At 40.8% G+C, this 57,671-nt stretch carries 50 protein-coding genes and 1 riboswitch (1 of these 51 running past the window's edge); of the genes, 19 read left to right on the forward strand and 31 right to left on the reverse strand.

Annotated elements, in window-relative coordinates:
- Window positions 1–326: 326 nt before the first annotated feature.
- The 11 genes from nqrM to MTF64_RS13225 all read right to left on the reverse strand — a co-directional run bounded on the left by nqrM (window position 327) and on the right by MTF64_RS13225 (window position 10,280).
- Window positions 327–539 carry a (Na+)-NQR maturation NqrM gene (gene nqrM, locus MTF64_RS13175; protein WP_004587136.1) on the reverse strand — a complete coding sequence of 71 codons (213 nt, stop codon included), beginning with the start codon at window positions 537–539 and terminating at the stop codon, window positions 327–329.
- 162 nt (window positions 540–701) lie between these two features.
- Entirely contained in the window at window positions 702–1,733 is a 1,032-nt protein-coding gene (locus MTF64_RS13180) for an FAD:protein FMN transferase (RefSeq protein WP_248451680.1), read from the reverse strand.
- 103 nt (window positions 1,734–1,836) lie between these two features.
- Window positions 1,837–3,066, reverse strand: a complete 1,230-nt coding sequence (gene nqrF / locus MTF64_RS13185) for an NADH:ubiquinone reductase (Na(+)-transporting) subunit F (RefSeq protein WP_004587138.1) — start codon at window positions 3,064–3,066, stop codon at window positions 1,837–1,839.
- A gap of 18 nt (window positions 3,067–3,084) precedes the next feature.
- Window positions 3,085–3,693, reverse strand: coding sequence for an NADH:ubiquinone reductase (Na(+)-transporting) subunit E (gene nqrE, locus MTF64_RS13190; RefSeq protein WP_004587139.1), 609 nt, complete (start codon window positions 3,691–3,693; stop codon window positions 3,085–3,087).
- A gap of 10 nt (window positions 3,694–3,703) precedes the next feature.
- Window positions 3,704–4,336, reverse strand: a complete 633-nt coding sequence (locus tag MTF64_RS13195; protein WP_004587140.1) for an NADH:ubiquinone reductase (Na(+)-transporting) subunit D — start codon at window positions 4,334–4,336, stop codon at window positions 3,704–3,706.
- On the reverse strand, window positions 4,336–5,088 hold the full coding sequence (locus MTF64_RS13200) for a Na(+)-translocating NADH-quinone reductase subunit C (RefSeq protein ID WP_004587141.1): 753 nt from the start codon (window positions 5,086–5,088) through the stop codon (window positions 4,336–4,338). Before MTF64_RS13200 ends, MTF64_RS13195 begins: the two co-directional genes overlap by 1 nt.
- Window positions 5,081–6,283 carry an NADH:ubiquinone reductase (Na(+)-transporting) subunit B gene (locus MTF64_RS13205; protein ID WP_004587142.1) on the reverse strand — a complete coding sequence of 401 codons (1,203 nt, stop codon included), beginning with the start codon at window positions 6,281–6,283 and terminating at the stop codon, window positions 5,081–5,083. Before MTF64_RS13205 ends, MTF64_RS13200 begins: the two co-directional genes overlap by 8 nt.
- 3 nt (window positions 6,284–6,286) lie before the next feature.
- The gene (locus tag MTF64_RS13210; RefSeq protein WP_004587143.1) at window positions 6,287–7,630 is read right to left on the reverse strand and encodes a Na(+)-translocating NADH-quinone reductase subunit A; all 1,344 of its coding nucleotides are present in this window, start codon (window positions 7,628–7,630) and stop codon (window positions 6,287–6,289) included.
- Window positions 7,631–7,983: 353 nt separating this feature from the next.
- Entirely contained in the window at window positions 7,984–9,177 is a 1,194-nt protein-coding gene (gene fabV, locus MTF64_RS13215; protein WP_248451681.1) for an enoyl-ACP reductase FabV, read from the reverse strand.
- Between the two features lie 124 nt (window positions 9,178–9,301).
- Complete coding sequence (locus tag MTF64_RS13220) at window positions 9,302–9,613, reverse strand: BolA/IbaG family iron-sulfur metabolism protein (protein WP_029773850.1); 312 nt, start codon at window positions 9,611–9,613, stop codon at window positions 9,302–9,304.
- A gap of 55 nt (window positions 9,614–9,668) precedes the next feature.
- The gene (locus MTF64_RS13225) at window positions 9,669–10,280 is read right to left on the reverse strand and encodes an alpha-ketoglutarate-dependent dioxygenase AlkB (protein WP_004587146.1); all 612 of its coding nucleotides are present in this window, start codon (window positions 10,278–10,280) and stop codon (window positions 9,669–9,671) included.
- Between the two features lie 42 nt (window positions 10,281–10,322).
- On the opposite strand from MTF64_RS13225, the gene MTF64_RS13230 reads away from it, so the two are divergent.
- The 4 genes from MTF64_RS13230 to MTF64_RS13245 are packed head-to-tail and all read left to right on the forward strand — an operon-like array spanning window position 10,323 to window position 14,073.
- A complete protein-coding gene (locus MTF64_RS13230) occupies window positions 10,323–11,465 on the forward strand; it encodes a methyltransferase (RefSeq protein ID WP_024034301.1) in 1,143 nt (380 codons plus the stop codon).
- Between the two features lies 1 nt (window position 11,466).
- A complete protein-coding gene (locus MTF64_RS13235; RefSeq protein ID WP_004587148.1) occupies window positions 11,467–12,027 on the forward strand; it encodes a YajG family lipoprotein in 561 nt (186 codons plus the stop codon).
- A gap of 2 nt (window positions 12,028–12,029) precedes the next feature.
- A complete protein-coding gene (locus MTF64_RS13240) occupies window positions 12,030–12,647 on the forward strand; it encodes a peptidylprolyl isomerase (RefSeq protein WP_004587149.1) in 618 nt (205 codons plus the stop codon).
- Between the two features lie 46 nt (window positions 12,648–12,693).
- A complete protein-coding gene (locus MTF64_RS13245) occupies window positions 12,694–14,073 on the forward strand; it encodes an MFS transporter (RefSeq protein WP_004587150.1) in 1,380 nt (459 codons plus the stop codon).
- A 71-nt stretch (window positions 14,074–14,144) separates the two neighbouring features.
- On the opposite strand, the gene MTF64_RS13250 is transcribed toward MTF64_RS13245, so the two are convergent.
- Entirely contained in the window at window positions 14,145–14,384 is a 240-nt protein-coding gene (locus tag MTF64_RS13250) for a helix-turn-helix transcriptional regulator (RefSeq protein WP_004587151.1), read from the reverse strand.
- A 499-nt stretch (window positions 14,385–14,883) separates the two neighbouring features.
- Between MTF64_RS13250 and MTF64_RS13255 the strand changes: the two genes are divergently transcribed.
- Window positions 14,884–15,072: a hypothetical protein gene (locus MTF64_RS13255; RefSeq protein WP_004587152.1), complete on the forward strand. Its 189-nt coding sequence runs from the start codon at window positions 14,884–14,886 to the stop codon at window positions 15,070–15,072.
- 48 nt (window positions 15,073–15,120) lie between these two features.
- Here the strand turns inward: MTF64_RS13255 and erpA are convergent, their stop codons facing one another.
- Window positions 15,121–15,459 carry an iron-sulfur cluster insertion protein ErpA gene (gene erpA, locus MTF64_RS13260; RefSeq protein WP_002958911.1) on the reverse strand — a complete coding sequence of 113 codons (339 nt, stop codon included), beginning with the start codon at window positions 15,457–15,459 and terminating at the stop codon, window positions 15,121–15,123.
- Between the two features lie 248 nt (window positions 15,460–15,707).
- On the opposite strand from erpA, the gene MTF64_RS13265 reads away from it, so the two are divergent.
- The 5 genes from MTF64_RS13265 to MTF64_RS13285 all read left to right on the forward strand — a co-directional run bounded on the left by MTF64_RS13265 (window position 15,708) and on the right by MTF64_RS13285 (window position 22,280).
- Window positions 15,708–17,390 carry a chloride channel protein gene (locus MTF64_RS13265; RefSeq protein WP_055252948.1) on the forward strand — a complete coding sequence of 561 codons (1,683 nt, stop codon included), beginning with the start codon at window positions 15,708–15,710 and terminating at the stop codon, window positions 17,388–17,390.
- Window positions 17,391–17,397: 7 nt separating this feature from the next.
- On the forward strand, window positions 17,398–17,832 hold the full coding sequence (locus MTF64_RS13270) for a CopD family protein (protein WP_024034304.1): 435 nt from the start codon (window positions 17,398–17,400) through the stop codon (window positions 17,830–17,832).
- A gap of 116 nt (window positions 17,833–17,948) precedes the next feature.
- On the forward strand, window positions 17,949–18,965 hold the full coding sequence (locus tag MTF64_RS13275) for an aspartate carbamoyltransferase (protein WP_004587156.1): 1,017 nt from the start codon (window positions 17,949–17,951) through the stop codon (window positions 18,963–18,965).
- A gap of 35 nt (window positions 18,966–19,000) precedes the next feature.
- Entirely contained in the window at window positions 19,001–20,281 is a 1,281-nt protein-coding gene (hemL, locus tag MTF64_RS13280; protein WP_004587157.1) for a glutamate-1-semialdehyde 2,1-aminomutase, read from the forward strand.
- Window positions 20,282–20,438: 157 nt separating this feature from the next.
- Complete coding sequence (locus MTF64_RS13285; protein ID WP_248451682.1) at window positions 20,439–22,280, forward strand: methyl-accepting chemotaxis protein; 1,842 nt, start codon at window positions 20,439–20,441, stop codon at window positions 22,278–22,280.
- Between the two features lie 61 nt (window positions 22,281–22,341).
- Here MTF64_RS13285 and mrcB read toward each other — a convergent pair whose 3' ends face one another.
- The 4 genes from mrcB to MTF64_RS13305 form a co-directional block, all read right to left on the reverse strand.
- Window positions 22,342–24,684 (reverse strand): penicillin-binding protein 1B, encoded by a 2,343-nt coding sequence (gene mrcB / locus MTF64_RS13290; RefSeq protein WP_248451683.1) that lies wholly within the window; start codon window positions 24,682–24,684, stop codon window positions 22,342–22,344.
- A 149-nt stretch (window positions 24,685–24,833) separates the two neighbouring features.
- Window positions 24,834–26,063: an ammonium transporter gene (locus MTF64_RS13295; protein ID WP_004587161.1), complete on the reverse strand. Its 1,230-nt coding sequence runs from the start codon at window positions 26,061–26,063 to the stop codon at window positions 24,834–24,836.
- 12 nt (window positions 26,064–26,075) lie between these two features.
- Window positions 26,076–26,414, reverse strand: coding sequence for a P-II family nitrogen regulator (locus MTF64_RS13300; RefSeq protein WP_004587162.1), 339 nt, complete (start codon window positions 26,412–26,414; stop codon window positions 26,076–26,078).
- Between the two features lie 221 nt (window positions 26,415–26,635).
- Complete coding sequence (locus tag MTF64_RS13305; RefSeq protein WP_096042119.1) at window positions 26,636–27,856, reverse strand: response regulator; 1,221 nt, start codon at window positions 27,854–27,856, stop codon at window positions 26,636–26,638.
- A gap of 337 nt (window positions 27,857–28,193) precedes the next feature.
- Here MTF64_RS13305 and MTF64_RS13310 point away from each other — a divergent pair, with 337 nt between their 5' ends.
- Window positions 28,194–29,711, forward strand: coding sequence for a carboxypeptidase (locus tag MTF64_RS13310; RefSeq protein WP_248451684.1), 1,518 nt, complete (start codon window positions 28,194–28,196; stop codon window positions 29,709–29,711).
- 17 nt (window positions 29,712–29,728) lie between these two features.
- Here the strand turns inward: MTF64_RS13310 and MTF64_RS13315 are convergent, their stop codons facing one another.
- The 3 genes from MTF64_RS13315 to MTF64_RS13325 all read right to left on the reverse strand — a co-directional run bounded on the left by MTF64_RS13315 (window position 29,729) and on the right by MTF64_RS13325 (window position 34,455).
- A complete protein-coding gene (locus MTF64_RS13315) occupies window positions 29,729–31,975 on the reverse strand; it encodes an ATP-binding protein (RefSeq protein ID WP_248451685.1) in 2,247 nt (748 codons plus the stop codon).
- A complete protein-coding gene (locus MTF64_RS13320; protein WP_064386888.1) occupies window positions 31,962–32,771 on the reverse strand; it encodes a phosphate/phosphite/phosphonate ABC transporter substrate-binding protein in 810 nt (269 codons plus the stop codon). Before MTF64_RS13320 ends, MTF64_RS13315 begins: the two co-directional genes overlap by 14 nt.
- A 163-nt stretch (window positions 32,772–32,934) precedes the next feature.
- A complete protein-coding gene (locus tag MTF64_RS13325; RefSeq protein ID WP_248451686.1) occupies window positions 32,935–34,455 on the reverse strand; it encodes a CYTH and CHAD domain-containing protein in 1,521 nt (506 codons plus the stop codon).
- 215 nt (window positions 34,456–34,670) lie between these two features.
- Here MTF64_RS13325 and MTF64_RS13330 point away from each other — a divergent pair, with 215 nt between their 5' ends.
- Complete coding sequence (locus MTF64_RS13330; RefSeq protein WP_024034313.1) at window positions 34,671–35,276, forward strand: TIGR04211 family SH3 domain-containing protein; 606 nt, start codon at window positions 34,671–34,673, stop codon at window positions 35,274–35,276.
- Window positions 35,277–35,388: 112 nt separating this feature from the next.
- Here MTF64_RS13330 and MTF64_RS13335 read toward each other — a convergent pair whose 3' ends face one another.
- Entirely contained in the window at window positions 35,389–35,871 is a 483-nt protein-coding gene (locus MTF64_RS13335; protein ID WP_004587169.1) for a winged helix-turn-helix transcriptional regulator, read from the reverse strand.
- Window positions 35,872–36,078: 207 nt separating this feature from the next.
- On the opposite strand from MTF64_RS13335, the gene putA reads away from it, so the two are divergent.
- Entirely contained in the window at window positions 36,079–39,882 is a 3,804-nt protein-coding gene (gene putA, locus MTF64_RS13340; RefSeq protein ID WP_248451687.1) for a bifunctional proline dehydrogenase/L-glutamate gamma-semialdehyde dehydrogenase PutA, read from the forward strand.
- 119 nt (window positions 39,883–40,001) lie between these two features.
- On the forward strand, window positions 40,002–41,195 hold the full coding sequence (locus tag MTF64_RS13345) for an HD-GYP domain-containing protein (RefSeq protein ID WP_064386891.1): 1,194 nt from the start codon (window positions 40,002–40,004) through the stop codon (window positions 41,193–41,195).
- 49 nt (window positions 41,196–41,244) lie between these two features.
- Here the strand turns inward: MTF64_RS13345 and MTF64_RS13350 are convergent, their stop codons facing one another.
- The 6 genes from MTF64_RS13350 to MTF64_RS13375 form a co-directional block, all read right to left on the reverse strand.
- Window positions 41,245–42,327, reverse strand: a complete 1,083-nt coding sequence (locus MTF64_RS13350) for a general secretion pathway protein GspB (protein WP_248451688.1) — start codon at window positions 42,325–42,327, stop codon at window positions 41,245–41,247.
- An 11-nt stretch (window positions 42,328–42,338) separates the two neighbouring features.
- Complete coding sequence (locus MTF64_RS13355) at window positions 42,339–43,256, reverse strand: AAA family ATPase (RefSeq protein ID WP_024034318.1); 918 nt, start codon at window positions 43,254–43,256, stop codon at window positions 42,339–42,341.
- Window positions 43,257–43,431: 175 nt separating this feature from the next.
- Complete coding sequence (locus MTF64_RS13360) at window positions 43,432–43,950, reverse strand: DUF1566 domain-containing protein (RefSeq protein WP_248451689.1); 519 nt, start codon at window positions 43,948–43,950, stop codon at window positions 43,432–43,434.
- 9 nt (window positions 43,951–43,959) lie between these two features.
- Window positions 43,960–45,615, reverse strand: coding sequence for a DUF1566 domain-containing protein (locus MTF64_RS13365; protein WP_248451690.1), 1,656 nt, complete (start codon window positions 45,613–45,615; stop codon window positions 43,960–43,962).
- A gap of 151 nt (window positions 45,616–45,766) precedes the next feature.
- Window positions 45,767–46,099: a hypothetical protein gene (locus MTF64_RS13370; protein ID WP_024034321.1), complete on the reverse strand. Its 333-nt coding sequence runs from the start codon at window positions 46,097–46,099 to the stop codon at window positions 45,767–45,769.
- A gap of 20 nt (window positions 46,100–46,119) precedes the next feature.
- Window positions 46,120–46,824 (reverse strand): DUF2982 domain-containing protein, encoded by a 705-nt coding sequence (locus MTF64_RS13375; protein ID WP_029773870.1) that lies wholly within the window; start codon window positions 46,822–46,824, stop codon window positions 46,120–46,122.
- Between the two features lie 246 nt (window positions 46,825–47,070).
- Here MTF64_RS13375 and MTF64_RS13380 point away from each other — a divergent pair, with 246 nt between their 5' ends.
- The 3 genes from MTF64_RS13380 to msrA all read left to right on the forward strand — a co-directional run bounded on the left by MTF64_RS13380 (window position 47,071) and on the right by msrA (window position 51,860).
- On the forward strand, window positions 47,071–48,123 hold the full coding sequence (locus MTF64_RS13380; RefSeq protein WP_248451691.1) for an efflux RND transporter periplasmic adaptor subunit: 1,053 nt from the start codon (window positions 47,071–47,073) through the stop codon (window positions 48,121–48,123).
- Between the two features lie 3 nt (window positions 48,124–48,126).
- Window positions 48,127–51,234 carry an efflux RND transporter permease subunit gene (locus MTF64_RS13385; protein WP_248451692.1) on the forward strand — a complete coding sequence of 1,036 codons (3,108 nt, stop codon included), beginning with the start codon at window positions 48,127–48,129 and terminating at the stop codon, window positions 51,232–51,234.
- 89 nt (window positions 51,235–51,323) lie between these two features.
- Window positions 51,324–51,860: a peptide-methionine (S)-S-oxide reductase MsrA gene (gene msrA, locus MTF64_RS13390; RefSeq protein ID WP_248451693.1), complete on the forward strand. Its 537-nt coding sequence runs from the start codon at window positions 51,324–51,326 to the stop codon at window positions 51,858–51,860.
- A 64-nt stretch (window positions 51,861–51,924) separates the two neighbouring features.
- Here msrA and MTF64_RS13395 read toward each other — a convergent pair whose 3' ends face one another.
- The 3 genes from MTF64_RS13395 to MTF64_RS13405 form a co-directional block, all read right to left on the reverse strand.
- Window positions 51,925–53,754 carry a TonB-dependent receptor gene (locus MTF64_RS13395; protein ID WP_248451694.1) on the reverse strand — a complete coding sequence of 610 codons (1,830 nt, stop codon included), beginning with the start codon at window positions 53,752–53,754 and terminating at the stop codon, window positions 51,925–51,927.
- Window positions 53,755–53,790: 36 nt separating this feature from the next.
- Window positions 53,791–53,954, reverse strand: a riboswitch (cobalamin riboswitch).
- An 86-nt stretch (window positions 53,955–54,040) separates the two neighbouring features.
- A complete protein-coding gene (locus MTF64_RS13400) occupies window positions 54,041–54,823 on the reverse strand; it encodes an ABC transporter substrate-binding protein (RefSeq protein ID WP_248451695.1) in 783 nt (260 codons plus the stop codon).
- A 267-nt stretch (window positions 54,824–55,090) separates the two neighbouring features.
- Window positions 55,091–55,573, reverse strand: coding sequence for a YajQ family cyclic di-GMP-binding protein (locus tag MTF64_RS13405; protein ID WP_004588518.1), 483 nt, complete (start codon window positions 55,571–55,573; stop codon window positions 55,091–55,093).
- Between the two features lie 150 nt (window positions 55,574–55,723).
- Here MTF64_RS13405 and MTF64_RS13410 point away from each other — a divergent pair, with 150 nt between their 5' ends.
- Both MTF64_RS13410 and MTF64_RS13415 read left to right on the forward strand, forming a co-directional pair.
- Complete coding sequence (locus tag MTF64_RS13410) at window positions 55,724–56,077, forward strand: VanZ family protein (protein ID WP_004588519.1); 354 nt, start codon at window positions 55,724–55,726, stop codon at window positions 56,075–56,077.
- Window positions 56,070–56,972, forward strand: coding sequence for a ketopantoate reductase family protein (locus MTF64_RS13415; protein ID WP_004588520.1), 903 nt, complete (start codon window positions 56,070–56,072; stop codon window positions 56,970–56,972). The genes MTF64_RS13410 and MTF64_RS13415 overlap by 8 nt, the downstream gene beginning before the upstream one ends.
- A 26-nt stretch (window positions 56,973–56,998) precedes the next feature.
- Here MTF64_RS13415 and thiI read toward each other — a convergent pair whose 3' ends face one another.
- Window positions 56,999–57,671 carry the final stretch of a tRNA uracil 4-sulfurtransferase ThiI gene (gene thiI / locus MTF64_RS13420; RefSeq protein ID WP_248451696.1) on the reverse strand. It continues 785 nt past the right edge of the window, so only the last 673 of its 1,458 coding nucleotides appear in the window; the start codon falls outside the window, past its right edge; it ends in the stop codon at window positions 56,999–57,001.

Consider the following 57,671-nt stretch of genomic DNA (forward strand, 5'->3'; position numbering starts at 1 on the left):
AACAACTCAAGCTAAGTCACCACCGAACTTGAGTTGCCTTTCACACTGACAACATCTTCACACACAATATAAAGATTCTTTTAAGCGAGGCTAACTTTTATGCCTCAAGCTTATGACTGGAGCCTTGCTCTGTGTCTATGGTTAAACTTTAGAGTGTTAGCTCCAATTTGACAAACGAGAAAAATAAACCTAATAGGTGAAAAAAACTAAACTATAGACCTTGGTCTAATACATTAAGGTTGTGTTTAATTAAAAGAAGATATGAGCACTAAATATACAGGTACAAAAAAAGCGCCATAAGGCGCTTTTTATCATTAAGCTACTGCTTAAATAATTTGGTTTTCTTTCCAGGCTTGCTCTTTAGCCATACGCTTTTTACGCTTATCACATGGATCGTCACAATCACAGGCTTTATCAATACCTACCGAGCCTAATCCACCGCAACTACTTGCCATAGATTTTCTTTGCACGATCATACCAACAGCCATAGCTATCACGATTAAAATTAATAAACCAAATGTAAGAAGAAAAAGTGACATTGCTTAGCCCCTATTGATCAGCAATAAATTATGCTCAAACATTGTTGAGCGACCGCTAAATTATACACCCAAAACCCACATAGATGCGAGAGAAGTCTATTTCAAAAAATCGGTTGTAATATGCGTTTAGCACTAATAAAGTTTTAGCTAAACGCCATTATATTACAAATAAGGTTTAAAAGCAGTGCTTGCGTAAGTCACAATGCCTTTGTCTGATTTAGCCATTAAGTACACAGGTAAATCGTGCTTTTCAGCGTATGCTTTAGCATCGTCCATTCCCATAACCGTTAATGCGGTTGCTAAGCCATCTGCGGTCATTGCACTAGGATGTAATACAGTAACCGACACTAAGTCATGTTTGATTGGCATGCCTGTTACTGGGTCAATTAAATGAGTGTAAGTTTCGCCATCCATTTTATAAAAAATACGGTAGTCACCTGATGTTGCAATGCCATTCGTACCGGGCGCTAATACACGGTGAACTTTTCGCTCGCCTGGTGGCGCATCTGGCTGCTCTATCGCGATTTTCCAATCTTGGTTATTTGGCTTTTCACCGCCAATGCGCAGCTCCCCACCTATTTCTACCATGTAGTTACTAATATTTTGGCTTTCAAGTAATTGCGCTACTTTATCAATACCATACCCTTTCGCTGTGGCCGAAAACGACAGCTCTAAACCATCAACTGTTTTAGCAAGGCCCTGCTCAGTAAGATTTAGTTTATCTACACCAATTTTTTCAATCATTGCAGCAAGTGCTTCATCACTTGGGCGCTTAGTTGGTTTTTTATCAGGTCCAAAGCCCCATAAATCTATTAACGGGCCCATCGTTACATCAAGCGTTTTGGTCGACTTACCTAAACGAATCGATTCACTCACCACAGCCCTAAAGTCTTCACTAATTGGCATAACCTGGTTGGCGGGTAATTTATTAAATGTGTTAATTTCAGAATCGGGGATATACGTAGACATAGACTGATTAACCGCTTTCAATTGCGTATCTATTTGCTGCTGTAATTTAGTGGCATCAACGCTTTTATCGTCGGCAAAGTATTTAATATGATAGGTGGTGCCCATCGTTTTGCCTTCTAAAAATACCTCCTGAGGTGTTTTATCAGCCCCACAGCCAGAGATAAATAGCATTATAGTTAATAAAAAAACACTGATAGCGCCTTGAGAACTGCTTACTCTGTTCATTAAATTAGCCCATGTAAAATAAAATAAAATAAAAAAAGCCCCGTTGCACAATGTGCGACGAGGCCCGTATTTTAACCAAAACTAAGCTGTTTTGATATGGGTGTTAGCCACCGAAGTCATCTAGTAAGATGTTTTCGTCTTCTACACCTAGGTCTTTAAGCATGCCGATAACAGCCGCGTTCATCATTGGAGGACCACACATGTAGAACTCACAATCTTCTGGCGCTTCATGATCTTTCAAGTAGTTTTCATAAAGTACGTTATGGATAAAGCCTGTGTAACCTTCCCAGTTATCTTCTGGTTGTGGATCAGACAATGCGGTATGCCATACAAAGTTATCGTTTTCAGCTGCTAAGCCGTCGAAATCTTCAACATAGAACATTTCACGCTCAGAACGCGCACCATACCAGAAACTAATCTTACGCTTAGAGTTTAAACGCTTAAGTTGGTCAAAGATATGTGAACGCATTGGTGCCATACCTGCACCACCACCTACGAATACCATTTCAGCGTCGGTGTCTTTAGCGAAGAACTCACCAAATGGACCTGAAATAGTTACCTTGTCGCCTGCTTTAAGTGACCAAATGTACGATGACATTTTACCACATGGTAGGCTTAGGTTTCTTGGCGGCGGCGTAGCAATACGCACGTTAAGCATGATAATGCCTTCTTCTTCTGGGTAGTTAGCCATTGAGTATGCACGAATTGTTTCATCGTCTACTTTTGACTCCAGGTCGAAGAAACCAAAGTGATTCCAGTCGCCACGATACTCTTCAGGAATATCGAAATCTGCGTATTTAACATGGTGAGCAGGCGCTTCGATTTGGATGTAACCACCCGCACGGAAAGGCACTGATTCGCCATCTGGAATTTGTAGCTTAAGCTCTTTAATGAACGTTGCTTTGTTATCGTTAGAGATAACTTCACAATCCCATTTTTTAACACCGAAAATTGACTCTTCAAGTTCAATTTCCATGTCGTTTTTAACATTTACCTGACACGCTAAACGACAGCCTTCACGGGCTTCACCTTTAGAAATGTGATCAAGTTCTGTTGGTAAGATATCGCCACCACCTTCTTTAATGTGTACACGACACTGACCACAAGAGCCACCGCCACCACATGCAGATGATACGAAAATACCTGATTCAGATAGCGCGCCTAAAAGCTTGCTACCTGCTGATGTTTTAATGGCTTTGTCTGGATCGCCATTAATACCGATGATGATGTCACCGCTTGCAACTAACTTAGATTTAGCACCAATGATAACTAAAACTAGTAGTACAACGATAGCGATGAAAACACCAACGCCTAAGAAAATCTCATAACTCATGATTTATCCTCGCTACCTTTACAGTGAAATACCAGAGAATGACATAAAGCCAAGACCCATTAAACCAACAGTGATGAAGGTAATACCTAAACCACGTAGGCCATCTGGCACGTCTGAATATTTCATTTTCTCACGGATACCTGCAAGTAATGTAATTGCAAGCGCCCAACCAACACCAGCGCCAACACCATAAACAACAGACTCGCCGAAGTTATAGTTACGCTCAACCATGAATGATACCGCACCAAAAATCGCACAGTTAACTGTGATTAGTGGTAAGAAGATACCTAATGCGTTGTAAAGTGCAGGGAAAAACTTATCTAATGCCATTTCCAAAATTTGCACAAGTGCTGCAATAACACCAATGAACGTTAAGAAACGTAAAAAGCTAAGGTCTGCTTCAGGGTAACCAAGCCACTCTAATGCACCCGGTGCAAGTACGGCATGGTAAACCAAGTTATTTACTGGTACAGAAATACCCAGTACCACAATAACGGCTACACCTAGGCCAATTGATGTAGTTACTTTTTTAGATACTGCTAAGAAAGTACACATACCTAGGAAGAAAGCTAAAGCTAAGTTTTCAATAAAAACCGCTTTTACAAATAAACTAATATAATGTTCCACTGCTTGCCCCTTACGCTTTAGCTTCTACTTGGTCTTTCTTATAAGTACGAAGTACCCATATGAATAAACCAATGATGAAGAATGCACTCGGTGGTAAAATCAATAGACCCATAGGTTGATACCAACCACCATCTTGTACTAATGGGATAATATCAACACCGAATAGTGTTCCCTTACCAAATAGCTCACGGATGAAACCAACAGTAAGTAATACCACTGAGTAGCCTAAGCCATTACCAATACCATCTAAAAATGACATAAGTGGTGGCGACTTCATTGCGTACGCTTCAGCACGACCCATTACAATACAGTTAGTAATGATTAGGCCAACGAATACAGAAAGCTCTTTCGCCGTAGCGTAAGAGAATGCTTGTAATACTTGGTCTACAACAATTACTAGTGAAGCAATGATCGTCATCTGTACGATAATACGTACTGATGAAGGTATGTGGTTACGAATGCTTGAAATGAACAAGCTAGAAAACGCCGTTACTAATGTCAAAGCAATTGACATGATTAAGGCATTTTTTAAGCTAGACGTTACCGCCAGAGCAGAACAAATACCAAGTACTTGTAATGCGATTGGGTTGTTAGCTAAAACCGGACCAAATAGGACCGACTTCATTTCTTTAGTATCAGCCATTATTTCAACGCTCCTTCACGTACCTTCGCAAGGAAAGGACCAAAGCCGTTTTCACCAGTCCAAAAGTCAACTGTGTGATCAACACCATTAGAAGTTAGTGTAGCACCTGATAAACCATCAATTTGATGTTCGTTGCTAGCACCGCTTTTCATAATGTTAATAGGTAACTCTTTACCTTGCCATTTAGCTGTCCATTGTGGGTTTTGAATTTCGCCACCCAGGCCTGGTGTTTCGCTATGCTTGTAAAAGTTGATGTTTTTAACTGTTTCGCCATCGCTTTCAAGCGCTAAGAAACCATACATTACACCCCAAAGGCCGTAACCTTGGATAGGTAAAATGATTGCATCTGTAGAACCATCTTCTTTTTTAGAGATGTAAACAGGTGAGTTTTTAGTCATACGCTGAATACCAGCGATGTCCTTAATCCCTTCTGCTTTAAGTGCAAAACTTCTTTGTTGGTCGAATTTCGATTTTTCGAAATCAAATGAGTTTGGATCAGCATCTTCAACAAATTCGCCAGTGTCCATATCAACAACACGTGCTTCGATTTTGCCATCGAATGTGTCAGATACAGAGTTTGCGATTTCAATATCAGCTGCTGCTAAGATATTACGTTGAATATCTTGAGTTTTATTAGCTTGCTGTAAAGGACGAAGCTGTACAGAAGCAAACGATACAATAATTGCACACACTAAACATAGTGCTACAACAACCGTTAACGTTTTGCCGATTGATTCGTTATTACTAGACATTACGTGCCAACCTCCGCTTGATATTAGCTTGCACTACAAAGTGATCGAACAGTGGAGCAAATAAGTTAGCAAATAAGATTGCTAGCATCATGCCTTCAGGGAAAGCAGGGTTTACTACACGGATCATAACTACCATAAAGCCAATAAGCGCGCCGTATGCGAACTTACCTTTATCGGTAAATGCAGCTGATACAGGGTCAGTAGCCATAAAGAACATACCAAACGCAAAACCACCCAGTACTAAATGCCAATGCCAAGGCATTGCAAATACAGGATTGCTCTCAGAGCCAACCGCATTTAATAAGAATGCAGTTGCCACCATACCTAGGAATACACCTAGTACAATGCGCCAAGAAGCGATGCGAACGTAAATTAAGAATAAGCCACCAATAAGCACAGCAAGCGTAGATGTCTCACCTACAGAACCTTGAATGAAACCGTAAAACGCATTCCACCATAGCTCCATGTTGCTGTAATCAAGAGTGCCTACAAACGCTTGACCTAGCATAGTTGCACCAGAGAACGAGTCTACTGCAGTCCATACTGTGTCACCTGAAATTTGTGCAGGGTATGCGAAGAATAAAAACGCACGGCCCGCTAATGCAGGGTTTAAGAAGTTACGGCCTGTACCACCAAAGATTTCTTTAGCAATAACAACACCAAACGTAATACCTAACGCCACTTGCCATAAAGGAATAGTCGCAGGCAAAATAAGTGCAAATAATACAGAGGTTACGAAGAAACCTTCGTTAACTTCATGCTTACGCACAGAAGCAAATAGTACTTCCCAAAAACCACCTACTGCAAAAGTAACGGCGTATATTGGTAAGAAGAAACATGCCCCGTAGAACATTTTTGCGCCCCAGCCCGACTCAGCGGTTAATTCACCACCAAATAACTGGAACAAGCCAACCTGCCAAGAGTTTGCTAGTTCAAAACCTTGTGCTAAAGCACCTGCGGCCTGATGACCGATGTTGAACATACCAAAAAACATAGCTGGGAACGTCGCCATCCACACTAAAATCATCATGCGTTTTAGGTCGATATTATCGCGAACGTGAGTTGCGCCTTTATTTACATAACCTGGCGTGTAAAAAATAGTCGCGGCTGCTTCATACAGGGCGTACCATTTTTCGTGTTTACCACCTGGTTCAAAATGCGGCTCAATGTCTTCTAAAAATTTCTTTAAACCCATCTCTTAGCCTTCCTTCTCGATCGTTGTTAAGCAATCGCGTAGGATAGAACCATACTCGTATTTGCCCGGACAAACGAAGGTACATAACGCTAAATCTTCTTCATCAAGTTCAAGCGCGCCTAATGAAATTGCACTGTCTAAGTCACGTGAAATTAAGTCACGTAATAATAGGGTTGGCAAAATATCTAGCGGCATTACGCGCTCGTAGCTACCAATTGGTACCATGGCACGTTTTGAACCACCTGTAGACGTTGTCATTTTAAATAAACGACTCGGTGCAAGGTGAGAAAGGAATGTACGCGTTACAGAGAATTTATCACTACCTGGTGCAATCCAACCAAACAGCTCTTTTTCGCGACCCTCAAGTAAAACAGATACTTGAACGTGGTAGCGGCCTAAGAATGCATGAGGACCTGAAGAAATAGCGCCAGATAAAACAGAACCAGAAATAACACGGTTATCACCGTCTTCTAATTCGCCTGCCACTAAATCATCTAATGAAGCACCTAGTTGTGTTTTCACTAAACGAGGGTTTTTAACGCGAGGACCTGCAAGCGAAATAACACGGTCTGTGTTGATTTCACCAGTAAGGAATAAGTGACCATACGCGATAACGTCTTGGTAACCAATATGCCAAACTTGTTTATTAACAGATACTGCATCAAGGTGATGAATATGAGTACCAACTAAGCCTGCTGGATGCACGCCACCGAACTCATGTACTTCTACTTGAGCGATAGACGAGCTAGGAACTTGACTGCCAGCTTGCTTACATACAAATACTTTGCCATCGGTCAAACGCGAAACAACAGCAAGACCCGCTTCAAATGCAGCTGCATTTTCGGCAATAATTACTGCAGGATCTGCAGCAAGAGGGTTTGTGTCGATAGCGGTTACAAATATAGAGCTAGGATTTGCATCCAACGCAGCTATTTTGCTAAATGGGCGAGCACGAAGTGCTGTCCATTGACCTGACTGAACAAGTACTTCTTTGGCTTTTTCACGCGATAAGCTTGCAAGCTCATCTGCATTGAAAGAGTCAAAGGTGATTTGCTCACTGCCGTTTACTTCAATAACAACAGATTGCAGCACACGTTTAGCACCACGATTAATTTCTTTTACTGTACCAGAAGCTGGTGCAGTAAATAGGACGCCAGGGTTCTTTTTGTCTTCAAAAAGTACCTGGCCTTTTTTGACTTGGTCATCCACACGAACATGCATGGTTGGACGCATACCGATAAACTCTTCACCTAGCACAGCTACACGTTTGATGGCAGAACCATCATGAATAACTTGCTGAGGCGCGCCCTCTATGGGTAAATCCAGACCTTTTTTTATGTTGATCATACGCACTTGCATTAATTAACGGAAAGAAACTGAAAAATCGTATCAACCACGTCGCCACTTGAGTTATCCAAGATATATCAAGGTACAAAAGAACAACTTGCTAGGAATATCAAACAAGCAACGCAGTAAAACTCCTCACATATTGCTTCGATTTTAACATCATTATGTACGACTATGCGAGTGTATTTATGAAAATTATACGACAGAAACGCTTATTTAGTTTTGTTAAGTGTTTTAAATAAAAATCAAGGTAGACCAAAGTGGTAGCCTAAGCACCTAACTGCCACAAAATATCTAAAACACTAAAAGCAAAAAAGCCGCAATAAGCGACTTTTTATAATTACAAAGTATGATTAGTCAATCATGTTTGCAATTGGCTTCACTGCATCTACATCTTGCTCATAGTCAACAGCGTCAATGCCAAAACCAAATAAACGTAAAAATTCGTTATGGTAGCCTACATAATCGGTTAGCTCATCAATTGAGCTCGTATCTACTTTATCCCAAACAGCTTGCACACGTGCTTGTACATCGTCCTCTAGCTCTTTGTAGTTTTGGAATAAGTGGCCGCCCTCGTCAAAGCGTGGGTTTTCACCGTATAGGTTTTCGCTAAATAAAGCATGAATTTGCTCAATAGTGCCTTCATAAGTGCCATCTGCTTTCATTACTTTAAATAAAGCAGAGATATATAGCGGCATAATAGGAATAGCAGAGCTTGCCTGAGTAACAACAGCATTTAAAGACGACACATAGGCTTGACCATTTAAATCTTTTGTCGATTCTTTGATTGCGGCAGTTGCACGGTCTAAATCTTCTTTTGCTTTACCTATTGTTGCGTGCCCGTAGATTGGCCACGTTAACTCTTTACCTATATAAGTATAAGCCGTGGTTTTAAAGTTATCGGCTAGTACGTCTGCTTCTTTTAATGCATTAATCCACATTTCCCAATCTTCACCGCCCATCACTTTAATGGTGTTGTCGATGTCATCTTGGCTTGCGGCTTCTACTGTTACTTCGTCAATTTCGCGCTTTGACGTATTTAAATTTTTTGTAGTTACAGCACTGCCAATAGGTTTAAGTGTAGATGAATACACCTCACCGGTATTTGGATCGGTACGACGAGGCGATGCTAAGCTGTAAATAATACAGTCTACTTTGCCTAAATCTGCTTTGATTGTCTCGATTGCTTTTTGCTTAATTTCGTTAGAAAACGCATCGCCATTAATATTTTTTGACCAAAGCCCAGCTTCATCTGCAGCGTCTTGAAATGCTGCTGTATTGTACCAACCAGCAGAACCTGTTTTACGCTCTGTACCTTCTTTTTCAAAGAAAATACCCAGTGTTTTAGCACCACCGCCAAATGCCGCCGTAATACGAGACGCTAAGCCGTAGCCAGTAGATGCACCAATTACGAGTACATTTTTAGGCGCATCTTTTAATTCGCCTTGTTGTTTTACATAGTTAATTTGCTCTTGAACATGCTCTGCACAACCTACAGGGTGTGCGTTAGTACAAATAAATCCACGAATTTTAGGCTTAATGACCATTGATCATCCTATATCTTTTACAATAAAAATTAGCGCTAGTTTAAAGGCTAATACTAAAAACACTGATCTGATCAGTTAAAGCTGATCAAATACCCCTATTTATATTGGCTAACCTACATTGTGGTTAATTTAGCTTTGAGCCGCCCATACAATTTGGAGAGTCAGGTGCTTCGCCACCTTGCTCTGAAAATTCATCTGGCGTGTACGTATGAATCGCTAAGGCATGAATATGATTTGCTAGCTCATCTTTTAGTACTTCGTTAATTTGGCGGTGGCGCTGTAGTAATCGCTTACCCGCAAACTCTTCACTTACCACAATTACTTTAAAATGCGACTCACTACCGGCGCTATGCATATGGCTTTCGTTAATTACGTTTAAATGCTTACAGGCAATCGCGCTACTAAGCTTGTCTTGAATTTGTTGTTGCATTGACATTAAAACACCATATTTAGTCACTGATTTGTGCAGCTACTATAACAAGTTAATTTAACTAACTAAATTGCTTTTGTTTAATGTGCTCAATAAAGCGGTACGTTAAGCTGATCCGTGGGTGAGCAAGCGTTGTTTGTTTGGGGATTGCGTGCTGGTAGTCGCGCTGACTATGCCCACTCATCACTAAACAACTACCGCTTTGTAATTTTAAGTCGGTGACTTTATTCGTGGCTTTTTGCTTTAATTTAAGTACGCGCTCAGCACCAAGCGATATACATACAATGGTAGGCTCAGGGCCTAGCTCTATTTCATCATCACTGTGCCAGCCCATGGTGTCGTTACCATCACGGTAATAATTGACTAATAACGAATTAAGCGGCTTATTTAAATGTCGCTCTAAACGTTTTCGCATTGCTAAAAGCACCTCATCCCACGGCTCTACTATTTGTTTACTGTGTGAGTAACCATATTCAATATTTAAGTCGCTCATAAAACATTGCAAACGTGGAATGGGCCCTGTTCTGCCATACACAGTAACATTAGGCTGCTGCCAATTAAGATTTTTTTGTAAATAATAAAATAAATCGAGGCTTTTTTGCGCACTAAGCGCCTTACTTTGATAAGAAAAGCCGTTTGGTAACTGTTGGGGGTTGGCGTTTTGCCGTTGCATGTTAGAATTTACCTACATTAGATTACTGATCAACAAACCATTATGACGACGCAAGCCCAGCTAGGCGATAAAACATTTACTCTTGAACGTTTCCCTTTGGATCAAAAAAACCGCAGTTTACAAGCGTGGGATTCGGCCGACGAGTACCTTATCAATTATGTTAACGAACATCACCCTGATTGTCGCTCATTACTAATTTTAAACGACGCGTTTGGTGCCCTTGCCTGTTATTTTAGTGAATTAACGGTTTGTTCAGTTAACGATTCTTATATTAGCCACCAAGCTGCAGCCTATAATTTAAAAGAAAATAAACTATCAACAGCCCAATTTACACAGTTAGATAGCTTATCTGCGCTGCCTGAAGAGGTTGATTTAGTACTTATAAAAATACCGCGTAACGTCGGGTTTTTACAGTTTCAATTAAGCGAGTTGAGTGAAGTACTTGCCCCTGGCACACCGGTTATTGCCGCGGGTAAAACAAAGGAAATTCATAACTCAACTATAAAAGCGTTTGAGCAATTTATTGGCGAAACCAAAACAAGTTTGGCCGTTAAAAAGTCACGTTTAATATTAAGTACAGCTAAAGGCGGTTATAAAGAAGCTAACTTCCCGGTAAGTTGGCAGCTTGAAGGCACTGATTTTAATATAACGAACCATGCCAATGTGTTTTCGCGCGATTCGTTAGATATAGGTGCACGGTTCTTTTTTAATTACTTGCCGCAAACCTCAAAAGCAAAAAGTATTATCGACTTAGGTTGTGGTAATGGTGTGGTGGGTTTAATGACGTTATCACGCTGTCCAAATGCGTCGGTAACCTTTGTTGATGAGTCGTACATGGCGGTCGAATCTGCACGTTTAAATGTAGAACTTAACCAAGCAAATAAATTTGATGATTGCCAATTTATAGAAAATGATTGCTTAACCGGCTTTGCAAGAGACAGTGTGGATATGGTGTTGTGTAACCCTCCATTTCACCAAGCCCAAGCTGTTACCGACCACATTGCGTGGCAAATGTTTAAACAAGCAAAAGATACATTAAAAGAAGGTGGCGAGCTGCGTATTATTGGTAATCGTCATTTAGATTATCACGATAAATTAAATCGTATGTTTGGTAACTGTAAGCTATTAGGTTCAAACAAAAAGTTTGTAGTGCTCAGCGCAACTAAAAATAGTGGGATGCTATAAAATGAAATTAACTAAATTTATTTTAGCCTGTTGCTCCATGCTGGTGTTTAGCGCATGCAGTAACCAGCCAAACCAAGTGATATTAAACCCGGTTTATAAAAGTGGCCAAATTAGCGTTATTTCAGCCAGTTTAAGTACCAGCGTTATTGATTTACGTGGTGATAGCGCAACCCTTAAGCTTGTTGAGTCGGACAAAACCAAGACCTTTGCCAGCCAAGATATTGTAACCTCTGTTAAAAGCGTATTAGATAGCGCGCTAAACCGTAACGGAGCAAGTATTTCTAACCTAGCAACAACCCGCTTTGAACTAGACATTCATGCCTTGCAAGCAAAGGTGACTGAAAAGCTCATGAGCCATACCAGCGAAGCGCACATTGAGCTAGGCGTACGTGTTATTCGCTCTACCAGCAATTTTAGTAAAGTGTATCGTGGCAGTGCTAATTTAGAAGGGCCGCTGAGCCATGATCGCGCCAAAATTGAAGGTCAACTCAATAAGTTGACGGAACAAATTATAACCCGCATTGTATCGGACCCAGAATTAATTGAATTTTTAGAAGGTTAACAATGAAACGATTTTTAATCTGCTTAAGCCTACTATTTAGTGTAAGCACCTTTGCCGCGCAAGAAGGCCGTTTTGTTCAAAAAGACAATATTTTCCCGCGTGTAGAAATAGTCACGTCATTGGGTAGCATTGTGGTTGAGCTAGACCGCTCAAAAGCCCCTATTACGGTAAATAACTTTTTAACCTACGTAATGGATAAAAGTTACCAAGGCAGTATATTCCACCGTGTAGAACGTGATGTTGAAAACGACCGTGACTTTGTAATACAAGGCGGTGGTTACGATAAAGACCTTGATGGCTTACACGAAAACGACCCTATATTTAACGAAAGTGGCAACGGTTTAAAAAATGATATGTACAGCATCGCTATGGCGTATCAAGACCGTGAACCGCATTCAGGAACTCGCCAGTTCTTTTTTAATATGGATGATAACGATCATTTAAACCCAGGTAGAGATTGGGGCTTTGCCGTGTTTGGCAATGTAATGGATGGTTACGACACGCTAGATAAAATTATGGCTGTTGAAACCGGCTTTAATGAAAAAATTGGCTACGACTTTGTACCAAAAACGCCCGTTGTTATTTTAAATATTAAAGTACTTGAGCAAACCCCATTATAAATCACTGAGGTGCAACTAAGTTGCACCCAACGCCAATGAAGGCCCTATGAGCAAAACCCTCTCAGTAAGCGAATATTTCTCGTATTTTAAAGATAAACGTTTAATCAATATTTTTATATTTGGTATGAGCAGTGGTTTTCCATGGGTACTGATTGGCTCTGTGATGTCGGCTTGGCTAAAAGACGAAGGCCTAAGCCGCAGTATGATTGGCTTATTTGGTATTGTATTTGGCGCATACAGCATTAATTTTATGTGGTCGCCGCTTATTGATAGAACCAAACTGCCGTTATTGTACAAGTGGTTTGGGCAACGTCGCAGCTGGATTTTATTTTGCCAAAGCTTTATGTTTATTGGCACCCTGCTTTTAGCGGGGCTTGATTTAAAAGCAAACTTAGCGATTGCCGCTGGCTTGTGTTTACTCATCGCAGTCGCCTCTGCCACACAAGACATAGCAATTGATGCTTTTAGAATAGACACGTTAAGCGAAAACGAATCTCATAAAGCCACTGCAGCTGCTGCTATGGCCACATCGGGTTGGTGGACAGGTTACGCATTACTGGGTGCTATTCCTTTTTACATGGCCGATATCCCCTCTTTAGATTGGCCACAAGTGTATTACTTTTTAGCCGCTGTTATGTTGATACTAATGAGCGGCGTGTTGTTTGCCAAAGAGCCTAAATCAAACCGAGAAGCTGTTCACGCAGAGCTTGAGCGCGTATACCTTGAAAAACTAGCCAGCATTAAGCAAACGCCCTTTACTAAAGTGATTGCTTGGCTTGGCGTTACAGTGGTTGATCCCTTTAAAACCTTTTTTGCTAAAAATGGGGTTAAAACAGCCCTTGCCTTATTAGCATTTATTTTCTTATTTAAAATAGGCGAAGCTTTTTTAGGGCGTATGTCGATTGTTTTTTATAAAGAAATAGGCTTTAGCAACAGCGACATAGCTACTTTTTCAAAAGTAGGCACTGCAGTACTCACCATTGCTTTTACCTTTGTGGGCAGCTTGTTCAATCAAAAGTACGGCATTGTAAAAGGGTTATTTATAAGTGGCGTTGCTATGGCGGGGTCTAATTTAGCATTTTCGGCTATTGCGCTGGTTGGCCCTAATTTAGGCTTATACGCTTTTGCTATTGTAATTGATGGCTTTACTCAGGCTTGGTCGTTAGTGGCTATGGTGGCATTTATATCGATGTTATGTGACCGGGCATTTAGTGCAACACATTATGCATTACTGGCTTCGCTTGGGAATTTAGGGCGTACACTGCTTTCAAGTTACAGTGGTGTGGTTATTGATGATTGGCTAATGGGAAATTGGGCATTATTTTTTGTGTTAACGGCATTAATGGTAATACCTTCGCTGGTGTTTTTATATTTGATTAGGCATAAGCTCTATCAGTTAGAGCAAAATTACCATAAAAATATGTAATGCATCCCTGCATTAACGTGATTTGCTTAGGCCGTTCAAGTGCCCCTTATAACACCCTAAGCAAAACAATATTAATCCGCTTTAATTAAGCCTAGCGCTTCATGCGGATCAACTTCAAGTGCATTACAGTAACGTACAAACTCAATAACATCTAAGCGGCGTTCTTGATTTTCAATCTTACCGATAAATGAGTGAGGTGTTCCTAGCACTTGTGCCAGGCTACGCATTGTATGACCCTTTTCATGGCGTTTTGTTTTAAGCCATTTAGTTAGCTTTTCGTTTTCTTCAGAAGAAACAGTCTTGCCCATCATTTTACATCTCCTACTAGATGATATGACATACCCGTCAAAGCAGTAGTCACACAATGATTGGAGGCATATAAGCAGATACCCACTACATTATTCAATAGCAAGCTATTGCTTAAATAAGCAAAGGTATTGCTACTTATTCAACCTACCAATCTATTCAGTGCTAACCCGCAAAAATAGGATATAGGTTTATTTTTATTAAGAGTGAAATTTTGCCCGTCTCACTCTTGGATACATTATATACTATTAACAGTTCGGTTAAATAATTAATTACATAGTTTGCATAAATTTACCCAACCACTAACCTTTACTTATGCTGAATATTTAAGTTAACGTACCAAAAATATTAAGTTTTTTCCTAAAAAATTAATTGTAAGATAAAAGCACTTTGTTACAAATTAACGTGCAAATAACCTTGCTGTATTGATGTTTAAACAACAGTAAGGGTAAAAAAGTTCCCATAAATAACGTTTTTCCCTAACTAAGGGACTAAAGAGGAAGTATGTTTAGAGTCTTATTTTTGTTGCCTATTTTACTATGCTTTTTATGGTTTTTGTTTTTACGTCACTACGGAGTACCCATTAAACAAGGTAAAAAAGGCTTTTTATACATACTTGCCTTTTCTGCTTTTGTATTAGGCTTTTTTGTATTAATAATGCAGTTTACCCATTACAGCCCAATTGAATTTTAGGCATTAAAAAAGCCGCTAACGCGACTTTAATAGCTAAGCGTAAATTGCTTAAACGCTAAAACTTGCACCACACCCACAGGTAGTCGTTGCATTAGGATTAGATACAAAAAAGCGTGCGCCTTCTAACCCTTCTGTGTAATCCACTTCGCCATCAACTAAGTACTGAATACTCATTGGGTCAATAACCAGGGTTACACCATTTTTAACTATTTCTAAATCGCCAGGATTTGCTTTTTCATCAAAAGTAAAACCATATTGAAAACCAGAACAACCACCACCTGTTACGTAAACACGCAGTTTTAAATCTGGATTTTCTTCTTCGTCGATTAACTGTTTAACACGAACAGCAGCAGCATCGCTGAACTTTATTGGTAATTCTTCAGACATTTTAAAACCCTCAATATCGCAATGGCGTGATTATCTAATACCCGAGTGTTTTAATCAAGTATAGTCAAACATCTCTTGAGGTATCTTAGGCTTTTAACTATTGCTTTAGCCGATACGATAGCAAAATGTGTTTTCAGTGATTGCTGTAATATTTGTTAATATAAGTGTTTAAAATTGCAAAATCACAAGGACTTACCTACACACTTTTGTTAAACTGCTCGCTGAAAAAATGTGGCGGAGAATACAGCATGTGGCTTGAGCAACTCAGGCGTCGATTAGCAAAACCAAAAACCTCTGTGCAATTATGCTTATTAGGCGTAAGTGCTGGTTTAATTGCTGCATTTTTTATTATTTTATTTCGCTTAACGATTCTGTTTTTTCAAAGCTTATTTTTAGACACTCCCGATAATTTTACTACTATCCCCACTCTTGAACGGGTTTTAATGCCGTTAATTGCTGCGCTACTGATTGCTACATTTGCTGCATTTACTGGCTTTAAGCACTACCGATTAGGCATTCCTTTTGTTATTCATCGTATTAAACGCCACTACGGGCAAATGCCGCTTTACAACACCGTAAACCAATTTGTTGGTGGTGCACTGGCACTTATTAGTGGTTTTTCGGTGGGCCGCGAAGGGCCATCTGTTCATATGGGCGCCACTGGCGCAAGTATATTAGCCGATAAACTTCATTTACCGCATAACGCCATGCGTACATTAAGTGGCTGTGGTGTCGCCGCTGGTATTGCGGCCTCGTTTAATACCCCTCTGGCTGCGGTTATTTTTGTAATGGAAGTGGTGCTACGTGAGTACAAAGTGCATATTTTTGTACCAATTATGCTTGCCGCACTAACTGGTGCATTAGCAACCCAATTTGTGTTTGGTGAAGGCTCAGAGCTTGCACTTATTAGCATTACGCCATTGAGTGGTTGGCATTACCCATATTTAATTTTATGTGGCATGGCCTTAGGGGCAATTGCCTATAGCTTTAATCAAAATTTAATGCTGATCATAAAAACATTTAAACCTTTAAGCATGTTTCCTCGTTTACTCATTGCAGGTTGTATTGCGAGTATTATTGCCTATGCAGTGCCCCAAGCAATGGGTTCGGGTATGAGCGCGATTACTATTGCGGTTGAATCGCCTGAAAACGCGCAACTACTTACCACTATTTTAATAGCTAAACTGCTAGCGACCTTGTTTGCCATTGGCCTAGGAATACCGGGTGGCTTAATAGGCCCCGTTATTGGGCTAGGTGTATTAACAGGTACTTTAATGGCCTTTTTTGCCCAATTTATAAGCCCAGGTGCTGACATTGCAGGCACATACGGGGTATTAGGAATGGCAGGATTACTCGCAGCTACATTACATGCGCCGTTAGCAGCATTAACAACTGTGATGGAGCTTACGTCCTCGCCAGAGATTATTGTACCGGCCATGTTAGTGATAACAACCGCCTATGTAACGGCGCTGCAAGTATTTGGCAATCGGTCTATATTTTTGCAACAACTTGATTTTCAGGGGCTACCCTATCATGTATCGCCCGCAACGGAGGCGCTACAAAAAGTGGGCATAATGGATGATATGGATGAGGACTTTAAACTGCTTTATTCAGACGATAAAGAGCAAATTAAAAACACCTTAGACGCCATGGACAGCCAAACCCCTTTAATAGTTTACGATGAAGAAAACGGCTATCGCCTAGCAGAGTATGACCTTACCCTGATGTCGGGCGAAAACATAAATATAAACTACATTAGCTTACAAGGCATTAGCAGCCAGTCGACCTTAGCTGATGCCTTTGATATTTTAAAAGATAAACGCAGCGGTGCCCTGTATGTATACAACTTGCTAGATGATCAGCAAATAATGGGGCTATTACGCTGGGATCAAATAAATAATATTTTAACTATTCGTAACAGCCTACTTTAGGATTCTTATGAGCGCTTTACTAATTTATAAAACACTGCACATTTTTTTTATGATTGCCTGGTTTGCCGGTATTTTTTATTTACCTCGGTTATTTGTATACCACGCAATGAGCGAAGAAAAAGCCTGTAACTCTATGCTTAAAGTGATGGAGCGTCGGCTACTCTTTTTTGTTACCCCGTTTGCTATTTTAACGGCCGTTTTTGGTGTACTCACTATTGTAGAATATGGCCGTGAGTGGTTTAGATACAGCATGTGGCTGCACTACAAACTGGTACTGGTCATTATTTTATATCTATATCACGGCTACTGCTTTAAATTACTGAGCGACTTTAAACACGACAGAAATACCAAAACGGACCGCTTTTATCGTATTTTTAATGAGCTCCCAGTTATTGCGCTGCTAATTATTGTTGCGCTTGCGGTAATAAAACCTAATTTATAAGCTGTGTAGCGCATGTTAAACTGCGCTGCAATTTACAATACTTGTTATAACACGCGCGATTGCGTGCCCCATTTTAATGGATTATCGCGCCCCTTTGATTGATTAGGAATAACCCCATGTTAAGTTTCCAAGGTGAACATATACTGTCGGTAAATCAACTCGACAGAGACTGCATTGAGCGTATTTTTGCAGTAGCGAAAAAAATGGAGCCTTATGCTAAAAAACAAAAGCAAACAACAGTGCTAGAAGGCGCTATTTTAGCTAATTTGTTTTTTGAACCAAGCACGCGTACGCGTGTAAGCTTTGGTACTGCCTTTAATTTATTAGGCGGTGGCGTGCGCGAAACAACCGGCATGCAAAGCTCAGCACTTGCTAAAGGCGAATCGCTTTACGACACTGCGCGCGTTATTTCGGCTTACGCTGATGCCGTCGCTATGCGCCACCCTGATGCAGGCTCGGTAAGCGAATTTGCAGACGGTTGTACCGTACCGGTAATTAACGGTGGTGATGGCCCTAACGAGCACCCTACTCAAGCTCTACTTGACTTGCTTACTATTGAGCGCGAACTAAACCGATTTGATCAAAACATTGATGGCATGCATATCGCCTTAGTTGGCGATTTAAAATATGGCCGCACAGTACATTCATTATCTAAATTATTGTGCCATTACAAAAACGTAAAATTTTCGATGGTGGCGCCCGATGGCCTGCAAATGCCAACGAGTATTTTAGATGCGGTAGAAAATGCAGGCCATAAAATACAATTAGTCAACAAAATGGAAGGGAACTTAGCAGCCGATATTGTGTACCAAACACGTATTCAAGAAGAGCGCTTCCCTTCACAAGAAGAAGCTAATAAATACCGTGGCGGCTTTAGAATTAGCCAATCAATTTATAACGCGCACTGTAAGCCAAATTCTGTGCTTATGCACCCGCTCCCACGCGATAGCCGTTTAGAAGCTAATGAGCTTGATAACGACTTAAACAGTAACGACAATTTAGCTATATTCCGCCAAGTACAAAATGGCGTGTTAATTCGTATGGCACTGTTTGCTTTAACCCTCGGCGTAGAAAACAAAGTCGAGCAATATGAAGTAGACGTACCTTGGTTTAGCCGCAAACGCGACAGCTAAACACTTTTACCAAGCGACAACTAATAGGATTTTTCATGACAATTAGCCAAGATTTATTTAATCGTGCACAAACTTCAATTCCTGGTGGCGTAAATTCACCTGTACGTGCATTTAACGGTGTTGGTGGCACGCCACTTTTTATTACCAAAGCCGAGGGTGCATTTACCTTTGATGCCGATGGCAACCGTTATATTGATTACGTAGGTTCGTGGGGTCCGATGATCATGGGCCATAACCACCCAGCTATAAAGCAAGCTGTTCACGAAGCGGTAGAAAACGGTTTAAGTTATGGGGCGCCCACTGAAGCCGAAATTTTAATGGCCGAAAAAGTAAAAGCGCTTGTACCCTCAATCGAAAAAGTACGTATGGTAAGCTCGGGTACCGAAGCAACAATGAGCGCCATTCGCTTAGCACGTGGCTATACAGGGCGTGATAAAATCCTTAAGTTTGAAGGTTGTTACCACGGCCATGCCGACTCATTATTAGTAAAAGCAGGCTCTGGCGCATTAACCATGGGTGTGCCAAATTCACCCGGTATCCCTGAGGATTTTGCAAAGCACACGCTTACCGTATCGTTTAATAACCTTGATGAAGTAAAAGCTGTATTTGAAAAATACGCAGACGACATTGCCTGTATTATCGTTGAGCCAGTAGCGGGTAACATGAACTGTATTCCTCCTGTAGAGGGCTTTTTAGAAGGCTTGCGTGCAGTATGTGATGAGTACAAATCAGTGCTTATTTTTGACGAAGTAATGACCGGCTTTCGTGTTGCATTAGGTGGCGCTCAGGCGTATTACAACATCAAACCTGACTTAACATGTTTAGGTAAAGTCATTGGCGGCGGCATGCCTGTTGGTGCCTTTGGCGGCAAAACCGAAATTATGGATTACATTGCGCCAGTAGGTCCGGTTTACCAAGCCGGTACTCTTTCTGGTAACCCTATTGCAATGGCTGCGGGTTTAAAATCGCTTGAGCTATTAAGTGAGCCAGGTTTGCACGATAAGTTAGAAGCTATTTCTAAAGCTATTTGTGAAGGCTTTGAAGCAGGCGCTAAAAAAGCAGGCATTCCTTTAACCACTAACTACGCTGGCGGTATGTATGGCTTTTTCTTCACTGAAGCAGAAAAAGTAACCACTTATAAACAAGCTACAGAATGTGATTTAGAACGCTTTAAACGCTTTTTCCACTTAATGCTGGAAGAAGGCGTATACCTAGCACCTTCTGCTTTTGAAGCAGGCTTTGTGTGTGCTGCGCACACAGAGCAAGAAGTACAAGCAACTATTGAAGCTGCAGAGCGCGCCTTCGCTAAGCTATAAGCATCCAAGACATGTGTTAATAATGTGCGTTATTAACTCTGTAGTTAAAAAAAGCCCTTACGGGCTTTTTTTATTTGTGCGTATTTATAATTGAATGGTTTTTAGCCTTTATACGGTCTCACTTTTTAGACTCACTTTTACCCCACAAGAGAAACGTATGACGAGCTTAAGGCACATAGCAGCACCTGCTATATCATTAATGGGCAACTTAAAATATAAAACTAAAATTGGTTTAGTTTTTGGTATTTTATTATTACCCCTTGCGCTTAGTTTGTTTTTTTTAGTCTCTTTATTAAGCGAGAGTATAAGCGTCTCTCAAATGCAAAAACAAGGATTACTGAGCTACAGAGACATTCTTGCAAATCAAATGCAGGGTGAAACCTATAAAAATGTAAAAGTAGCTAAAGCACGTGGTTTTAATGTAAAAGATGAGCAAATTAATGACGTACTTGAGCTGGTTTCAATACAGTCTAATTTAGCCTTAGATAACCAACTTGCGAGTGCTTATGTTAATCGCGCATTAGTTACACCTATACCTGCGCTTATCATGCAGATAAATGCGACAGCGCAAAGCGCTAATACTGTTCTTACTAATCAGCGTTTTACACCAGAGACTTTTATTGCGCTTTCAAACTTAAGTAAGTCGCTACCTTTGTACCAACAGCAACTCGATAAAATACTTACAATTGCCACCACGGCCGATGCATCTGTAAATAAAGCACTCACGCCCTCTCTCACTAACTTACATAACGCCATAGCCGCTTTTAAAACAGCCATTGATAAAAAGCTGCTTGAACCAGATGATATACAGCTTACACAAAACGAATTTGCAGGGCTTACCAGCCAAGTGCTTAGTCGTATTAGCCAACTAATTGATAAAAGCATCCCTACCCTTGAATCGCTAATAAATGAAAAACTGAACACGCAACGCTTGACAAGAAACACTGTATTAGCTGCATCATTAATTAGTTTATTGATTGCATTTTACTTAATGGTTGGTTTTTATTTTGCGGTAGTTGATACCATTAATCGCTTTGCCGAAGCTGCGCAAAGAGCAGCAAATGGCGATTTAAATGCGGTTATCAACTCAAGTACTAATGATGAAATGGATATTATTGCAGCGCGATATAACGCACTTCTTAATGCCTTTTCAAAACTTTTAGAGAATGTAAAAGCAAGTACTGTGGAGCTATGCGGCGCCACTAAATCGCTTTCACAGGCAAGCAGCCAAACGAGTAACGATGTTGAAAAACAGCAAAAACGGGTAAACGCTATTCATGATGCACTAAGTAATATGGAGCAAAGTGCAGTGAGTGTAGAAGAGTCTGCTAATCAAGCGATGTTAACAGCGCAAGATGCCGCGCAACATGTAAAGCAAGGCTCTAACAACACCATGGAACTAGCCAAATACATGCAAGACCTTCAAGTTGAATTTACCGAAAGCCAACAAGCCTTAGATAGACTAGCTCAAGATAGCCAAGAAATTAGTAAAGTAAGTAAAGGCATTAGCGAAATAGCCGATCAAACTAATTTATTAGCCCTAAACGCAGCAATAGAAGCCGCACGAGCCGGTGAACATGGCCGTGGTTTTGCCGTGGTAGCTGATGAAGTAAGAACCCTTGCCCAGCGTACACAAACTCAAACCCAAGAAATTCACCAAATAATTAGCTCACTCCAACAAGCTTCTGACGATACACAACAAAAAATGCGCTCAAGTGTCCAGAAGATGGAAAAATCGGTAAAAGCCGCCACCGAAACAAACGATATTTTACAAAATGCAGAGCAAAGCATGGGCGATATAAAACACCAAGGCGAAGAGATAGCACTGCGGGTTAAAGAGCAATCTAACGCAACCACCCAAGCATTAAGTGATGCACAAGAAGTCAGTAACTTAGCAGATCACACTCTTCTCTCTGCACAATCTACACTGCAAGACGCACAGCAACTTAGTCAGCTATCTGATGACTTAACTAAATCAATGCAGTTTTTTAAATCTTGATAGGAAGCTAAATATAATAAAACCGCTGAGTTAGCGGTTTTATTATTAAGGTTTTATTTTATTAGCGTATACACTGCGGCCTAGGCTCAAACTCACTGGCTCTTAGTGGTAACTGAATGACTTTTCCGCATCCGGGCGGTGCTTGTAAACCCGTTCTTTCATTGACGAAAGCCCATCTAATTGATGGCGGACGTGTATCTGCTATTGCTTCAGGGTTGAGCGGTTTTAAGTAACGAATATAAGCTTCTAACGCGCCCACACTACCGGTTAAACCGGTGCTTCTATTATCGTCTCTACCAAGCCACGCAACGGTCACTGTGTTTTGATCAAACCCTGCAAACCAGCTATCACGTAAATCATTACTAGTGCCTGTTTTACCGGCAAGCTGAATTGATGGAAAGTGTAAATTTAAACGCTTAGCGGTGCCGTCTTTGGTCACTCGCTTCATGGCATATTTAGTCATATATACAGCGTCTTTTGCAAAGCGCGGCTCAGACTTAACTTTATGCTTATACAAAACGTTACCTACCGAGTCTGTTAGCGCAGATACAGAAGTAAGCTCTCTATACTCGCCATCTGCTGCGATAGTGGTATAAAGCTGGGCAACCTCAAAGCTCGACATTTCTACAGCACCAAGTAGCAGCGAGGGGTATTCATCTATATTACCTTTTGCTCCTAACCCTTTGAGCGTATTTGCTACTTTATCAACACCTACATCTAGGCCTAAATTTACCGCAGGAATATTAATACTGTTACTGAAGGCTTTATAAAGTGGCAATGCACCTCGGTATTGGTGATCAAAGTTTTCAGGTTGCCACACTTTACCCTGCTCATTTGTTACCTGCACAGGGGAGTCATCAAGTAATGTGGCTAAGTTATAATGTGGTAACTGCAGGGCTGTTAAGTACACCGCGGGTTTAACTAAAGAGCCAATATTTCGTTTAGTATCGAGCACTCGGTTGAAACCTGAGTAGCGAACATCGCGCCCCGACACTAAAGCCGACACACCGCCTTTTTCTACATTAACTGAGATCATGGCTGCTTCGAGTTTATCGGTGTTAGGGCGTTTTTCTAAATACGGTAAACTTTTTTGAATGGACTCTTCCATCGCCGTTTGTTTTTGCAAATCAAAGTAAGTAAATACACGCACACCGGCATCTAGTGTTTTTTGATCAGGTAATAACTGCTTAAGCTCACGGTTTACAAGTTCTAAAAAGCCAGGGTATGACTTTTGTAAACTTGCTTTCATAGGCGCTATATCAATTGGGCGTTTAAGTGATGCACGGTATTCTTTTGTAGTTAGTAGCTTGTTTTCAACCATTAAGCGCAGTACTAGGTCGCGACGCTCCATAGTGCGTTCTTTATAGCGACGAGGATTGTAATACGAAGGCCCTTTGACCATCGCCACCAGCAGCGCTATTTGGTCATATTCCAGCTCATCAACAGGCTTTGAAAAATAAAACTCAGAGGCCAAGCCCATGCCATGCACGCCTTGGTTATAAGATTGTCCTAGGTAAACTTCATTCAAATAAGCTTCTAAAATCTGATCTTTTGAATAACGGTAATCTAGAATAAGCGCAATAAATGCCTCATTTATTTTACGCACTAAAGAACGCTCACGCGTTAGGTATATATTTTTTGCAAGCTGCTGCGTTAAGGTGCTACCACCTTGCACGGTACGCCCTGCTTTAATATTTGAATAAAGCGCGCGCAAAATAGAAAATACCGACACACCATGGTGCTGATAAAAATCCCGATCTTCTACCACTAATAACGTGTCTTTCAACATAGGCGGAAACTTATCAAGCGGTACAAACTCTCTATCTTGCTTTGAATCATTTCCAATACGGGCTATTTGCACAGGCTCTAGGCGAGCGCTGTTTAGCCGCCTGCCAAATTTATCTTTAATGGTTGCTACCTTTTGCCCCGCAAAACGTAGCTCAATAATGTGCGATTCTTCAAGGCCATCATAAAACTCAAAGTCGCGTCGGTAAATTTTTATGCTATCGGCTGTTTTTACAAACTGCCCCGTGCGGCTTAGCCTGTTAACTGATGAATAATTTAGGCGCTCAAGCTCCCACACAACCTCTTGGCTAGATAAAAACTGCCCTGGGTAAAACTCCATTGAGCGTGCGTATACTTGGGCGGGTAACTGCCATTTATTACCTTCAAATATACGTGTTGTTTTTGAATCTAAATATATAAGATACATGGCCATAGCAATAAAAACAGCTAAGCTCAATTTCCAAAAAACAGACCATGTTTTTCGCATAAATGTGCGTTTAACAACAGTGTTTGACGTTTTTTTAGTCGTTTTTGATTTAGCTTTACCTGGCGAGCTGGTTGCTTTAGGTGCACGCTTAGGAGTGGTTTTACTACTGGGTGTTTTTTTGTTGTCAGCCATTTAAATGTAATTTATTCCAAGGTTTATTCACGAGTGTGAGCTTAGCATATTGGCTATAGCCTAACACCTGAAAAGTTAACCTTCCCTGAAACGAAAAAAAGCCCTACCAAGGTAGGGCTTTGTGAACACAATGATTAATCTATTTAATATTAGTTACTGCGAACAGATACAAACTCAGGGTAAGCATCAACACCACAATCGTGTTGGTCCATACCGCTTAACTCTTCTTCTTCGGTTACGCGAATACCCATAGTTTGCTTTAAAATAGCCCACACAATAAATGAAGCTACAAAAACAAAGGCTAAAATAGTCACTAAACCAATAAGCTGTGTTACAAAGTTTGCATCGCCGTTAGATACAGGCACTAACATAATACCTAGCGCGCCACATACACCGTGAACAGAGATAGCACCAACTGGGTCATCAATCTTCGCTTTATCTAGAGCTACAATGCTAAATACAACCAGTGAACCACCTAAAATACCTAGTAAACACGCCATTAATGGAGATGGTGAAAGTGGGTCTGCTGTAATAACCACTAAACCTGCTAATGCGCCGTTTAATACCATAGTTAAATCTGCCTTACCCCATAACACTTTACATACAAACAGTGCGGCAATTGCACCCATTGCAGCAGCAGCGTTAGTATTAAGTAAAATTTGGCCTACAGCCGTTGCATTTTCTTTATCTGAAAGAAGTAATTGCGAACCACCGTTAAAACCAAACCAACCCATCCATAAAATAAACGTACCTAATGTAGCAAGTGGTAGGTTAGAGCCTGGAATTGGGTAAATTTCACCGTTTTTACCGTATTTACCTTTACGAGCGCCAAGTAAAATTACACCTGCTAAAGCAGCTGCAGCACCAGCACCATGAACAATGGCAGAGCCTGCAAAATCAACAAAGCCCATTTCTGATAAGAAACCGCCACCCCATGTCCAGTAACCTTCCATTGGGTAAATAAAGCCAGTTAAAACAACTGCAAATGCTAAGAAAGCAAATAACTTCATACGCTCAGCCACGGCACCCGATACAATCGACATAGCCGTTGCAACAAATACTACTTGGAAGAAAAAGTCAGATTCTAAAGAGTGGTCAGCATCGGCCGCTTGCGTGCCAATTAATGCGCCAATTGAAGGGATAATGCCGCCTTCAGCGTTGTCTACATACATGATGTTGTAGCCAACTAATAAAAACATGGTACATGCGATAGAATACAGCGCCACGTTTTTAGTTAAAATTTCAGTGGTGTTTTTAGAGCGAACTAAACCCGCTTCTAACATGGCAAAACCTGCTGCCATCCACATTACTAATATACCCGACACCAGAAAATAAAAGGTGTCGAGTGAAAATTTGAGTTCTACAATTGTGTTTTCCATTAATCAGCCCCCTTAAATTGCTTCTTCATCAAGTTCGCCCGTACGAATACGCACAATTTGATCTAAGTCGTACACGAAAATTTTACCGTCACCAATTTTGCCTGTTGATGCAATTTTGGTAATTGCTTCAACTACGCGTTGGCAATTTTCAGTACGAGTAGCAATTTCAAGTTTGATCTTAGGAATAAAATCTACCTGATACTCTGCTCCACGATACAGCTCTGTATGGCCTCGTTGACGTCCAAAACCTTTAACATCAACTACGGTCATCCCTTCAATACCTAAATCAGCGAGCGCTTCACGCACATCATCTAATTTAAATGGTTTTATGATTGCACTAATCATTTTCATAGTGGCCCCCTCGGACGCTTTATTGTTATCCTGTTGACTTACATAATCCAACCTTTGTGCCACTATTAAAAAACGTTTAATATCAATAAGATAATCATGAATAGTAAATTAAAAACAAAAAAAACGCACCATCAAGGTGCGCTTTTTTAACAACTTAGCTACATTGGTGCATCTCCAAAAGTGACGCCCTACTAGCTTGTAATTAATGTTATTTTTTATATCTACACTACACAGTTTCGGCCATTGTTTTTGGCTTCATAAAGGGCAGCATCAGCGATGCGCATGGCTTGTGTTAAATCAGTACTTTGAAAATCAGCCACACCAATACTGATGGTGATAGAAAACGGTTTTTCATCGATTAAAAACTCATGCTTAGCGAGTTTTTTTCTAAAGCCTTCTAAGTACTCTCGCCCACGCGCCGTGTCTATATCATCTAATATAATGGCAAACTCTTCGCCGCCCACCCGCGCAACAATAAACTTAGAAAACGTAGTTTTAATTAATGTGGCTACCTGCTTTAGTGCCTGATCGCCCGCTTCGTGGCCTAAGGTGTCATTAATGTTTTTAAAAAAATCTATATCGAGTAATGCAAGCGTGTTTTGCTGTTGTTTTTTTAATAGTTGCTCTGCATATTGGTAAAAATAACGGCGGTTATACATACCCGTTAAATAGTCTCTGTAAGCACTTTCTTTAATATCCGCAATCAGTGACAACTGCTCCATAGTTTGCATAACACGACAATGAAACTCTTCATTCATAAATGGCTTCGTTAAAAAGTCGTTGGCACCGTATTTAATAAACCGAGCCGATAACCCATGTTTACCTGCCCCCGAAAGCCCGATAATGGCCAAATCATCACGCCCTCTAAAATTACGCACCGCTTTAACCAGTTCAAAGCCATCCATTAATGGCATCGCATAATCGGTCATGAGCAATTTTATATTAGGGTTACTTTTTATTATTTCGAGTGCTTGCTGACCATCTTGCGCATCGGTTACATCAAATAATTGCTTTTCTAACATTTGCTTCATTAAGGAGCGGCTTAGCATTGAATCATCAGCAACCAACGCCTTACAGCCTTGATTTCTCAGAAGCTGAGCTACTAACTTGATAGCGTAATGGTATGAATCGCGATTGTCTTTTATTACGTAATCAATAACACCAAGCTCTAGCATTTGTTGGCGCTTATATTCATCAATTTTTGAGGTAAGTACCACAGTAGGAATGGCGTGTGAAAGTGTGAATTTAGCGACCTCGCCATTAGGTGCATCGGGCAAAGTTAAATCAACTAAAGCCAGCGAGTATTTATGTTTCTCAATATAGTCTTGGCATTCATTTAATGACCAGGCAAAATCGACAGCGACATCTAAATATTGAGCCGATAAGTGGCGTAGCACCTGCTGCACTACTTTACTGTCTTCAACCACTAATACTCTTTGCATAAACTTCTCTTTAATCTTGTTATTTTACGTACTTAAACTTGCACTAAAGCGACAAGTTATGAAAAACATCCAATAAAGTTCTGTTTATGTAGCCAGTAAGTAGGCTAAGTCCATTAATCTAAGCGCAAGGCTTGTATTTAATTTAAATACAAAGTCGACCAAATATACTTGATTTTTTAGCTAAGCTAAACACGCTAGGATAAATTATCCCTAAATAAACAATGTCGGCGTGTATAAGCTTAGGCTTAACCAGTATTATCGACCATTAATCTCAATACTTTTGTTATTTGTGTGTTTTTTATTTTAAATAGCACCTAAACAAAAATAAGGAACGACAATGAAGCTTGTCCAATTAACTCGTTACACCTTAGCGCTTGCCATGGTATTGCTTAGCAGTACTGCAACAGCAGAAAACCAACGAAAAATAGACATTGATAGCCATGTAATCACTAAGCATAAAGCAAAAATTAATGGTGAACGCTTTAGCTACACAGTTAAAACAGGCACTCAGCCGGTATGGAATAATAATGGCGATGCCATTGCCACATTACAATATACCTATTACACACGAGATAAAGTCGATGACACCGCAGCTCGCCCATTACTGATATCGTTTAATGGCGGGCCAGGCTCTGCATCTGTATGGATGCACTTAGCCTATACTGGCCCACGCGTATTAAAAATTGATGACGAAGGCTACCCCATTCAGCCTTATGGCGTAAAAGATAACCCCTACTCTGTGTTAGATGTAGCAGATATTGTTTATGTAAATCCGGTAAATACAGGTTATTCACGCGTAGTAGAAAACGCCAAAGGTGAAATGCTTTCGAAAGAGCAACAAAAAGAGCACTTTTTTGGTGTGAATGCCGACATAAAATACTTAGCTGAATGGCTAAATACCTTTGTTAACCGAAACGAGCGCTGGCGCTCACCTAAGTTTTTAATTGGAGAAAGCTACGGCACTACTCGTGTATCAGGCCTTGCCCATGAACTACAAAACAGTCAATGGATGTACATTAATGGGGTGGTATTAGTATCGCCGACCGATATTGGTATAAAACGCGACGGCCCTATAAAAGCGGCTAATCGCTTACCTTATTTTGCTGCAACTGCGTGGTATCACAAAGCACTGAATAAAAACTTGCAAGAAAAAGATCTCAATGAACTTTTACCCGAGGTAGAACAGTTCACTATTAATGAGCTTATTCCTGCCCTCGCTAAAGGTGGCTTTATCGATGCCGATAAAAAACGCCAAATAATAAAGAAAATGGCCGAATATGCTGGTCTTTCAGAGCAGTTTGTAGCGCAAAACAACTTAGATATTCCCACTCGATTTTTTTGGAAAGAACTTTTACGTGAGCGCGGACAAACTGTCGGGCGTCTAGATTCGCGCTATTTAGGTATTGATAAACGCGATGCTGGCGAATCACCTGATTACTGGGCTGAGCTTACCTCTTGGCTGCACTCATTTACGCCTGCAATTAACTATTACCTGCGTGAAGAGCTCAACTATAAAACGGATGTAAAATACAACTTATTTGGCAATGTTCACCCATGGGATCGCAGTAAAAATAATACCGGCGAAAACTTACGTTTAGCGATGGCGCAAAACCCGTATTTAAACGTCATGATTCAAGCGGGTTACTACGATGGCGCAACAAATTACTTTGATGCTAAATACACGTTATGGCAGCTTGACCCAAGTGGAAAAATGAAAGACAGGTTAAGCTTTAAAGGGTACCGCAGCGGCCATATGATGTACCTACGACATGAAGATCTTAAGCTTTCTAATAACGACTTACGCGACTTCATTTTAAGCTCCCTACCCGCTAAAGGGCAGGCCGCTAAATATTAAGGCCATTACATGAGGCATTACGAAGATGCCTCATGTTTATTACAGTACACTTTTAACTGTGTAACCACTTCATTAAATCCTGTTTGTAGTGCAAATAATAACGCTTCATCGACCTTATTTTGCGCGGCTAAGCTTTCTATCTGCTGGCAGGTATCACTTAACTTTAACGCTGCAACCGATTTAGCAGATGACTTTAAACCATGCGCCTGAAAAGATAAATCGGCATAATTTAAACTATGTGTATATGCTTCAATTAATTTAACTTGCTCATAAGCGGTCTGTAAAAACGCCTGAAAGACTAAACAATGTACATGCGTATCTTTTCCTAACATCGAAAACAATAAAGGCATATCTAATTGACTGTACATAGAGCTTGCTTGCGCTGTGATTTGCAGCGGCTGTGTATGCGAAGGAACAATGCCTTGCGAGTGTTTCATCAACAGTGCTTTTAGGCTTTCAAGCTCTATCGGTTTAGTTAAAAAACCGTTCATCCCAGCGCTGTAACAATCTTGTATGTTTTTTTCCATTATGTTGGCCGTAACAGCAATAATTATTAGCTCATTGAACTGTGTGTTTTTTCGGATTTTTTTAGCCAACTCAAGGCCATTTAACAACGGCATTTGAATATCGGTAAGTAGCATATCAAAACAATTATCTTGGAGCATTTGCCAGGCCTGTTCGCCATTATTTGCAAACGTTGAATTAACACCAAGCATGGTCAGTTGCTGCTTTAAAACCTGCTGATTAGTCAGTTGATCTTCTGCCACCAGCACATTTAATACTGGGAGTTTACCTATGGCTGAGCCTGCGGGCTCACTGCTGGGATGATTTATCGGTTCATCAGCTTGTATAGTGGTTAAAGCGCTTTCTTTAAAACTATTAAAGCTAATGGTAAAGCACGCGCCTTTATTTATTTGGCTATTTACTTGTAGCTGCCCTTGCATACGCTCTACAAGCTCTTTAGTAATAACTAAACCTATGCCCGTACCATGTGTTTTACTGGTCTCTGCCCCAAGTCTATCAAAGGGCTTAAAAAGCCTTAAAATATCATCTTCTGAAAAACCGCACCCTGTATCTTCAATATCAATATTACAGCGGCTTGAATCAGCAATCTCGCAGCGTATATCTATTTTACCTCGCACTTTATTATATTTTATTGCGTTGGAAAGTAAATTAAGCAATACCTGTTTAAAACGGCGCTTATCTACATATAAGTAAATACCTTCAAGGGAGTCAATATTGTGAGTATTTATAGTAACAAGCTCAACTCTGGCAAGTTCGCTCACCATTTCAATACTATGCTGTAGCATGTCTTTCACGGGGGCATATTCAAAATTAAACTGCATATTCCCCGACTCAATAGAAGTTAAATCTAGCACGTCGTTTATTAGTAAAAGTAAATGCTCCCCAGCTTGGTAAATACTTTGCGCATTGTCTTTGTGTACCTCGGTTGCTTTACGGTCATATTGATAAAGCTGCGCTAACCCTAAAATAGCATTTAACGGCGTTCTAAGCTCATGGCTCATACTCGCCATAAAGTCAGACTTAGCCTTACTGGCCGACTCGGCTTGAATTCTCAGCGCGTTTACTTTTTGATGATTAGTAGCAACCTCACCGGCCATTTTATTAAATGCATTTATGACGCTGCCAATCTCATTTTTTTGCTGAACGCTAACGTGGCAGTCAAAGTTCCCTTTAGCCAGTTTAGAAAAGGCGACTTCGAGCGCCCGTAAAGGGCTGGTAATTCTATAATCGACCAACCAAGCTAAGCCAATAAAAAACACCACAAGTATAAAAAACTGAATATAAATTAACGTGTAATGTAGCTTGGCCGCTTCGTTTATTTCGTCCTCAAAATTAACGACTAACGTTATTTCAGCCAAAGGTTTATCTAAAAAAGTGATGCGCTCATTTAACGTAACATTGCCCTGCTGCGCTAACAGCTGCCACTCATCTAAAGGATATAACTGATTACCTGTAGAAGGCTCTACTACCCTAATTGCTTTCCAATTAGGGTTTGTATTAAGTTGCGCGTCTATTTGCTCATACAGCTGTGCGTATTGGCGAGTTAATAAAGGGGTTTTTATTGATGTAGATAGTTGCTGTAAAGAGCGCTGCGCTGCGCTAGAAAGGCCATCGTTTACCCACCTAGCTTGCTCTGGCAAAGCGTAAAAAATAAATAAGCATATTAATAAAAAGCCAAATGCCATTACCGCAATAAAGCTTTGAACCCTTAGGCTGCGCCACCAGTTAATTTTCAACATAAAACGAGCGTAAACCCCATTGCGTTAATTGTTTGTAATCGTCAATGCTTGCTTTACTTGGGTTAATTATAGGAATACCCGCTAATAAGTGTTTTTGTTTAGGGTCGCTCCCTATTTCTATAATTGCTTGTTGAACTTGCGCTTGTACCTGATTATTTACTCTAGGGTGAACCACAATGGGGTGGCGGCTAACCTTACGCGTTTTGTAAATAACTTTTAGCTTTTGCTGCAAATTTTGAGGCTGTTGCTTTAATGTGCCCATCACCCCGCCGCCGGCAGGCGTTGCGTTAAGTGCCACATTTAAATAAACAGATGAGTGCGTTTGAACATACACAGGCTTTATTGTTAAGCCATACAATAGGGCAAGCTCCGCCCGCATTAATAAAGAAGCGCCTAACGCATTAGGCGCAGGAAAAGCAATTTCGGCGCCTTCAAGCTGCTTAACGGATTCAATATTACTGTTTTTATTGACCACTAATACGCCTTGCAAATGGCGCGCAGCATCTTTCACTATTGGTAAATAGCCTTGCTTGTCGTAAGCAATCACACTATGCCATGGGTTCATATAAGCAAAATCGTAATCGCCATCTGCAAAACCTTGCTCAAAAACCGGGATTGATTCCACGGTAACAAGCTGTAGTTGCACGCCTGTTTTTTCGGTTACTTTATTAAGAAAGGGCTGCCATATTGCAGTGAGTTTTTGAGGCTCATATTGCGGAACTACACCAAAAGTAAAGGTTTGAGCATAGACACCCATACTATTGAATAAAAAAAGCAAAACAACACTACACTTCATATTAGTCTTACCGTTGTAGGTTTATGACTATAAGCATAGTTAACGAGTGACTAACGCACCATTTTTATTACGTAGAAATTAAGAGGTTATTTAATTAAGGAGGTTTAAGAAAGTTTCAACAAAAAGATAAAAGCAGGCGCCAATACACACCTGCTTAAATATATTACTGCCAGTACGGCTCTATATCAAAAGACGCTAAACGGCTTTGCTCCATTGCACTGACTAAGTAATCTGACTTTTGATCTAGCCACTGTTGAATTTTAGCCAACTGCTCGTCTTCTTGCCCGCCGCAAAGCTGCTTTAAATATTCCAGCGTGCTGAGCTCGTACATACCATGAGAAATATCCAGCCACGGTAGCCTAAACTCTAAGCGCTCTTCTTTGTCAAACAATGACCCTAAGCAATTACCGCTTAATAAGCTGTTTTCTAATTGGGTGCGTAAGCTTAAATAATCTTGTGCTGTAAGCGTTTGCTCTTTAGGAAGTAACTTATCTAAATTTTGCCAATCTTTATTAAATAAACGTTTTGCAATTTTAGCTACTGGCTGCTCTGCTGCCTGTAGTTGAGTTTGCCCCCAAAACTTACGCCATTGTTTATCTACCAACCAAGTAGTCAACGACAGCAATAAACGATTGTATCGCGCGCTTTGAAACAAAGCATTAATATCATCAATGCTTGGCTGTAGCTCTTTTAAATCGTTAATAACTTGCGCTAATGCAGGCGCTGCATTTATTTTTTTATAAAATGCATGGCGTTTAGATGTATAAGTTTTTAGCTGAATTGCATTTTCAACCCAAGCTAATTCACTTAACAGCCACTTTAACTCTGTTCTTAATTGCTCAGTACTGTCTTTACTTACAATATCGTCAAACAACCAAAAATTATGCCTAATTAAACTAATGCCATCAGTCACACGTTTGAGCGTTTTTAAACTTGGCTTGTCAAAGTAACACTGCTCATGCTTTTGCACAAAACGAATACCAAAGTTCATGGCCTCTATTAGTGCTTGCTCTTGAGTTGCTTGTTTTTTTAATTTTACAAACCCAATAGACTTACTTGGTTTAAGCGGTGTTTCATCGGCTAGTCGGTAGCCTCTAGCTGCTTTTGAATAAAGCCCTAAACGAATACAGTTTTGGCTAACAAGTTTATCTGCCAAAGCAAATAGCTCGTCTCTGTTGCCCTCAACAAGCTCTATTTCTAGCTCGCTAATAATATCAACCTTACCCGATGCTGCTATTTCGCCTTTATCTAGCACGACTTCAATTTTTGCGCCATTTGGAGTTTCTATTAACCAAGTACGACGAATAAAGTTAGTGCTAAAAATAGGATATAAATTATCGCTAATAGCATTCACTTGCATACCATGAGGCCAAATAGCATTACTAAATGCTAATAAATCAGGACGGCTTGATTCAATGGGTAAGTTGTATTCAGGACGTTGGTGTAGCCCACCCACAACTTCGCCAGCAAGCTTTATTGTTTGTTCGCATTTACTGTCGGCACAGCGGGTTCTAAAACCTATATCAAGGGCTCTTAGCTCTCTACTTGGGGTATCGTAATAGGCATTTTGCAAACTACGTGAAGGTTTATTAATAACCGTTTTAGCAAATTGTGTGATTAGCGAGGGGATCAGTGGAACAACGGCATCTGATACCAAAAACTTCAGTTCTATCTCAGTATCCATTAGGGTTGAGGATTACCTTTAAAATAAATAAGTGCTCAAAATAAACAAAGCCACCTCATTTTGCAAATTTTTTAACCTTTTTGGCTGAGCAACGCCCGCACTGGGTTACAATATCAACCTTGCTATTAACGCGTTTAATCCATACTATCTCACTACTTATGTGAAAATCTCAATCACAACCACAACGGACACGGATAGACTAACAAGGTAGATAAATGCTAAAACACTGTTTACTAGGGCTACTTTTAACAGCCACCTCGTTTATAAGCCAAGCACAAGAAGCTCAAACAGCCAATTCATCAGATGCAAATTCAGCTTATATAATCGATAATCTATATACCTTTATGCGCTCTGGCGCAGGTAAAAACTACCGCTTACTTGGCTCTGTAGATGCGGGTACTAAATTAACCGTGCTATCAAAAGAAGAAAACGGCTTTATAAAAATAAAAGACGATAAAGACCGTGAAGGTTGGGTTGAGTCTAAATTTATATCGCAAACGCCAGGGCTTCATCAGCAGTATCAAACACTCAGTAGCGAAATGAGCACAGTGCAAAACAAACTACGCCAAGCACAAGTTGAGCTACCTCAGTTACAAGAACATAATCAAAGCTTAACTAATCAAAACAAGTTGCTTAATCAACAAATTACTGAGCTGCAAACAACACTTGAGCAAGAACGTGCTCAAAAACAAGCTGCCACTGCAAAAGAAAAACGCCAACTACTTACTTATGGTGGCGCTATTGCTTTTATAGGTTTGTTTTTAGGTATTATACTTACCGTTGTACTTTCGCGCCGTAAGCGCTACGAAGGGTGGGCTTAATTAACCTAAACCTTGGTTAACTAAGTTTAATAGCCGCTGGCTAATCATTAAAAAAGCACCCTTAGGTGCTTTTTTAATGTGTGTGTAATGTATTGCAATAAGCATTTGGTTTTTAAACATCCAAACGTAAACCAGGATCCTGCTTAATTTTTTCTATTACCATGTAAGTATGGTGAGTACCTACTCCCGGAATATCGACCAAGTCTCCTAGCACCTGTCGATACTCATCCATATCCGAGACCCTAATTTTTAGCAGGTAGTCGTACCCTCCCGCTACCATATCGCACTCTACAACTTGCTCAATTTTAAGTATATGCTCTTTAAATACTTTAAAAACGGCCGTGTTAGATGTCACCAGCGATACTTGCACATGCGCTACTAAGCTCTGATTCAGCTTTTGTTCGCTAAGCTTTGCAAAGTACCCTTCTATATAGCCTTCTTGCTCTAAACGTTTTACACGGTCAAGGCATGGACTAGGACTTAAATTAACCTGCTTTGCTAGGTTAACATTAGAAATTCTGCCGTTCTTTTGAAGAACGTCTAATATTGCTAAATCGATACGATCAAGCAGGCGTAATCTATTTGGACTTGTCATACAGAATTTTATACGGATAAGTTGAAAATATGCCCTGTAAATTATCGTAAATCGTGAAATTTAACCAGCATATTCTGCTGAAATTTAATTAGAATGCACGCATTACATCACTGGTAATTTATTGGTAGCAAAGTTGCTTTAGCTCAACAGCCCAAGCACATAAATTTTGTTCTACTATTTACATATTAACATTCCTAAGGGTTGCTTATGTTATTCAATGGCGATTTGACAACAACCTGTCCTACAAGACAGAAAATTCGTGATTTTTACCGCATTGATGAAAATGCTGTTATTGATCATATTTTACCACTTGCAGAAGTGGGTGTTAAAGCACGAAGCCGTGCATGGGAAAGAGCTCGCCAGATTGTTTTAAACATTCGAAAAGATCAAGACGGTCAAAGCGGTGTAGACGCACTTTTAAATGAATTCTCACTCTCTAGTGAGGAAGGTGTAGTGTTAATGTGTTTGGCCGAAGCCCTACTTCGCGTACCAGACAAAGCCACGCAAGATACGTTAATTCGTGACAAGCTTGCTAAAGGTGATTGGAGTTCTCATTTAGGAAGCAGCGATTCTTTATTCGTTAATGCTTCTTCTTGGGGATTATTAGTAACCGGTAAAATGGTTAACTACACAGATAAAACCAAAGAACAGCAATTTGGCATGCTTAAAAAGACCATAGGTCGTTTAGGCGAGCCTGTGATCCGCAAATCTGTAAACTTTGCCATGAAAATTATGGGTAAGCAGTTCGTTATGGGTCGCACCATTGACGAAGCCATTGAACGCGCTGCTGAAAAAGAGCAAAAAGGCTACGTTTACTCATACGACATGTTAGGCGAAGGCGCGCGTACAATGAAAGATGCCAAGCGTTACTTCGACAGCTACATGAACGCAATCCATTCAATTGGTAAAGCGGCAAATGGCCGTGGCCCAGTTAAAAGCCCAGGTATTTCAGTTAAACTTTCTGCTATTCATCCACGTTATGAGTTCACGCATAAAGACCGCGTAATGGCCGAAATTGTACCTAAACTGAAAGAGCTCGCGCTTGCTGCTAAAAAATACGACATTGGCTTTACGGTTGATGCTGAAGAAGCTGACCGCTTAGATATTTCGTTAGATGTTATAGAAGCGGTATTTAGCGATGAAGATTTAGGTAACTGGCAAGGTTTTGGTTTAGCCGTACAAGCATACCAAAAGCGCGCTATTTTTGTTATTGAATGGGTAACTGAACTTGCTACTCGTGTAGGCCGTAAAATGATGGTTCGCCTTGTAAAAGGTGCCTACTGGGATACAGAAATTAAAACCACGCAACAAGATGGTTTAGAGCACTACCCAGTATTTACGCGTAAAGCAACTACCGATGTATCTTACAAAGCCTGTGCTATTAGAATGCTAGAAGCACGCGATGTACTGTACCCGCAATTTGCAACACACAACGCTTACACTGCAGCCACTATTTTAGAAGTTGCTAAAGGCGATAACACCGGATTTGAATTCCAGCGTTTACACGGTATGGGCGAATCTTTATTTGACCAAATCGTAAATGAAGAAAAAATTCAATGCCGTGTTTATGCACCCGTTGGCCAGCACGAAGACCTACTTGCCTACTTAGTACGTCGTTTACTAGAAAATGGCGCTAACTCATCGTTTGTAAACGCCATTGTAGATACCACTAAACCAGTTGAGTCGCTACTACCTGATCCAGTAGAAACACTGCAAGGTTTACGTAATAAGTACAATACGCAAATTAAAATGCCAATCGACTTATACGGCGACGAACGTGCTAACTCTAAAGGCATGGACTTAACCGATATTAATGTAATTACACCATTCAAAGAAAATCTTGAAAGCTGGTTTAACGAGCATTTAATTGATCAAAGCCAAGTACCTGAAGGCGCATTAGCGGTTAAAAACCCAGCTAATCACAACGAAATCATCGGCCACGTTAAACTCCAATCTGGCGATGAGATGAAAGACATTTTGGCCAATGCAGAAGCGGCGTTTGAGTCATGGTCACAAACATCTGTAAAAGAGCGTGCTAATTTATTACGCCGCGTGGCAGATATTTTAGAGCGTCACCACGACGAGCTCGTCGCTATATGTATTAAAGAAGCCGGTAAAATTGCGCAAGATGGTATTGACGAAGTACGTGAAGCCGTTGATTTTTGTCGTTACTACGCGGCACGTGCAGAAGAACTTGCAAGCGATGAGCGCTTTGAAGCACGCGGTGTAATTTTATGTATTAGCCCGTGGAACTTCCCGCTTGCTATTTTCTTAGGTCAGGTGGCCGCTGCCATTGTGACTGGTAATACTGTTATTGCAAAACCTGCAGAGCAAACAAGCTTAATCGCACTTCGCGCTATTGAGTTAATGCTTTCGGTTGGCTTACCAGAGCATGTAGTACAGCCGGTGATTGCCCGTGGTTCTGAGGTAGGTAAAACAATTGTACCTGATGAGCGTATTCAGGCAGTTATGTTTACTGGTTCTACAGAAACAGGCACACTTATTTCACAAACACTGGCTGCGCGTAACGATATTCAAGTACCGTTAATTGCAGAAACCGGTGGCCAAAACTGTATGATTGTCGATTCAACAGCGCTGCCAGAGCAAGTTGTTGATGATGTAATAAGCTCAGGTTTTCAAAGTGCAGGCCAGCGCTGTTCAGCACTGCGTGTATTATTTATACAAGAAGATGTAGCCGATGGCATTATTGAAATGCTTAAAGGCGCACTCGCCGAGCTGCATATTGGCGATCCGTCATTACTTTCTACCGATGTAGGCCCAGTAATTGATGAAAAAGCCCTTAAAACGCTAAATGATCATGTTGAATACTTAAAAGGTAATGCAACACTTCATTACGAATGTAAGATCCCTGATAACACCGAAAATGGCGCCTACTTTTTTGCCCCTCGTTTATACGAAATCGAAGATTTATCAGTACTTAAACGTGAAGTATTTGGTCCATGTGTGCACATTGTTCGCTTTAAAGCGAATGATATCGACAACGTGATTGACCAAATAAACAACACAGGTTATGGCTTAACAATGGGTGTTCACTCACGTATTGAAGAGCGTTGTGAGTACCTAGCTAAAATGTCGCGTGCGGGTAACGTATATGTAAACCGCAACATGATTGGTGCCATTGTCGGTGTGCAACCGTTTGGTGGCCGTGGTTTATCTGGTACTGGCCCTAAAGCCGGTGGCCCTAACTACCTGCAGCGCTTAGTAAAAGAGAAAGCATCACCTGATAACGTGCAAATGACTAACCTAACGCCAGATGAGCTTGATTTACACCATTACAGCGGTGCAAACGAGCAAGTTGAAAAGCTAATGGCTAACTCAATGCGCGATGAGAAAATTTGGCGTGCAACACCGTTAAATGACCGTGTATCGGCTGTTCGTCAGTTGCTTGCTAAAGTAGCAACGGTCGAAATTATTGATGACCTAGCGGACGATTTGGCATTAACGCTTTCAGAAGCGCGTGCACAACTTAACCGATTAGAAAAACACATGCGTAAGTTTACTACTTTGCCTGGGCCTACTGGTGAATCAAACACCTTGCACCTTGAAGCACGTGGTTGCGTAGTATGTTATGCAGATAAAAGCACGTCATTTAACTTTTGGGCGCTTTCAATCATCACAGCACTTGCTGCAGGTAATACAGTAATTACGGTAGCATCAGAGCTATTTTACGATGAAGCGGTAGCCTTTAAAGATAAGTTTATTGCCACAGGCGTTGCTGAGGGCGTGTTCCAGGTTGCAAAACCTAATCAACTACAAGCTATTTTGGCTCACCCTCACTTAGCGGGTGCGGTGGTTGCTGCACGTTCGTCTCGTTTAGGTTACTTCAGCCAACAACTTGCACAGCGTAAAGGCGCTATTTTGCCAGTAATTACTTCAGAGTATTACGATACGTTGATTAAGCGCTTAATTACTGAAAAAACGATCAGTATAGATACTACCGCATCTGGTGGTAATACTTCACTGATGACCCTAGTAGAAGATGACGAATAGCCCATCTAGTACTAATTAACTAAAAATGTAAAAAAAGGCACTTAAAAGTGCCTTTTTTTTTACCCTGCAACGTATAATGATGCTAATTTAAACAAAGACCCATTACAGAAGTAAAAAAATTGAAAGTTATCTCTATTTCGCAATTACAGCCTGGCATGTTTGTTCAAAGTGTTACAAAACAAACTGGGCGCATTAAAATTAAAAACCAAGGCTGGGTTAAGACTCAGGCGAGTATCGATAAGCTCAAAAAAGCGGGCATTTTAGAAATAGAGATAGATCCAGATAAAACATTAACTACACCCGAGCCCGACACCCAAGCCCCTGCGCCTAAGGCAGAGATTAAAAAACGCGACCCTTGGCTTAAAGTTCATAGTAGCGAACAAGAAATGGGCAAAGCTAAAAAGCTCTACGACGAAGCTAAAACACTTCAACAAAAGGCCTTTGGCGATATAAAAGCGGGTAGAGATATAGACATAGCGCCTTTTAAAGAGCTTGCCAGTGGCTTTATGGACTCTATTTTTAGAAACCAAGATGCCCTAGCCTGCTTAACGCAAATGCGCCAAAAAGATGCTTACTTACTTGAGCACTCTATCAACGTTTCTATTTTAATGGGTATTTTTGCAAAGCACTTAGGCATAGAGCGCGACATTATTGTAGAGCTCACTACAGGTGCTTTGTTACATGACATAGGAAAAATTAAAATTCCTGACGAAGTGCTCAATAAACCGGGTCGCTTTAGTGATGACGAATTTAAAATTATGCAAAACCATGCTCTGTATTCTAAGCAAATTTTAGAAGAAGCGGGGTTAACGGGGATTGCTGTAGATATTGCCGGCCTACACCATGAGCGCTTAGACGGAAAAGGCTATCCGTTTGCCAAAAAAGGCGATGAGATAAGCCAATACGTACGTATGGCGTCAATTGTAGATGTATATGATGCACTTACGGCAGAGCGGGTATATAAAGCAGGTATGGAGCCTATAAAAGCGTTTAAAATTTTAAAAGATGGTTGCCCTGATAGCTTTGATGGTGAGCTACTTACTAAGTTTATCCAATGTATTGGCATTCACCCTGTAGGCACCTTAGTGCGCTTATCTAGCCAAAAAGTAGGCTTGGTTACACAGAGTAACCCTGAAACACCTTTAAAGCCGGTGGTTAAAACATTTTATAGTGCTAAACACGGTCGCTACACGGAAATGCAAGATATAAACTTGGCAAATAAAAAAACAGCTGACAAGCTCGAATCAACCGTTAAGCCGACCGACTACAACATTGATTTAGAGCGCTTTTACAAAAACGCTATTTTACCTTGAGTTAAAAAGTAAAGCCGCAGTTTTGCGGCTTTACTTTATTAGCTGCGCTTTATTGCGGCCAATCCTGCAAAGCTTTAATACTGAATTCATAACCATCAAAATCAAGTACACTCTGCTCTGGGGTAATTTCGCGCACTTTTAGTGCCCCAATGCTCTCCCCTTCGTGTAGCTCTCTGCCATTAAGCTTTATCCAGCGTTTATCTGCACTTGAAGAGTATATATGTGCTTGGTATTTAATGCTTGGCAGCATGGCTTGTAAGCCATCTGGTAATAGCTCAACCGGTTTAACTCGAGATGAACTGCGAGAGGCCTGGGTTACTTCGTAATCTTGTTCTTGCTCCGAGTCTTTTATCGCTTGTGCAAAGGCATCTTTTAATTTACTCGGTACAGCATCAAGCTCCGGACTACTTTGCGGCGCTTGCGTGCTTGGGGTATTCTCACCATTCAGTGGTTTTCCAAGCACTTTGTACTTGCTCATATCTAAACCTGCTGAGCTTGTATTTTGTGCTTGCGGCTGCATAAATTGCGTGTTTTGGCCGTGTGCATTATAAGCAAGTGGATTATAGCTTTGCGTATTAGGTAACTGTTGATTGTAAGTCGGCTGATTAAACGCATTTTGATTATACCCGTTAGCATTTATAGGGGGTTGCACATTGTAACCTGGTTGCTGCTGCGCCGGATTATCATTAATAGGGATATATTGCCCTTGTGGGGTAAGCAACATTTTTTGTACCCCGATAGGTGTTTGTACATACACCAACTGCCCTTCAATCGTTGCTTTATTACTATTTTTTTCAGCCTCTGAAGAAGGTGATGTTACAGGCTTTACGGCTTTATTTAGCGCTGTAGTTGGCTCATCTGTTACTGCTTGTTTTTGTTTTTTGCTATCAGTGCTAACAACGTCAACCGGCTGGCTTGTTTTTAATAGTGCGCTGCTTTGAAACCACTTACCCGCTGTAAAGCCACCCGCTATGGCAATAAATGCTGCAATTGCGCCGCCAAGTAGCCACACCATTTTTTTATAGCGCGTAAGTGCTTGCTGCTGCTTTAACTGCGCTGACTGCAAATCATATTGCTCGGCGCTCATATCTGCTTGTTGAGATTGCTTTAATGCATCTAATAAATAAGACATAAATTACCTAACTATATAATAAACGACATGCCAACACCTACTGCAAACAAAGCAGCAAATGCTAAGTAATAATAAACACGGCCAGTGGATTTAGGCGCATTATTCTGCGCAGCCACAAAGTCCATAGGCAGTGATTCTTGGGCTGATTGTTTTATAATATCACTATCAACAATAAGCTGCTGCTTAGAAAAAGCCCCGACTAACGCGCGCTCACAGACTAAATTCATTAAGCGTGGAATGCCGCCAGTTAACTGATGTACAGCTTGCATAGCATCGAGCGAAAACACGCCTTTATCACACCCGGCAATATGTAAACGATGCTTTATATACGCAACTGTTTGCCCTTGGGTGAGCGGTAATAAATGATAACGTGCTGTAATTCGCTGCGCTAACTGCCTAAGCTCAGTACGTTTTAATAATGCCTGAAGCTCTGGTTGACCCACTAAGACTATTTGTAACAGTTTTTTATGATCAGTTTCTATGTTGGTTAATAGTCGTAATTGCTCAAGCACATCGGGGGCAAGGAGCTGCGCTTCATCAATAATTAAAATTGTGTGCCCGCCCGCTTTGTTATTAGCCTCTAGGTGCTGCTTAATAATGTCGGTTAAACTTTTAAGGGTGGCATTTTGGGCATCGTAAGTAATGTTTAGCTCATCACAAATACTGGCCAAAAGTTCAAGCTCCGACAGTGCCGGATTATGGATCATTGCAACTTGAGTGTTCTCTGGCAGTTGCTCTAACATACTGCGGGTAATGGTGGTTTTGCCTGTTCCCACTTCGCCGGTTAGCAATACAAACCCGCCATCTTCGCCTAAACCATAGGTTAAGTGGGCAAGTGCCTCTTTGTGGCGTTCGCTTAAAAATAAATAATGGGGGTTGGGCGAGATCGAAAATGGCTTTTCGCTCAAGCCAAAGTAGCTTAAATACACCGCAATGTTCCTTCGTCATTAAAACTCGGCCTATAATGGCAAAAAAAACGACAAAGTAACAACGTTGTATGCGCTTTATTATTGAAATAACGTAAATTTATGTAAAACAAAAAAGCGCCGCTAAATTTAGCGGCGCTTTTGTATTAAAGCTAAGTGCTTGGCTATTTTATTTTACTTAGTTTTCGTAACGCACCAAACGTAAATACACGTCACTGGTTTTAGCATGTAAGCTATTAAGCCCACTATCAAACTGGTAAACCCATGCTGAGCTCATCGTGCTTACCCCTGAGGTATTACTCCAGTAGTTTTGCAATTTAGTGCCTAAAAACACCTCTTCGTTAATACTTGGTTCGGTGCAGCTGTGCTCTAAAATACTGGCAAGCTCTTTAACATTAGGCACCTGCCAATCGTCGTAATCGGCAGTGGTGTCGTTTTCTGCGCCTCTAAGTGCTTCTTGCCAATTAAGTGACGGAGAAGAGCCTGTGCATGTTTCAGTGTCGCTATCGTAAACTTGTCCGTAGCTACAACGTTGCCACATTAGGCCTGTTTCTGTATCTAACACTGTGCCATCCTCATTAAGGGTGAAGCGAGTGGTTGGTGTTGTTGTATCCGCCCCGTCGTAACACGTTTGCGCTGCGGCTAGTTGAAAGCTTGCGCTAAATACAGCCATTGAAAATAGTAAGCATGTTTTCATGATTTTCTCCTATCGGCTTCTGACTAAACGTACATACGCGTATTTTTCTTTCGGGTAGGCTAAGTCATTCCCGTTGCTCATATCGATAATGTACGCTTGCGATAAGCTGGTACCATCGGCTGCAGTTTGTGATGTCCAGTACGGTAAATTCACATCATCTATAGCGCCTGCTTCTGGCATATTTGGAAAAAACGCTTCATCAATTAATACGTTTTCGCCCTGCTTGCCATAATCTATTAAGCTCAACAGCTCAGTGTAAGTTGGTAAGCGCCAATTGGTACCGCCGCAAAAATCTAAGTCGTTCACTTCATTTATATAGGTTTGCACACCACAGCTTGTATCATCTGGACAGGTGGTATTAGCGGTACTGGTATCGGTAAAGGTTGTCGTGCCTAAATCCCAAAAGTAATGATTTTGGCCATCGCGTAAGGTGGTATTAGGTAATGTACCTGACTCTACACTTTTCACTTCCCATACAAGCCCCGTTACGTTGTCGCGTATACAAGTAAAGTCGTCACTATCATCCGCTACTTCATCAGCAAACTGATTTAGCTTAGTGTAGTCAAACGCAAGGTTACCTTGGCCTGCTTTATCGAGTTGGTTGGCAAAGCTGTCTCGACCAAGCTCTGCATCTTGACCCGGAAAGTCACTACTTTGGCAATTGATACGCTGGGTATTGTTATAACACTCGCCTAGGCCACTGTCGTTAATTAACCCTAATGCTTTTGGTGATACGTCAATAAATACGGTATCGGTGTCAGTGCGCCCTTTAGAATCAGTAACAGTGACTTCAAAGCTCAACGTGGTATCTAAATCAACGTCGGAGGCAAAAAATGTCGTGGTACATTGGCTAGTATTTGCCAGCGTTTCGGCATTGCCCGTTAATTGTTGCCAGCTACATGAAAACGTATCTGTTAGGGTGTCACTTTCACTTGCATCTAAGGTCACTTCCTCAAATTCTTCAACGTTTTGGTCATCTCCGGCATTGGCCACAACCAGCTCGTCTGTTTTATTTAATGTCATACTGTATTCAGTACTTGCCTCGCCGCCCTCGTCGTCGGTAACGCTTAATTGCCATATTAAATTAGTATTTGATTCAAGCAGCGGGTGGCTAAAACTTACCGTAGAGTTGTCAAAGTCGGTTACATCTAAATCAGGGCCTGAAATTAATTGCCACTGATAGCTATTAATTTGGCCATTTTCATCAGGGTCGCTCGACTCTTCAGCGCTTAACGTTACGGTGTCGTTATAGGTTGAAGGCAGTGTTTCTGGGGCTGTTTGACTAACAACAGCAAGCGGTAATTGATTACTTGAGGTAATAAATATGCTCACGTTGTCACTAACTAAGCTGCCATTATCTGTTTGATAGCTTACAGATAGTACAAGTTCACTATCGGCTTTAACATCAGGCGCAGTAATTGTTTGCTCTGCACCTTCAAGCGGGAAGCCGTCCACAGATGGGCCGCTAACGCGCTGCCAAGTAAAGGTACCGTCGGCTGGTGAGCCTTGTGCGGTGATTGTAAACTCGGTTTTTTCTACAACTTGAAGATCGGTTCCGGCATTAACCGAGGTTTCAACAGCAGAGTCTTCACTACCGCCGCCTCCACCGCCACAGGCAGCCAATAAAAAACAAGATATAAGAGGAGTAAAAGCAAACGCTTTCATAAAACGCACCTATAATGTCAAATAATTACTATAGTGTAATCACTAGCAATAAAGGTGCCATTTAGAGTTATACCAATTCGCTTAATTAAGTGATCCATTTTGAGGCTGGAAAACGTGTCGCAAAATGATTAAGCATTATTGTGGATTGGTATTACATATACGTATCTTGATGAATACGCACAAACAGCTTAGTGCCTATTTTTGAGTAATCTACTTTGTATTCACGCCCATCAAGGGCCTGAATAAACAACAGCTGTTTTTCTTCACCAAAAATATCAGCGCTACTTACATTAACAATTTCAAGGTAACGCTCTTTGGCATCACGCCGGTTTTTAGGTAGGTCCTCTTTAAATGGCTCCAAACCATTTTGAGTTACCTTTATACGTGGGTGCTGCTCTGCATTTACAATGACTAGATCAAGCTTTTTATCTTTATGGATGATGGTGTTGCGACCACTCTTTATAAAAGATCTTTCTTGGCTCATTATTTTTCCTACTATCGCATTTAGTGTCCAACTTGCGATGCTATAAACCGTTCAGGTGCGCGTTTCCATTTATTTAAATCGGCACTGAACGACCAAATGTCTGTCTCTAATACACTTGCGGGTAACAGTAAGTTATATCCCGTTAACAACTCAAGGTGCTTGGCTCTGTTAGCAAACATAGCTATAAGTCCAGTATAGCTAAATCCTTTAGGTGAGGTGTATTGTGTCTCTTCTATTAACCATTCTGATGGGCAATTGCCATTTTTGCAATGTTTTTGAACAGCTTGCATAAATAAATTACGCTGCTCTATCAGTAGTTTTCCGGCAATGCGTGGGTGTATAGCGCTTAAAAATTCGTCCATATCATTGAGTTTTAAACCTACTGCGTTTAATTCAAGGTATTCAAGGCCGTCAGCCACCTTAGGAATACCGCTGTGGTGTAAGTTACTAACATGTAACTGCCACTGGCCATACTTATGCTGATACACAAGTAAGGACTCACTAAGCACTAAACTGTAATAAGGTTCCTGTGTTTTTAAAAAACCAATAAAAATAGCAGCTATGCACATGCTTACTAAAAAAATTTCTATTAAGCTAATTTCACCTGGGCGCAGTAAATTAAACAGCATAATAAATACTAAGCCTACGCTGCCTACAGTAAGTACTTCAATGCCATTGCGCGCCCCTTGCGCCCTGTATTTTATTATTGAACTTGGCTTACCCATATTGGTAAAAAACCATATAAAATAAAAACATAACAATACCCCAAAGTATTATTTTTCTCATTGTTAAACAGGTTTTACACTGCGGTGGTTGCTTCATCGTTTTATCATAATTTTAGTGTTAAATGGGAACAAGTAATTAGTCTCATAAATTTTTACGCCTAACGCACAAATTTATGAGACACATAACCGCCTTTTCACGGTCTTATTTCGTACAATACTTACAATTTATTTTCAGGTATGAAAACGATGTATTCAAAACAGTCAGGTAAAGCTCTTTTTCCATTTTTAATTACGCTTCTTGTTATTTTAAGTGTGTACTTATATTTTCCATCTAGCCATGGCGAACAATCTAATTCAAGTGATACACCCACACAGGTAATGGCTCATACGGTATCGTCTCAAGAAAACACCGTTATGATTGAAGCCATAGGCAGTGCACGCGCAAACCAAGCAATTTATATAAAAAGCGCACAAAGCGATTATGTTACACACATATATTTTGAAGATGGCGACTTAGTAAGTAAAGGCCAACGCCTTGTGCAGCTGCAAAATCAGCAAGAACAATACGCTGTAAAAGAGCTAGGCATTAACTTAAAAGAAGAAAAACGTCAGTTAAGCCGCCTTACTGAGCTTTCTCGTACGCAATCTACTGCTAAATCATTATTAGAAGAGCAGCTTTCTCGCGTAGATGCCACGCAAGCCCAACTAGAAAGCGCTAAAACCAAACTTGATGAAATGCTAATTACCGCGCCGTTTTCTGGCTTATTAGGCAAACGAGAAGTGTCGGTTGGTGCTTATGTAAGTAGCGATACAATTATTACAACGCTTGATGATATTAGTATTATAAAAGTTGACTTTAAAGTCCCTGAAAAATATTTATCTCAACTTAACCTAGGCATGAAAGTACATACTCAAAACGATGCCTACCCAGGGCGCACTTTTACCGGCAAAGTGACCCATATTAGTTCTCGTATCGACTCGATTACTCGCAGTGTAGAAGTAACCGCAAGCTTTGCTAATAAATCCGGATTATTACGCCCTGGTATGCTTTTAAACACCGCTTTGGAGCTTAGTAGCAATCAGGCGCTTATGGTGCCAGAAAAAGCCGTGATCCCACTGCAAGATAAACATTTTGTATACCAAGTAAAAGATGGTATTGCCAATAAGGTAGAAGTGCATGTTGCTGGCAGAAATAACGGCTGGGTAGCGATTGATGAAGGCCTTAGCGATGGCGAGCAAGTGATTACCGAAGGCATTATTAAAATTCGCCCTGGTAGCAAAGTAAGTGTTGAGGGTTAATCGGTGAAAATTACAGACACGAGTGTTAAACGCCCTGTTTTTGCCATAGTAATTAACTTACTACTGCTAACATTTGGCTTGGTGGCTTTTTCGATGCTACCACTTAGAGAATACCCAGATATTGAAACCCCTATTGTCAGTATTAGTACTGACTACACTGGTGCTTCGGCAGAAATAGTCGAGACAAAAATAACACAAATATTAGAAAACCGGATATCGGGTATTGAAGGCATTAAAAGTATTAATTCTTCAAGCAGAAATGGGCGCTCTAATATCGTTATTGAGTTTGATATAAGCCGTGATATTGACGCAGCCTCAAACGATGTACGAGAGCGAGTAGCTCGCGCACTAGATAACCTACCAGAGCAAGTACGCCCACCAGAGGTATCTAAGTCAAACAGCGACGAGAGTCCTATTGCTTGGTTTGTACTTAACAGTGAAACCATGAACTCGCTGCAATTGAGCGATTATGCACAGCGCTTTATTGTCGACCGATTAGCCGTTGTAGATGGCGTTTCAAATGTACGTATTGGTGGTGAGCGCCAATACGCCATGAAAATTTGGCTAAACCGCCAAGCCATGGCTGCTCGAGGGATCACTTCGAGTGATATCGAAAACACCCTACGCAGTGAAAACGTAGAGCTACCAGCAGGTGAAATTGAATCTATCGACCGCGATTTTACCGTACGAACAGCGCGTAGCTATAAAGACCAACGTGATTTTCAAAACTTAGTTATTAAACGTGGTGAAGACGGCTACCTTGTGCGTTTAGGTGAAGTTGCCGATGTACATTTAGAAGCCGCCGACGATGAAAGCCTGTTCCGTGGTAACGGCCGTAACATGATTGGCCTTGGCATAGTAAAGCAAGCTAAAGCAAACACCTTAACAGTGGTAGACAACGCCCGCAGTGAACTTGAAAAAATAAAACGTAATTTGCCAGAGGGCACCACTATTCAAGACAGCTACGACTCGTCTATTTTTATTAAAGAGTCAATCAACGAAGTATATAGCACGCTTGCCATTTCTATGGGGTTAGTGGTGTTAATAATATTTATCTTTTTAGGTAATATTCGCGCTACGCTTATCCCCGCCGTTACTGTGCCTGTAGCACTTGTTGGCAGCTTTATGTTTTTACTTGCCATGGGTTATTCAATCAACTTATTAACCTTACTTGCGCTGGTATTAGCGATTGGTTTGGTCGTAGATGACGCCATTGTAATGCTTGAAAATATTCACCGTCGGATTGAGCTTGGCGAACCACCTTTATTAGCGGCCTTTAGAGGTGCCCGCGAAGTAGGCTTTGCAATTATTGCGACAACGCTTGTGCTTATTTCGGTGTTTGTACCTTTAGTATTTATGGATGGGCGAATTGGCGCTTTGTTTACAGAGTTTGCAATGGCTGTAAGTGCCGCGGTGTTTTTCTCTAGTATTACTGCCCTTACCCTCTCGCCGGCGCTGTGCTCTAAAGTTTTAAAAGCGTCAGAAAAAGAAAGTAAATTTAGCCAATGGATGGACCGTGTTTTTAGCAAAGTTGAAAACAGTTACCGCCAATCGCTTACCTCAAATATGACCAAAAAATGGGGCTTAATGATAAGCCTAGTACTTGCTGGTTTTGTTAGCTACTCGTTGTTTTTGCAAGTGCCCTCTGAGCTTACGCCAAAAGAAGACCGCGGTACCTTTTTTATTATGATGAGCGGCCCTGAAGGCGCAAGTTATGAAAATAACGCTGCCAACATGGCCAAAATAGAAGAGCGCCTGCTTCCTTACTCAGAAGCTGGCGAATTAAGCCGTGTTTTAGTGCGCGTACCGGGCTGGGGCGGCAGTGGCGGTGTTGCTATCGTTGGTATGGCCGATTGGGATAAGCGCAAACGCTCTACCTGGGAAGTTATGGACGAAATAAGCGCCAAAATGACCGAAGTAACAGATGTACGTGCCTTTGCTATTATGCGCCGTGGTATTGGCGGTGGGGGCTCTTCTCGCCCCATTGAGTTTGTACTACAAGGTAACGATTACGAGCAACTTGCTGATTGGCGCGACCGCATTATAGAGCGCGCAGAAAAAAATCCAGGCTTGGTAAGAATCGATCACGACTATAAAGAAACCTTTCCACAATTTTTAGTCAGCATAGATAAAAACAAAGCCGCCGATTTAGGTGTGTCGGTATCCGATGTAGGTACCACGCTTGAAACCATGCTAGGGCAGCGCCGTGTTACCACCTTTATTGACCGTGGTGAAGAATACGATGTAATTTTAAAAGGCACTAAACAAGACTTTACAAACCCTACTGACATTTCAAATATTTACCTTAAATCACGCAGTGGTGAACTGGTCCCACTAGATAGCCTTATAAGCTTAAAAGAAGAGGCCACAGCATCGCGCTTAAACCGTTATAACCGAATGCGCGCCATTACACTAAGCGCTAATCTTGCGGACGGTTATACACTTGAACAAGCACTTAACTTTTTAAACAAAGTAGCCGCAGAAGAAAACGACATTGACGGCGCTGTAGATTATAAAGGTGAATCACAATTATATTACGAAGGCGCATCGGCCATGACCTATGTATTTGTGCTTGCCCTAACTGTAACCTTTTTAGTTTTAGCTGCCCAATTTGAAAGCTTTATGCACCCGTTTGTCATTATGCTAACAGTACCACTTGGCCTAATGGGCGCCATGTTTGGCCTATGGGTAACCGGCTTAACGCTTAATATTTATAGCCAAATTGGTATTGTAATGCTGATAGGTTTAAGCGCTAAAAATGGTATTTTAATAGTCGAATTTACCAACCAACTGCGCGATAAAGGCGTAGAATTTAGCGAGGCTATTTTGCAAGCGGCCACTCAGCGCCTGCGCCCAATAATAATGACCTCTCTGACTACGGTAATGAGCGCAGTGCCTTTAGTATTGGCATCAGGCCCAGGCGCAGAGAGCCGCATGGTAATTGGTGTGGTGGTATTTACAGGGGTTATTGTAGCAACATTGCTAACGCTTTATGTTGTGCCTGCGGCGTATTATGCCCTAGCCCGCAACACACAGTCGCCAGAATTTTTACAGCAAAAATTAAATAAGCAAGCCGACTCTCACCCGCTCAAAGACAGCGAAGAAATTTAACTGAGCTTACACTGCGCCGTAACTTGCTGTTACGGCGTATTCAATTTATGCTCGCCTTAATACTGTAACAGACATAATTAGGACAACTTATGAGCACATCAGCACAATTAGCAACATTTGGTGGAGGCTGTTTTTGGTGTATAGACGCTGCATTCAGACGAGTAAAAGGTGTACTAAACGTAAGCTCAGGTTACACCGGCGGCCATACAGACAACCCCACGTATAAATCAGTCTGCTCTGGTACAACAGGCCATGCTGAGGTTGTGCAACTGGAATTTGACAGCGCTGTAGTGAGTTTTGAAACACTGCTTAGCATGTTTTTTACGTTACACGATGCCACGCAATTAAATCGCCAAGGTAACGATATTGGCACACAGTATAGAAGTGTTGTTTATTACCACAACGATGCACAATTATGTCAAACCAATGAGATGATAGCCCAGCTACAAAACCATATTAGCGAACCAATAGTGACAGAGGTTAGCCCTGCTACCACATATTACCCAGCGGAGCATTATCATCAAGATTACTACAACGAAAACCCACAGCAGGGTTACTGTAGTATTTTAATAGCACCTAAATTACACAAGTTTGAAACTGTATTTAAAGAATTCTTAGCTAACTAGCTAATTTTCGTTGTTCATTAAAAAGCCCGATATAAATCGGGCTTTTGTATATTAAAAAACGCTATTAAAACTGATAGCTTGCACCTGCAAAAAAGCGGCGCTCTGGGGTGTTGTAGTAATATACGTCACCGCTTGTAAAGTCAGCTCTTGAGTCAACCACATTGTAATCTCTGTCAAATAGGTTCTCTACACGAAGCGACAGCTCAATATTATCGTTTACATGATAGTTACCCGCTAGGTTCCAAAGTGTATACGATCCTAGGCGCGTTACTGCCCCCTCGCGATCACTGCGGTATTGCATATCAATGCGAGCATCAAAATCACCAAATTGCTTTGCGAGCTCCCAATTAACAGTGCGCTTGGCAACATTGCGTAGCTCATCGCCGGTTTCTTTGTTTTCGGCACTTAAATATGCAAAATTAAAGTGGCTATCAAAACCTAAAATTTGCTGTGTAAGGCTAAACTCAACCCCTTCATAGCGAGCTTCGTTTATATTAGCTAACGCAAAGTTTTCATCGTAATCAATTTTATCTTCGATATCGTTTCTAAAAATTGCAAAATCGACTTGTGCACTGTCAAAATTAACATTTACACCAAGCTCGCGGTTTATTGACTTTTCAGGTTGGAGATCCGGATTACCAAAATTTGGGTAGTATAAATCGTTAAATGTTGGCGCTTTAAAACCTGTGCTTTGACTAATTCTAAATGTTGAATTTTCAGATAAATGATAACCAGCCGCCGCAGTATAGGTTGTTTCATCACCAAACTGTTCATCGTCGTCTTGGCGAAGAGTTAAATTGGCAAGCACAGTGTCGGTGTCGTAATAAGCCCCAACAAACACTGCTAATACATCGCGGCTATCCTCATCAAATGCTAGCGAGCTTTGCGATACATCATCGTTATACCAATTAACGCCGCCGCTAATATTAAGCGCATTTGTTAAGCGGTATTGGCCGCTGTAATCTACTTGCGAGCGCTTAGTAATAAATGTACTGGTTAATGGCCCGCCGGTAAAAGAGTCCACATATGTGCTGTCAGAATCATCGGTTGCAAAAGCAACATCTATAGCATGAGATTGGTTAGTGTAGTTTTTGCTCCACTGCGCCGACAGTTGATAGTTTTTAAAGTCCCCTCTTTCAACCGTGCTCGTTGCAGGGCTAAAGCTGCTATCGTAATCCGCGTAACCTTCGCTGTACTGGCCTAGTAGCTTAAAGTTACCGTAGTGTGCATCTGCATAGTTTACTTTAAAGCCTACGTTTTTATTTTCATAGCTGTCGTCATCGGGCGCTATACCTTGTAATGCATCAAAACCATCGGTTTTTTCAAAGCCTGCATTAAATGCGCTAACCACTTCATCTGTTTTTACTGAACCTGCAAGCTGATAGTTTTGATAAGCGTTAGAGCCAAATGTGGCATCAAGTGATACATTACTCGCTTCACGCGTTATTATATTAATAACCCCAGCTAATGCATCTGAGCCATACACAGCTGCACGCGAGCCTTTTATGATCTCGATTCGCTCAATACTATTTAGCGGCACGTTACTTAATGCTTTTTGTCCTAGCGTGGCTGAGCCCGTGCGTACACCATCAATTAAAATTAGCGTATCGCCAGAACCTGTACCACGTAAAGACACGCCCGACGTTTGGCCAAAGCCACCATTAGGATTAATTTGAAAACCCACTTGTGTGCTTAGTAAGGTTGGTAAATCGCGTACATTGCTTGCATCTATTTCGGCGCGTTCAATTACATTAACGCTCGCTAATACATTATTTATTGATTGTTCAAATTTATTAGCGGTAACAGTGATTTTTTCAATTGGGCTTTGTGCAGCAGATACAGAAAAAGACAGCGCAGCCGAGATAGCAACGCCAAGAGTTGTTTTATTTAGCATGATGTTCCCTATCTTTGCCCACCGCAAAGATTTAAGTAAGTAAGATTACTTCAAGGCCGGTCTCCGGACTCAGTAAACACATAAATGCGTTAATACTTTACCGTTGCGGGGGCAGTGTTGGGATTGCTTTTGTCATAAAGGCGCACCAACTTCCCGATTATCTCGCTGTTAGTTTTAATACTTTAAACCCTGTATTTAGCAACCAGCAAGCACCTTGAAAATAGGCGGTTATTGTGAGCAGTTTGTTTACAAATGTCAACGGACGTCTATATAGCTAAAGGTTAAATTATTTATTTTCAGTAAAGCTGGATGTTACGCCGTATAAACTTAAAAGCGCTGTGATTTTAGGTTTTATTTCGGGCGAATTTAAAAGCTTATCCATTTGTTTTACCGTAATTTTACTGCGCGCAGGATTAACTAAAAAATGAGTATCGTATATAGCATCTGGGGTATTACTCTTATAAAGCAGGTTCATATTAAAAATGTTGTTCTTTTTAAAGTATTGATAAGCTATGTTATTTAACACCCCTACATCGGCACGCTTTAATAGCAGCATTTTAACAACATTAAACTCATCGATTGTTAAACTAACTTGGTGTTCTTCACTTAAATATTGTGCATCGGTTTTAAAATCAGCAAAACGATAGGAATACCCTAATACCCCCGCTTTTGTTAAAGCATGTAAGTCATCGAAATAGCTTTGCTTTTGGGTGTTTTGTGCCAGCGTATACAACTCATTTTTAGCAATAACATAAAAGCTCGTTTCCTGTAAGGCACTTCTTGCTACCTCAGGCACCCATTGCATAGCCATTAAAAACAACATGTCGAATTCACCCCATTCGACCCACTTTTTGAGCCTTTTTACAGGCAAAGAGTTAAGAGTAAATTTATATTCGCTTTGATAGTCATTGAGTATTTTTACAAACTCAGGCGCTAACCCTTGCTCTTTTTCGGCATTAATAATAATTGGAAAGTAACCGTCTTCTACCAACACATCTACATTTATTGGCTTGGCAAAACTAAACTTACTGCATGCAATAATAATTATAAAAACAAGAAACTTAAGCATTTAAAGCCTTTAACAGTCGCTATTAAGTAATATTGATATTAAGAATAGCCTAATATACGCAACTGCGTGATAAGCAGGTTTAATAATGCATTTAAATAACGTTAAAAGAGTATGGAATAACAGTGGACTAATTTTACACAGGTAAAAGGGGTTTAGGCTTGCGAGTAAGTAAAGGCTGTAATTAGGGCGGGGTAAAATGTGTGGCTAATATATTTAATAACCACACATTTAAATTTTCACTTTAAAATACTAAAGACACTTAGCTAATTAATCGCGAAAGTTTTTAAACTGAAAAGGCTGACCTAAATCTGCAGTGCGAACGACTTGCATAGCAGCTTGTAAATCATCACGTTTTTTACCCGTTACACGTACTTCTTCACCTTGAATAGCAGCTTGTACTTTTACTTTTGAGTCTTTAATGGCTTTAACTACTTTTTTAGCCATGTCTTTCTCAATGCCTTGTTTAAGTGCAACATTACGAAACACGTTTTTACCAGCACGAGTGATGTCTTGTAGTTCCAAGCTTGCTACGTCCATACCACGCTTAGAAATTTTACCTGCTAAAATATCAAACAATTGCATAACTTGTGAGTCAGCTTCTGCTTTTAGTTTAATTGTTTTGTCGTTTAGCTCAATTGATGCATCTACGCCTCTAAAGTCAAAGCGCGTTTCTAGCTCACGGTTGGCGTTATCTACTGCATTTTTAGCTTCGTTCATTTCTACTTCTGATACGATATCAAATGAAGGCATTGGGTTCTCCTAACTATTAAATCTAAATTTATGCGCCGATTATAACGCTAAAATTATAAATCTTTACATTTTTCTGCCAGTTGTTCAGGTGCGATACTAATTTAGTTTGATATACTGCAGCCTCTTTTTTAAGCGGTTTTAGGATTTATCGTGACAAGGCGTGTTTACCAAGCAGTTTTTTTGATTAGTATTGTGGTGTTTACCCTCTTATTTGCCAAAGAAATAAAAGGCGGCGTTACGAACTTATTTCCACATGTTGATAAAGTTGCCCACTTTGGGATATTTTTTATACTTGCCATCATTATGGATAAAGCCTTTAAGTTACCGCTGTACACGCAAGTACTTTTGCTTGCGGGCTACGGTGCAGCAATAGAAATAATGCAAGATGCGCTTCCCTACAGGCAGGCCTCGTTAGGTGATTTTGTTGCTGATTTTGCCGGTGCGGCCACGTACTTTTTACTAAGAACCATTTTTACTCCTCGAAAAAAGAACCCTTATGGCTAATATTCTTATTATTGGCGACGGCGCTATTGGTTTATTGCTAAGCCATTTTTTATCTAAAGCTCACACTGTTCATGTGTTAACACGCAAAGCCACTGCAAATACACGCTTTTATTGCAAAGCAAAACAGCCTTCGCAAAAAATTAATGCACGATTTATTACACTTAAGCAAATTAATGAACAGCCCGCGTTTGATATTGTTATTTTTGCAGTAAAGGCTTTTCAGGTGCAATCGGCCTTTACGCAAATTAAACCCTTTTTATCGCCAAGTAGTGTACTTATTGTATCGCACAACGGTATGGGTAATGTTGAAACACTCAATGAGCAACTCGATAAGCAACAAGCGTTGTACTTTTTAACCACCAGCATGGCTGGCTTTAAAACAAACGACTTTATAGTACAGCACACCGGTGAAGGTAAAAGCGTATTAGGTGCCTGCAACCCTTGCGCGCACAGTTATCGCCAAGCAATGTGTGAGCAATTGCAAAACGTGCCGCAGCTTAGCTACACTACTAATATTGAGCAGCTACGATTTGAAAAACTATTAGTAAATATTGCCATTAACCCATTAAGCGCATTGTATGATATTAAAAATGGTCAGTTACGTGCCCCTTATTTTAATAGCATTATCTTTAATTTATTAACTGAGGCATGCCAAATAGCCCAGGCTTTAAAGCTTGATATTAAGCTGGCTGATGCACTTAACAACGCTTATAACGTAATGATGCTAACCGCTGAAAACTACTCTTCAATGCATCAAGACGTAGCGCATAACCGACAAACCGAAATAGACGCCATTTGTGGCTATATTAGCCAACAAGGTAAGCGATTAAATATCAGCACCCCGCTAAACGATGCCCTACTTGCTAAAATTAAGGCAAAAAAAAGCGTGGTATAAACCACGCTCTAAATTACGGTTAACCTTTACGGGCGATAAACTTTTACACCCGTAAAGCCTGCTTCATGAAGAATAAGCGCCTGTAACTGGCTCATAACCCCTCTTTCACAATACAGGTAGTAATCCTTATCTTTTGGCAGATCACCAAATTTAGTCGCTAAGCGGAAAAACGGTAAATGCACTACATCTATACCGTCAATCTCAAGCGGCGCTGCATCCTCTTCCTCTGGTGAGCGAATATCAACAACCACAGCACCCGCTGGTAAATCAACTACCGACTCAGCTTCTTTAAGTTCTTGCTTAGCTTCTACGTCTATATCACGCACATCCATAATGCGAGCGTTTTCAACAACAGTATTAAGCACATCAAAGTCGAACTTTTCTTCTTCGGCTTTAATAACGTCAAGTTTAGCTTTAACCGTTGGCTTTTTAGATATTACGCCACAGTACTCAGGCATGGTTTCGGCCATTTCTGCGGTGCCAATTTTACGTGCAATATTTATAATTTCTTGTTTGTCGTGCTGAATAAGTGGGCGCAAAATCAGGGTTTCTGTTACGCGGTCAATTACACTTAAATTAGCTAAGGTTTGGCTAGAAACCTGACCTATACTCTCACCAGTTACCAAGGCTTGAATATTTAATTTTTCGGCTACTTGGCTGCCAGCACGCATCATCATGCGTTTTAGCACAACACCCATT

The organism is Pseudoalteromonas sp. 2CM41L, from assembly GCF_023161905.1.
In the GTDB taxonomy this organism is placed as follows: domain Bacteria; phylum Pseudomonadota; class Gammaproteobacteria; order Enterobacterales; family Alteromonadaceae; genus Pseudoalteromonas; species Pseudoalteromonas atlantica.

Coding starts and splice junctions, on each gene's coding strand:
- MTF64_RS13300 (WP_004587162.1), bottom strand. CDS start 26,414: ATGAAAATGATTAGTGCAATCATAAAACCATTTAAATTAGATGATGTG.
- MTF64_RS13195 (WP_004587140.1), bottom strand. CDS start 4,336: ATGGCTGATACTAAAGAAATGAAGTCGGTCCTATTTGGTCCGGTTTTA.
- MTF64_RS13255 (WP_004587152.1), top strand. CDS start 14,884: ATGTTTAGAGTCTTATTTTTGTTGCCTATTTTACTATGCTTTTTATGG.
- MTF64_RS13265 (WP_055252948.1), top strand. CDS start 15,708: ATGTGGCTTGAGCAACTCAGGCGTCGATTAGCAAAACCAAAAACCTCT.
- MTF64_RS13250 (WP_004587151.1), bottom strand. CDS start 14,384: ATGATGGGCAAGACTGTTTCTTCTGAAGAAAACGAAAAGCTAACTAAA.
- MTF64_RS13275 (WP_004587156.1), top strand. CDS start 17,949: ATGTTAAGTTTCCAAGGTGAACATATACTGTCGGTAAATCAACTCGAC.
- MTF64_RS13235 (WP_004587148.1), top strand. CDS start 11,467: ATGAAATTAACTAAATTTATTTTAGCCTGTTGCTCCATGCTGGTGTTT.
- MTF64_RS13205 (WP_004587142.1), bottom strand. CDS start 6,283: ATGGGTTTAAAGAAATTTTTAGAAGACATTGAGCCGCATTTTGAACCA.
- MTF64_RS13200 (WP_004587141.1), bottom strand. CDS start 5,088: ATGTCTAGTAATAACGAATCAATCGGCAAAACGTTAACGGTTGTTGTA.
- MTF64_RS13210 (WP_004587143.1), bottom strand. CDS start 7,630: ATGATCAACATAAAAAAAGGTCTGGATTTACCCATAGAGGGCGCGCCT.
- putA (WP_248451687.1), top strand. CDS start 36,079: ATGTTATTCAATGGCGATTTGACAACAACCTGTCCTACAAGACAGAAA.
- MTF64_RS13245 (WP_004587150.1), top strand. CDS start 12,694: ATGAGCAAAACCCTCTCAGTAAGCGAATATTTCTCGTATTTTAAAGAT.
- MTF64_RS13365 (WP_248451690.1), bottom strand. CDS start 45,615: ATGAAAGCGTTTGCTTTTACTCCTCTTATATCTTGTTTTTTATTGGCT.
- mrcB (WP_248451683.1), bottom strand. CDS start 24,684: ATGGCTGACAACAAAAAAACACCCAGTAGTAAAACCACTCCTAAGCGT.
- MTF64_RS13325 (WP_248451686.1), bottom strand. CDS start 34,455: ATGGATACTGAGATAGAACTGAAGTTTTTGGTATCAGATGCCGTTGTT.
- MTF64_RS13285 (WP_248451682.1), top strand. CDS start 20,439: ATGACGAGCTTAAGGCACATAGCAGCACCTGCTATATCATTAATGGGC.
- MTF64_RS13180 (WP_248451680.1), bottom strand. CDS start 1,733: ATGAACAGAGTAAGCAGTTCTCAAGGCGCTATCAGTGTTTTTTTATTA.
- MTF64_RS13330 (WP_024034313.1), top strand. CDS start 34,671: ATGCTAAAACACTGTTTACTAGGGCTACTTTTAACAGCCACCTCGTTT.
- nqrF (WP_004587138.1), bottom strand. CDS start 3,066: ATGAGTTATGAGATTTTCTTAGGCGTTGGTGTTTTCATCGCTATCGTT.
- nqrM (WP_004587136.1), bottom strand. CDS start 539: ATGTCACTTTTTCTTCTTACATTTGGTTTATTAATTTTAATCGTGATA.
- hemL (WP_004587157.1), top strand. CDS start 19,001: ATGACAATTAGCCAAGATTTATTTAATCGTGCACAAACTTCAATTCCT.
- fabV (WP_248451681.1), bottom strand. CDS start 9,177: ATGGTCATTAAGCCTAAAATTCGTGGATTTATTTGTACTAACGCACAC.
- MTF64_RS13295 (WP_004587161.1), bottom strand. CDS start 26,063: ATGGAAAACACAATTGTAGAACTCAAATTTTCACTCGACACCTTTTAT.
- MTF64_RS13305 (WP_096042119.1), bottom strand. CDS start 27,856: ATGCAAAGAGTATTAGTGGTTGAAGACAGTAAAGTAGTGCAGCAGGTG.
- MTF64_RS13360 (WP_248451689.1), bottom strand. CDS start 43,950: ATGAAAACATGCTTACTATTTTCAATGGCTGTATTTAGCGCAAGCTTT.
- MTF64_RS13380 (WP_248451691.1), top strand. CDS start 47,071: ATGTATTCAAAACAGTCAGGTAAAGCTCTTTTTCCATTTTTAATTACG.
- MTF64_RS13220 (WP_029773850.1), bottom strand. CDS start 9,613: ATGTCAATGCAACAACAAATTCAAGACAAGCTTAGTAGCGCGATTGCC.
- MTF64_RS13270 (WP_024034304.1), top strand. CDS start 17,398: ATGAGCGCTTTACTAATTTATAAAACACTGCACATTTTTTTTATGATT.
- MTF64_RS13405 (WP_004588518.1), bottom strand. CDS start 55,573: ATGCCTTCATTTGATATCGTATCAGAAGTAGAAATGAACGAAGCTAAA.
- MTF64_RS13240 (WP_004587149.1), top strand. CDS start 12,030: ATGAAACGATTTTTAATCTGCTTAAGCCTACTATTTAGTGTAAGCACC.
- MTF64_RS13350 (WP_248451688.1), bottom strand. CDS start 42,327: ATGTCTTATTTATTAGATGCATTAAAGCAATCTCAACAAGCAGATATG.
- msrA (WP_248451693.1), top strand. CDS start 51,324: ATGAGCACATCAGCACAATTAGCAACATTTGGTGGAGGCTGTTTTTGG.
- MTF64_RS13230 (WP_024034301.1), top strand. CDS start 10,323: ATGACGACGCAAGCCCAGCTAGGCGATAAAACATTTACTCTTGAACGT.
- MTF64_RS13415 (WP_004588520.1), top strand. CDS start 56,070: ATGGCTAATATTCTTATTATTGGCGACGGCGCTATTGGTTTATTGCTA.
- MTF64_RS13400 (WP_248451695.1), bottom strand. CDS start 54,823: ATGCTTAAGTTTCTTGTTTTTATAATTATTATTGCATGCAGTAAGTTT.
- MTF64_RS13395 (WP_248451694.1), bottom strand. CDS start 53,754: ATGCTAAATAAAACAACTCTTGGCGTTGCTATCTCGGCTGCGCTGTCT.
- MTF64_RS13310 (WP_248451684.1), top strand. CDS start 28,194: ATGAAGCTTGTCCAATTAACTCGTTACACCTTAGCGCTTGCCATGGTA.
- MTF64_RS13335 (WP_004587169.1), bottom strand. CDS start 35,871: ATGACAAGTCCAAATAGATTACGCCTGCTTGATCGTATCGATTTAGCA.
- MTF64_RS13370 (WP_024034321.1), bottom strand. CDS start 46,099: ATGAGCCAAGAAAGATCTTTTATAAAGAGTGGTCGCAACACCATCATC.
- MTF64_RS13375 (WP_029773870.1), bottom strand. CDS start 46,824: ATGGGTAAGCCAAGTTCAATAATAAAATACAGGGCGCAAGGGGCGCGC.
- MTF64_RS13320 (WP_064386888.1), bottom strand. CDS start 32,771: ATGAAGTGTAGTGTTGTTTTGCTTTTTTTATTCAATAGTATGGGTGTC.
- erpA (WP_002958911.1), bottom strand. CDS start 15,459: ATGTCTGAAGAATTACCAATAAAGTTCAGCGATGCTGCTGCTGTTCGT.
- MTF64_RS13315 (WP_248451685.1), bottom strand. CDS start 31,975: ATGTTGAAAATTAACTGGTGGCGCAGCCTAAGGGTTCAAAGCTTTATT.
- MTF64_RS13225 (WP_004587146.1), bottom strand. CDS start 10,280: ATGCAACGGCAAAACGCCAACCCCCAACAGTTACCAAACGGCTTTTCT.